A 57,671-nucleotide genomic window follows, 5' to 3' on the forward strand; every position below is an offset into this window, starting at 1 on the left:
TTATCTAAAACGCCTGCTAAATAGGCGGGCTGATTTGCTACAATACCTAAACTTCTGCCTGCTAAGCGAGCAAAACCTACCACCATGTTTTCGGCGTAATCTTTATGTACTTCTAAAAAGCTATCGATATCGGCAACTGCCGAAATGATTTCGCGAACATCATACGGTTGTGAAATATTTTGAGGCAATACTTCATTTAGTGCAGGGCGATTTTCATCAGCAATTTCATAGGGTAAACTTGGTGGAAGTTCTTCGCAATTTTGAGGAACATAACTTAATAGCTTTTTAACATGACTGATGGCATCGAGCTCATTAGCACATGCAAAATGCGTTACTCCAGATTTTGTAGCGTGTGTTGTTGCGCCACCCAATTCTTCAGAACTTACTTCTTCATGCGTAACGGTTTTTACCACGTTTGGCCCAGTTACAAACATATAGGAAGTGTTTTCGACCATTAAAATAAAATCGGTTATAGCGGGTGAATATACTGCACCACCTGCACAAGGCCCCATAATTGCAGATAATTGAGGGATAACACCTGAGGCTTGTACGTTGCGGTAAAAGATATCGGCATAACCACCTAAAGAAACTACACCTTCTTGAATTCGGGCACCACCACTATCGTTTAAACCTATAATTGGAGCGCCGTTTTTCATAGCCATTTCCATTACTTTACAAATTTTCTCTGCGTGAGTTTCTGAGAGTGAACCGCCAAAAACGGTAAAATCTTGAGAGAAAACATAGGTTAGCCGACCGTTGATAGTTCCATAGCCTGTAATTACTCCATCACCAAAATATTTTTCTTGTTCCATTCCAAAATCGGTGCTACGGTGTGTAACTAGCATTCCAATTTCTTCGAATGAACCTTCATCTAGTAAAAAATGAATACGTTCACGTGCAGTTAATTTTCCCTTTTTGTGTTGACTATCTATACGAGTTTGTCCGCCACCTAGGTGTGCAGTTTTTATTTTATCTTGAAGGATTTCAATTTTGTTTTTCATCTCAAAGTATCAATTTTTAAAAATAAACATTACCAACGATATTGCAAACGCGTTGTAAATACATCGTCTTTTAAATCTGTTTGGTATGCTGTTAATGTAGTGCTATTATTAACTACACGCTCATTGTACACTGTAAATTTTAATCTGGCATTTATAGCACAGGTAATTCCGTAACCAAACGTGCTGTATTTAATGTCGCCACCAGTGGTGTTGTTGCCTGCAAAGCCGATGGCGTTTTCTTTAATTTTTGTATTAGGGTCATACACATCATAGGCTAACAAAGCGGTGAATCTGCTTTTCGCGATTTGCTGAGTAAGCCAGAAATAATATCCATTGAAATGACGGAGATATAAATTAGTTAAAGGTTGTGTTGCAAAACTTTGACTTGCATAAGGACCTGCTAGGCTGGTTGAATTAGCAACACCAGGTTGTGTACCTTGTACATATTCTGTTTTGAAAGTTGTGGTGCCAAAAGTGTTATCGTATTGCAGTTGTAAATTAGCGCCGTAATAATCGCGGTTTAAATTTTTATTTATGTTTTCTGTTTTCACATTAGCTACAAAACCATTGCCATTGTTAGTAAAATAGGTATCGGTATTGCTGCGGACTGTTCCTTTGTAAACTGATGCTCCAAAACCTATGTGTAGTTTTCTATTTGCTAAACTATCGAACTTGAAATTTAAACTAGCTACAATATCTTTTCTAGAATCGTAATCTTTAGCCGAAAGTCCGCTACCGTTTACAAGCGCAATATCTGCCGTTAAAAACTTGAGTATTTTTTTAGAATTAAACGTAAGCATTGCACCTAAATCTCTTTCTCTTGGCATTAGCGTTTGAAACACTCTTGCACGTTCTGGAAAATCTCTGTAGCCAGATGAGTACACAATAGAATATCCAAAAGGGCGATTGAATAAGCCGGCAGTTAGGATTAATTCTGGTATTTCTGGAGTGTGCAATTGAATAAAGGCATCCATTAAATTTACACCGTTTTGTGTTGCATCTATTTGAAAAACAATGTTGGAGAATTTATCAACTCTATCGATTTTTAACCTACCTCTACGTATCATAAAACGGCTATCGCTGTTGGCAGAAAAATCTCCACCAGAAAAAGATGTAATTCCGCCAGATTGTGCTTTTTGATACTGTGTTTGTAGATAACCAGTTATTTTTATGTCGTGCAAATCATAAGATGATGGTGCATTATTGCTTTGTGCTAACGTTAAAAACGGACAAAAGAGGAGTAAAGAGAGTAGAGTTTTTCTCATGAAAATCAACGTTGTTTTAAGGCGGTTAAATTACGGTTAATCCACTGTTTTTCTGCACAGATTTAAAACTTTTAAGCATGGTTACTATTTCTTCCAGTATAAAAACCTAGTATTAAATTACATTTTAATTACTATTTTATTTGATGATTTGCATGTTTTGGAGCTATTTTTGGAGAAATCTGGAAAATTAACTGATTTATGTTTTTAAGAAAATACCGTGTACTTATTGTGCTAGCCTTTATGGGCATCTTTACTGCGAAGATGGTAATTTCTGGAGCACCTGTATTTTTCGCTCATTTTGATAAATACTTTATGAATGCTGTGATTATGCAGCTGGAAGCAGAAAATCATGGCGATGATGCTGGTAAAGCAAATGTTAAATTCGCAGATCACAAGTTAATGTTTCAACGTTACGATTTAACTTACGTGCCAGTTTTAATAGACTATGGTGTTAGCAATAGTTTTATTGAACATTCTCGGCGCTACGTAGATCCTTATCACCCTTCGGTTCCAACACCGCCTCCTAACTTTTCATAATTTTTATTTTCATCGGTTTTACATGCAAAATATTTTTTCGCATGGCGATGGTATGTATTAAAATTATTAAAATTTAATAGGTTTTTATGGAAAATAGAAATTCGACCTTCTCTAGGTTCGAAGTAAAAAAATATATCTTAAAAAAGAATTTAAAGAAAGACTTGCCATCGAGTGTGGTTGTCTTTTTAGTAGCACTGCCTCTGTGTTTAGGTATTGCTTTAGCCTCCGGTGCGCCATTATTTGCTGGTTTAATTGCTGGTATTGTAGGTGGTGTAGTTGTTGGTTTGTTAAGTGGATCTCAATTAAGTGTTAGTGGCCCTGCTGCAGGGTTAACTGCTATTGTTTTAGGTGCAATTGCTAGTTTAGGTAACTATCAGACATTTCTGCTTGCGTTGGTTTTGGCAGGAGTTTTTCAATTGGTGCTCGGTCTTATTAAGGCCGGCACCATTGGAAATTATTTTCCTTCAAGTGTTATTACGGGAATGCTAGCCGGAATTGGTTTATTGCTTATTCGTAAGCAGCTTTCTCATGCTGTTGGATATGACAAGGATTATTTTCTAGATGAAAGCATTAGCCAAAAAGGTGCAGAGAATGCAATGTCGGCTATCGGAAACGCCTTAAATGCAATAAGCGTAACTGCAACTGTAATAAGTGTAGTATCAATACTTATACTCGTTTATTGGCCAAAAATCAAAAAGTTAAATGTAGTACCAGCACCCTTCGTTGTGGTTGCCTTGGGAATTACTTTAGCTATTGTATCTAAAAACACTAACTATGCTCTTACTCAAGAACACATGGTAAATATTCCAATGTTTAGTGGTTGGGAAGAATTTAAGGGCTTATTTACTACCCCAGATTTTGCGGCAATTGGCCGATGGGATGTTTGGATTGTTGCTGCCACAATTGCGGTTGTAGCAAGTTTAGAAACCTTACTAGGGATAGAGGCGGTAGATAAAATGGATCCAATTAAACGTGTAACGCCAACTAACCGTGAACTTATAGCTCAAGGTCTTGGTAATATCACGAGTGGTATGCTTGGTGGTTTACCAATGACATCTGTAATTGTAAGGAGTTCTGCAAACGTAAATGCTGGGGCAAGAACAAAAATGTCGGCTGTATTTCATGGATTGTTATTGCTTTTATCACTTATCCTAATTCCTGGCATCATTAACATGATTCCTTTAGCTTGTTTAGCTGCTATTTTATTGTTTACAGGTTACAAGCTAACGAAAATCTCTTTATTTAAGGATATGTATCAAAAAGGTTGGGACCAATTTATTCCGTTTTTAGTTACTGTGCTAGCAGTGGTTTTAACCGATTTATTAAAAGGGGTTGCAATTGGTATGGCATTTTCTATCTTCTATTTATTACGTACGAATATGCGTAATCCTTTCTTTTATAAAGTTCAAGAAGAAGGCAATAAAAAGAACATTAGAATTAAGCTTGCAGAAGAGGTATCATTTTTAAATAAAGCGGCAATTCAGGTATTATTAACAGGAATACCAAAAGAAACAAATGTAATTATAGATGGTTCTAACGCTAGGTATATAGACCCAGATGTATTAGAAACTATTTTTAATTACAAGCATAATGCATATACTAAAGGCATTATTGTAACTTTGGAGCATATTAAAAGCCATTATGTTGTGCCAAAGTTGAATACGAAGATTGTAGAAAAAATTAATTATTAAAATTATGTGCGCAAAAACAATAGAAACAAAAGATATAACATACAATAGCCTTTTGCAAGGCAATTCAGATTGGGTTGAAGATATGATTAAGACAGACCCAACTTATTTCGATAAATTATCTGCTGGACAAAATCCACCAGTTTTATGGATAGGATGTTCTGATAGTAGGGTCCCTGCAAATCAAATTACGAATACTTTGCCTGGTGATATATTTGTACACAGAAACATAGCCAATGTGGTAGTACATACCGACATGAATATGTTAAGTGTACTTGATTATTCGGTTAATGTGTTAAAAGTAAAACATGTAATTGTTTGCGGCCATTATGGTTGCGGTGGTGTAAATGCTGCTCTAGGGAACAAACAAGTTGGTATCATCGATAATTGGTTAAGAAATATTAGAGATGTGTATCGCATGCATGAGAGAGAAATGTCTACCATAAAAGATCCAGAACAAAGATCTAACAGAATGGTAGAATTAAATGCCATTGAAGGTGCAGCTAATGTAATGAATACTTCAATCGTACAAAATGCTTGGGCTAACGGTCAAGAACTTTCCATTCATGCATGGGTTTATAGCTTAAAAACAGGAAAAATTAAAGATTTAAAAGTAAGCAGTCATAGTCTTGATGATGTTTCACCAGCTTTTAAAGTAGGTCTTTAAGTAAATGAGTGAAATGGAAAATCCCAAGCTTAGGTTTGGGATTTTTTGTTTCAAAAATCATAATGCATAAAAAACCCGCAACAGTTAATGTTGCGGGTTTTTCTATTATAAAATTAATTACTCAGCTAAAAAAGGGTAACGATAATCTTTAGGTGGATCAAATGTTTCTTTAATTGTTCTTGGAGAAACCCAACGCAATAAATTAATCATAGAGCCAGCTTTATCATTTGTACCGCTTCCTCTTGCACCACCAAATGGTTGTTGGCCAACTACAGCGCCAGTACACTTATCATTAATGTAAAAATTACCAGCAGCATTACGTAAACGGTGAGTAGCTTTTTCTAATGCATATCTATCTTGACCAATTACTGCGCCAGTTAAGGCATAAATAGAAGTGCTATCGATAATGTCTAATGTTTTATCAAAGTCTTTATCATCATATACAAATACGGTTAAAACTGGACCGAATAACTCTTCGCACATGGTTGTATATTTAGGATCATCAACCACTAAAACAGTTGGTTCAATGAAATAACCTTTGCTGTTATCGTAATTTCCGCCAGCAATAATTTCTACACCTTTATCTTTTTTAGCCGCATCAATATATTTAGCTAAACTGTTAAATGATTTCTCATCGATAACCGCATTAATGAAATTGCTGAAATCTTCTGTTCCGCCCATTTTGAAAGTAGCCAAATCGCGAAGCATAAATTTCTTAACTTCTGGCCAAACACTTTTAGCAATGTAAACTCTACTTGCAGCAGAGCATTTTTGTCCTTGATATTCGAAAGCACCACGAATAATTGCTGTGCTAGAAACTTACGCATCTGCAGAACCGTGAATTAAGATAAAATCTTTACCACCTGTTTCACCAACAATTCTTGGATAGGTTTTAAATTTATGAATGTTGTTTCCAATCGTTTTCCAAATATCTTGAAATACTCCTGTAGAACCTGTAAAGTGAATTCCAGCAAAATCTGGGTGAGAGAAAATTACATCTCCAGCATCAGGACCAGAAACATAGACTAAATTAATAACGCCATCAGGTAATCCCGCTTCGCGGAAAATTTGCATTAACACATTAGCTGCAAAAATTTGTGTATTTGCTGGTTTCCAAACCACAACATTACCCATCATTGCTACCGAAGTAGGTAAATTTCCTGCAATTGCAGTAAAGTTAAATGGAGTTAAAGCAAATACAAATCCTTCTAACGGACGTTGCTCTAATCTATTCCAGCTACCACGAGGAGAAACTGGGGGTTGTTGTTTGTAAATTTCAGACATATAACTCACGTTGAAACGTAAGAAATCAATCAATTCACAAGCTGAATCAATTTCTGCCTGGTATGCATTTTTGCTTTGCCCCAACATCGTTGCAGCATTTAATTTATAACGGTAAGGACCAGCAATTAAATCTGCCGCTTTTAAGAATATGGCAGCTCTATGTTCCCAAGCTAAGTTTTCCCAATCCGCTTTTGCAGCTAAAGCAGCATCAATTGCCATAGTTACATGGTTTTTGTTCCCCTTGCTATAATTAGCTAAAACATGTTGATGATCGTGAGGAGGAGTAATTTTTCCTTTTTCTTCGGTAAAAACTTCTTCTCCGCCAATATACATTGGAATTTCAATCACTTTTGAGCGACTATCAGCCAATGCTTCTTTTAATAATTCGCGTTCTTTGCTTCCTGGTGCATAACCCAAAATGGTCTCGTTAACAGGTGCTGGTACGTTAAAAAATCCTTTAAGCATAAATTAAATTCTTGTTTGCACAAAGATAGGTTTTTTGGCTAAAGCCTATGTGTGTTGCATGTCAAAAATATTAACCGTAAATAGACCGATTTTGCATAAAAATAAAGTGTTGCTGTTGTTTTTTAAATTATCCCTATTTTTGAAATCGAACATGATAAACTACTTACGCCTTTTACTTTTTCCATTTGCTATACTATATGGTTTTGTGATCCTGTTAAGGAATAAACTATACGATTGGGGAATTTTCAAATCTACCAAGTTCGATTTGCCAGTTATTTGTATAGGCAATTTAGTAGTGGGTGGCTCTGGTAAAACTCCTACAACAGAATATATAGTTAGGCTATTGACAGATTATAAAATTGCAATCTTAAGTAGGGGATATGGACGGGAAACAAAAGGGTTTTTTCTGGCGGACAAAAATTCTACAGCAAAAACCATAGGCGATGAACCGATGCAATACTTTCAAAAATTTCCAACTATTACAGTGGCAGTTTGCGAGGATAGAGTGAAGGGAATTAATTTATTGAAAGATACTCACCATGTGATTTTATTGGATGATGCATATCAACATAGAGCGGTAAAAGCTGGGTTTAACATTTTGCTTTTTGAGTTTGATAAATTAATGAAAATGCAATTTCTTCTCCCAATGGGGAATTTAAGAGAGCCTTTACGTAATTACAATAGAGCAAATGCGGTGCTAATTACTAAAAGTCCAAATCCTGTAAATATGGTTGATCAAGTTGAGGTGAGAAGAAAAATTGATACTAACCTAAATCAACGAATTTCATTTTCATCCATTAAGTATGGAGAATTGACACATTTATTTACAAAGGAAATTAAACATGATATTACTTCTTTTGAGATTTTTTTACTGACGGGAATTGCAAATCCAAAACCATTATTAGTGTATTTAAATCAATTTTCGGAGCATATTCATTCATTTGAATACCCAGATCACCATGATTTTAGCCAACAAGATATTAATGATCTCATAAAGGCGTTTAATGAACATCCTGCTAAAGAAAAAATTATAATTACAACAGAAAAGGATAGCCAACGTTTATTAGGTGATAATTTAACAGATTTACTGTTAAATTTGCCAATATACTACCTGCCAATTGAAATAGAATTGGCCCCAAAAGATAAATTTACCTTTGATAAAAATATACTAGATTATGTTGCAAGTACTAAAAGAATCAGTTGAATACCTAAAAAATAAAATAGGGGAATTTGAACCCGAAATAGGAATTGTTTTAGGAACAGGCCTTGGCGGTTTGGTGAAAGATATTGAGGTTGTTCACAGCATAATGTACTCTAGTATTCCTAATTTTCCAATTTCTACGTTAGAATTTCACTCTGGGAAATTAATTTTCGGAACCCTAAAGGGAAAAAAAGTAGTAGCCATGCAAGGCAGATTGCATTATTACGAAGGTTATTCGATGCAACAAATCACTTTTCCAATTCGGGTGTTAAAAGCATTGGGTATTCTGCACTTGTTTGTTTCAAATGCGGCAGGTTCGTTAAACAAAGACTTTAAAAAAGGCGATTTGATGATTATTAATGATCATATTAATTTGCAACCAGAAAGCCCGCTTCGCGGGATTAATGATTCTGATTTAGGTCCACGTTTTCCAGATATGAGCCAGCCATATAATCGTCAATTAATTGCACAAGGACTAAAAATCGCGGAAGCAGAAAAAATTACTTGCCATCAAGGAGTGTACATTGCAGTAACTGGTCCAAATTTAGAAACTAAAGCAGAATACAAGTATTTAAGAATAATTGGAGGCGATGCTGTAGGGATGAGTACAGTGCCCGAAGTAATTGTAGCAAACCACATGGGCCTACCAGTTTTTGCAATTTCTGTTTTAACTGATGAAGGATTTCCAGAAGAGTTGTTGCCTTTTAGTTTGGAGGAGATTTTAGAAACTGCGGCGCAAGCAGAACCAAAAATGACGCGTATTCTTAGTCAGCTTATCTCTAATTTATAATGCGAAAAATTAGCATATCCATTCTTTTTTGTTGCTTCATTTTATGTTGTACAAATGTATTTGCACAGGATTTGAAAACTAGTGTAACCAAAAATAAAGAATTGGATTCTTTACGAAAAAAAGAAGAAGGTGGTACCGATTCGGTAGTGTTTAGTTCTAAATATATTAGGTATACCACCCATAAACTCACTAAAGATAGCATCCAAACTTTGCCAATAGATACTGGTTTAACAGGCATACAAAACTTTAGTGTGTTGGCTCAACCTCGTCACCCAACAGTTGGTACTGGAGTTATGGGTTTGGCTGCAAGATCTTTATTGTTTGAGCCCTTAAAAACAATTGGATTTGATGCAGGTTTTCATGCTTTAGATTTTTATATTTTAAATCACGAAGACGTTAAATTTTACCAAGCTCGCACACCTTTTACCAGTTTATATTATGTAAATGGATCTGATAAAGAGCAAGTTTTAAAGCTTACACACTCACAAAACATCAAAAGAAACTGGAATTTTGGAGCTAATTTTAATAGAATTGGGGCAAACGGTTTTTATACTCATCAGCGTGGTGATGATTTAAATGCAGCAATCTTTACCTGGTATCAATCTCCCAATAAACGTTATAATTTATGGCTAGATGGCGTATTTAATACATTAAAAGCACAAGAAAACGGGTCAATTGTAAAAGAAAACATTTTTACAGAAAATAGTACAACATTGGTTGATAAACAAGCAGAATCAGTTCGCTTAAATTCTGCAAAACAGCTTTGGCGTAAAAATTCTTTTATGTTAAAGCAAAGTTATTTTGTTGGTCGTATAGATAGTACAGGTAAAAGCACTACACAAAATATTTTACCAACAAATAAAATAACTTATACATTAACCTATACCAATAATTCTTATTCTTTTAAAAAGGATGAAATTGATGCTTATAAAGTTTTACCTAAAGGTGTAGATTCTGTTTTCACGAATGATTCCACAAGCGTAAAACATATTCAAAATGAGTTTATTTATAGCTTTTATTTAAGAGCAAAAGGAAGTTCATTTATTAAAAATGAGTTAAAAGTTGACGTAGGTATTCGACATGATTTTTATGATTATAACCAGTACATTATTCTGAGAGATAAAACCAATTCTTTTAAATATCCAAATACATTCCAAAACATCAGTTTATTAGGTAATTTGGGCTATCGCTTTAGCAATAGAGTGGATTTCAACTTAGATGTACAACAAATTTTTCAAGGGGAAAACACAGGCGATTTCTTATACGAAGCTAAAAGTAACTTGCTTTTAAGTAAAACAGCTGGACGCATTGTTTTAGGTGCTTACTTGCAAAATAAATCTCCTGAAGAAATTTATAATAGATATAATAGTAACCATTACAGTTGGGTTAAAAATTTTGATCGGACTAAAACTGCAAACCTATCTTTTAATTATATAAATGAACGGTTTAATATAGATGCTTCCGCTGCTTATTATTTAGTTTCCAATTATCTTTATTTTATTAAAAATGGAACAAATGGTATAGAACCTACTCAAGAAACTGGTGATATTAACATGCTTAAATTGAGTTTAGGTAAGCGTTTTACTTACAAAACATATCATTTAGATGCGTATGTGGTATATCAAAAAACTGATAGCAAAAACACATTAAGAACGCCGGAAGTGTATACGTTTAACAGTATTTATAAAGAGCAAACCTTTTTCAAAAGATTGAAAACACAAATAGGTTTCGATATTAGATACAATACTCCATTTGTAGCTTCCTCATATTCTCCTGCCGCAAGTCAATTTTATAACGGAGATAACATCACTTTCGGGTCTAAACCAGTTGTGGATGTTTGGGTAAAAGCAGGTTTGCGCAGAGCGAATCTATTCCTTAAATACGATTATGTAAATCAGGGATTATTTAGCAATGGTTTTTATACTGTAAATCGTTATCCAATGCCAGATCGATTATTGAAATTTGGTGTAAGCTGGAATTTCTATGATTAACAAAAAGGCTTCAGATTAACTGAAGCCTTTTTCAATTTAAAGTTTTAACTAGAAGGAATAACCAACCGCAAAACCTATAATTCTGTTTGTCGCTTTATTATTATTGTTTTCACGACTATCTTTAGGAACTAAGTTTGATAGACCTAAGCCATAATTTGCACCAACAGAAAACCCATTGTTTAATCGATATGCTAAACCAAAATTAGCGCCAAAATCTGTACTAGTTAAATTATCGCTAGTCTCATTGCCAAATTTCAGATCATTCTTTTGAGTTCCTAGCTCAGAACCAGGGCCATCAGTAACTTTAACTTTACTTTGGCCATCTATATTGAATCCAACATATGGTCCAGCACTAATTTGTAATGCTCCAGCATTCCCAGTAGGGATACGGAATACGGCGTTTACGGGAACTTCAATAGCCATCAAATTTACAGTTGAGGTACCAGTAATGGTCGTCGCTCCCAAAGGAAATGTGCCTTCTAATTTAGTTCCTTTGTTTTGTAAGGAAATTCCTGGTTGAATAAAGAAATTATTTCCAACTCCAAAATCACCAAAAACGGTAAAGTTGTATCCAACATTATTTTTGGAGAAATCATTTAATGAGCTAACATCGTCGCCAGAGTAATGAATTCGTGATAAATTAACACCCGCTTTAATACCAATTCTAGCATCGTTTCCGGCCATTTTGTTCTGTGCAAAAACTCCACTTGAAATTAAAATAATTGCTCCACTTAATACTAATTTTTTCATCTTCTTTCTTTTAGGTAAATAATTCAATTTAAGTATTGGTATCTACCAGATAGTTCCAAAAGACATGCCAAAGAGTTGGATATCAAATCGATTAAATTATAATTGACTGATTTTTAGTTTATAATGCCGTTCTGTAGTTAAGAATTAATTATAGCTATAACTTATGAAAAGTGTATAGAGAATAGTAATTTTTGAACCAAATTATAATTTCTGTTTAAGTCTTCTGGGGTTTTTTCTTTGCCGCTGGAAATAAAACATTATTCAGAATTAATCGATAACCAGGAGAGTTTGGATGTAAACTTAAATCAGTAGGTGGGTCGTTAACTTGGTGTTGGTAATCTTCCGGGTCATGACCTCCGTAAAAAGTAAATTGTCCCTTACCAATTTCGCCATGCAAATAACGTACTTCATTACCACCTTTATTTTCTCCCAAAACAGTAATGCTAGGTTTTACTAAGCTCTTTCTAAAAGCTGTCGTTTGCCCCATAAAACCTTTAATCACTTTATCATGATCTTGTGTAAGCATAGTTGGAACTAAATCCCATTTTGCAGAGAAATCAAATAAAGTGAAGTAGTCGTTACTTTCTATAAAATTACGGGTTTGCGTAACATCAATATCAGAGAATTCATATCGCTCAGGGTTCATATCAATCTTAAAGTCCTTAAACGCTACACTATTATTATAATTAAGTTTTGATTGAGCGTTTGCATCAGTACCATCGCCATCAAACATGCTTTCTGCAATATCAACCCCTTCTGCTGCAAGCGCAATGTCAAAACTGTCGGTGCCTGAACACATAGCAAAAAGAAATCCGCCGCCAGCACAAAACTCCTTAATCCGTTTTGCAACTGCTAATTTCATTTCAGAAACCTTTTTAAAGCCGTTTCTTTTGGCAGTAGCCTCTTGATTTTTTACATCTTCCCGATACCAGGTTGCATTTCTAAATGAAGCCCAAAACCGTCCGTACTGACCAGTGAAATCTTCATGATGTAAATGCAACCAATCGTAACCTGTTAATTTGTCTTTTAAAACCTCATCGTCATAAATAATATCATAGGGAATTTCGGCGTAAGTCAAAACCAATGTTACCGCATCGTCCCAGGGTAATTTGCTTTTTGGCGAGTAAACGGCAATTTTTGGAGTTTTCTCCAATTTTACCATTTCCATATTTACATCAGGATTATTGATTTCATTTAAAATCGCATTCACTTTTCCATCTGCTAAAATTTCATAAGAAACACCTCTTATTTTACATTCGTCCTCCACAGTTTTTACATATTTCACTAAAAAGCTACCTCCTCTATAATTTAACAGCCAATCTACTTCTGCTTGTTGTTTTATGCTCCAATAGGCAATTCCATAAGCTTTTAAATGGTTTTTCTGATTTTCATCCATATAAATCAATATAGAAGATGCTTTTGCAACAACAGAAAATAGAAGGATGATAAATAAGAAAATATATTTTTTCAGAATCATAATAGGACAAGCTATACGAATGTATATTTTTTGAAGACCATTCTGAAATTATTATGCTGATTAAACGTTAAAATGCAGTATTTCATATAGATTTATAATTTCTTGACAGGATTTATACTGTATTAGTTAGGGCTTTCGTTTCATTTTGCTAAATTTGCTTCCCAACGAAAAATTATACAATGAGCAAAGCAATAATAAAAACTGAAAAAGGCGACATGACGGTTGAGTTCTACGAAAAAGATGCTCCTAAAGCAGTTGCAAATTTTAAAAAGTTAGCCAGCGAAGGCTTTTATGATGGAATCGCATTTCACCGTGTAATTCCTAATTTTGTGGTTCAAGGAGGTTGTCCTAACTCAAAAGATGGTGCAACAGGTATGGCTGGTACTGGTGGCCCTGGTTATAAAATTGATTGTGAATTAGATGGCGAAAACCAATTTCACGATCGTGGTGTATTATCTATGGCTCACGCTGGAAGAAACACTGGAGGATCACAATTTTTCATCTGCCATAGTAGAGCAAATACTGCTCATTTAGACCGTGTACATACCGTTTTTGGTAAGGTGGTAGAAAATGTAGATATTGTTGACGATATTAGACAAGGCGATAAAATTTTATCGATAGAAGTTTTAGAAGATTAGAATCTCAAAAGAATATGAATTTAAGAGGAATTGTAGCCGTATCTGGCAGACCAGGTTTATTTAAACTTGTTGGACAAAATAAAGCAGGCTACGTTTTAGAAAGTTTAGATGCACAAAAACTAAAAATTGTGGCTAATATTTCTACAACAAAATTAGCTTCTTTAGAAGATATTACCATTTATGGTGAGGATGAAGAATTGAAATTGACAGATGTTTTAGCCACTATTGCGGCAACGAAAACCTCAGTGCCAGATGCTAAAGCTGATGGACCAACATTAAAAAAATTCTTTTTAGAAGTTGCACCAGGACATGACCAAGAAAAAGTTTATACTTCTGATATGAAGAAAATTTTAACTTGGTATCACTCATTAAAAGATATGCCTTTATTTACTGAGTCAGCGCCAAGCGCAGAAGTAGAAGGAGCAAAAGCGGATGATAAACTTGATGCGAAACCTAAAGTAACGCCAAAAGCAAAACCATCTAATGCAAAAGCACCAACTGCTAAATCATCAGCGCCAGCTAAAAAGGCAAGCATGACTAGCAAGAAAGGCGTTTAATCGCGTAGCTTTTATAAGTTATATTAAAAACCAGTTTGAAAGAACTGGTTTTTTTAGTTTATCAAATACCATAATATAATCACCATAATTAATGAAACGATTATAGCAATGTTCATGTATTTACGCTCTTTAGAAGTATCAGTTCTAAACTTATATTTTCGTTTATAATCACTAGGTAACATAATAATTTCTCCTTTTTTTAATGATGAAAAATGGAATGTTTTTCCATAAAGCAATCTTATTTGCAATACTTAGCAAGCATTTGTTTAGCTTCTTTGTTGCCTAAAATTACAGCTTTCTTAAAATCTGCACAAGCACCTTCTTTTTGATTAATACTTATCCTTGCCAATCCTCTATTCATATAAGAGTTTTGATTGGAGGGTTTAATCTCCAGTGCCTTAGAGAAATCGGCAATAGCTCCAATAAAGTCTTTTTGATAACCACGTAAAACTCCTCTCTGAAAATAAGGTTCTTCAAAAGTCGGATCTAATTTAATAGCTTTATTGTAATCAACAATTGCTTCTTTAAATTTATTCAAATCTTTATTGGCATTGCCCCTTACTAAATAAGCCGAAGGATAACCATCTTTTATATTGATAGATTTATTGATGTCCGTAATAGCTCCTTTAAAATCTTTTAAAACATATTTGCTCATACCTCTAACGAAATAGAGAATTTCATTCGTAGAATCTATTTTTATCGCTGCAGTGAAATCAGCTATTGCTCCTGTATGATTGTTAAGATCTTTTTTTGTTAAACCCCTGTTAAAATAACTACGCCAATTGGTAGAGTCTATTTGAATAGATTTATTGTAGGCATCAATAGCACCCGCATAATCTTTCTGAGAATACTTATCTACTCCCAAGTTAAAATAATCGATGCTATTAACAGGATTTAGGTTTTGAGCCTTACTATTTATGCAAATAAATAAAGCTAAAACGGTTAGTGGTAATTTAAGCATGATGATAAGGTTCGTTCTTTAAAATTGTAAAAGCTCTATACAATTGTTCTACAAAAAATAACCTCACCATTTGGTGAGAAAATGTCATGTCTGAAAGCGAAATGCTAGTATTGGCACGTTTATATATACTGTCATCAAAACCATATGGGCCGCCAATTATAAAAACTAAGTTTTGCACACTGCCAATCATTTGTTTGTTTAAGTAAGCAGAAAAGGAAATCGAACTATGTTTTTTGCCTTTTTCATCTAATAATACAACCACATCTGTGGGATTTAGATATTTATAGATAAATTCTGCTTCCTTATTTTTTTGCTGTGCTTCGGTTAAATTTTTAGTGTTTTTTAAATCAGGAATAATTAAAATACTAAAGTTGATATAATGCTTTAATCTATTCAAATACTTCTCAATCCCTTCAATCAAGTATTTGTCTTCGGTTTTACCAACAGCTATTAATGTAATTTTCAATGGATAATATTTTGTTTAAAGCTACAAAATTTACCTAATTAAGGTTAATGAGCCAGTATATTTTACATCTTGATTGTAAACGTTTTTTCCAAGAATGATGTAATAATATGTCCCAACTGGAACGTCTTGATTTTGACGTGTTCCTTTCCAGTTTTCATAGATATTATAGGTTTGAAAAATACTTTCTCCATTTCTATTGTATATTAAAAGTTGATATTTTTTGAGATTGAGGACTGTTACCACAAATTCGTCATTTATCCCATCGCCATTTGGAGAAAATGTATTGGGTACAAACAAGGCTGCATCTAGAATTATTAAATCTCCAACCTCTGTAGAATTAGAACAACCTTCATCAGCATATGCAGTCAGTTTAACTTTATATTTGCCACTTTTAATATACGTGTGTTTTGGATTTGCTTCATTGGATGAATTTCCATCTCCAAAATTCCAAAAATAAGAATCTGCATCCTTTGAATTGTTTTTGAAAACGATAGGTAACGGCGTAGTAAATTTAGAGTTAAATAAGGGATCTGTACCGAAAGCTGCCACTGGAACCTTAGCAATAGGAGGAATAGTAATGCTTGCAATATCACTTTCACATTCTCCAATTTGAGTATGAATTCGATATATGCCAGCTAAATTGAAATTTGCTACTGGAATTTCTATGGATGATGTGGTTGCAGTGAAATTATTAGGGCCAGTCCAAAAGTAACGTAAACCCTCACTTTCTGGAATGGATAATCGAATTACATCACCTAAACAGAATGCTTTTTGATTACTGGTAATTACTGGTAATGCAGGTTTAAGTTGAACTTCAATTTGTTTTGTCAAGGTCGAAACACAACCGCTCTCGCTATATACGGTTAAGGTAATTTCATGGATACCATAAGTACTAAAAACGACTTCCCTATTTCCGTTAGGTAAGAGTGTACTGCTAGCATTTGCGCCAAAATTCCAATCAACTGAGGTATAGTTTTTAGAATTGTTGATGAAAGTAAAACTTTGATTAATGGTGCATTTAAAATTTGCCAAAATATCAAACAAAGCTTCGGGCTTTAAATCGATAGATGGAATATTTACTGTAGCTACATCACTCACACAATTACCAACTTTAATAAACAAATGGTAATCCCCTGAATTCTCTGGTCCAGTAATTAAAAGTTCAGGGTTTTGTTGGTTAGAGGTAAACCCATTTGGTCCTGTCCAATGATAGGTTGCATCTTTAACATTTGGTGTTTGTAGAGTAACATTATTGCCAGGACAAAGTTTAATGGTTGAGTAAGTAATGCTTGGTAAACTAGGCTTAACTGCTACATAAAATTTTTCGGTACTTACTACTTCACCACCACCAAATGCAAAAGCTTCTAGCACAACAATCTTTTCTCCTTGAGTACTATATGTTACATTAATTGGACCTTCGTCAGTTGATGTTGCAATGCTTGCTCCTTCGCCAAAAGTCCATTTTAGTGATTTATAATTGGTGGATAGACTGGTAAAATTATAACTCTGTTCTGGTTTGCACTCATCAATAACATCCATTTTAATAACCGATTTCGGTCCAGCAAATTCGGCAGTGCCTTCAAAATCAATATGAAATCCATTATTTCCGCCAGAAAAATTATCAATAATAAGTGCATAATTATTTCCGACAACCATATCCACAAATTTTACTAATCCGTTTTGTGTTTTACCAACTGGGCAACCCGAAGTTTCTGACAAATCAGTTTCTTCAAAACTCATTCCCGTAACATGATAAGCTGGATTGCAATTTACCCCACTGCCAGAGGCACACCTAATGGCATTAGCAGCAGTAATGTTTCCGCAATCACCATTTGGCCCTAAATCATATAAAACCCAATCTATATCGTTGGTTATTACCGTTGGCTCAATCAAAAAAGTAAGAGTTCCGCTTTTAGACACAGTCCATTTGTACCATACCGAATTTGATTCAGTACCCAAACAAGTCCCCGCGGTTTCGTGATTGTTTAAACCTGTTCCGCCTACATTTGTCTGTGTAAAGCTCAATTTATCGTATAACACAGAAGCTGTACTACAATCTTGCCCAGGAACAATTGGAGGAAAATAATTATCTACACAAAGCTTAAAACTGCCTTCGTTGTCGTTTGCTGCACTTACCCTGATGTAGTAAATTTGTCCAATAGTTAAAGCTCCTTTATATAGAGAGGTAACATTGTTAGACGATAACATAGTGCCTGGAATCTCTGTAAAAAAATTAGTTGCTTGGTCAAAAATGTATAGCGCAACAAGGGGATTAAGCATTGTATTTAAACTTGCTCCATTAGTACGCCCACCTATGTTAATATTTACATCAAATTTGGTTGCTGTAAATTTAAACCATACATCTTTACCAATGTTACCACCCCACGATGCGGCGCTGCCATTTACAACGGTTGCATTAATGTTGTTGTAGAATGCATCGTCAGTACAGAACGAATTAGGATTGGCAATATTAATGGCATTCGCTATATTGTCATTAACTGGCATTTGCGCACTCGCATTGATCGAAATGATAAAAAATAACAATAATATATACCATCTCATCATCTAGTAAAAATATAAAAAAAATGTAATTGCTACACAGAATAGCAATTGTTAATATTAACTTAACAGGAATGTTAGACCTTAGCGAGGTTTTAAGCAAATAAATATGCTAACAGCTAAAGATTTTGGAAACGATTTTTTATGGGGTATTGCCACTGCTGCTAGTCAAATTGAAGGAGCAGCAAATACTTATGGAAGGGGAGCATCCATTTGGGATACATTTAGCAAACGAAATGGCAAGATTAAAGGTGGCCATAACGCTGAAATAGCCTGCGACTTTTATCATCATTATCAGGCAGATATTGCGCTAGTTAAAACATTAGGATTTAAAATTTTCCGTTTCTCCATTTCATGGTCGCGTATTTTGCCCGAAGGTAAAGGTTTAATTAATCCAGAGGGAATACAATTTTATCACAGGGTGATAGATGAATGTTTACAGCAAGGAATTATTCCTTATGTTACTTTATACCATTGGGATTTACCCGAAGCTTTAGCTAAAAATGGTGGCTGGACAGCTTTTAGCATTAATGCAGATTTTAATGGGTTTGTGACGTTATGTGCCAAAACCTATGGAGATAAAGTTAAAAACTGGATTGTAATTAATGAACCTTTTGGGTTTACATCTTTAGGATACATGTTAGGTGTTCATGCACCAGGTGAAACAGGATTAACTAATTTCTTTGCTGCTGTAAAGCACACTGCTATTGCGCAAGCAGATGGAGGCAAAATTTTAAGAGCTGAAGTGCCAAAAGCGAATATAGGCACTACATTTTCCTGCTCAGAAATTATTCCTTATACACAAAATGCATCAGACTTATTAGCCGCAAAACGCATAGATTGTATAATGAACCGTTTATTTATCGAACCAACATTGGGTATGGGTTTTCCAACAGCAGGGTGGGATGTGTTGGAGAAATTTGCTGTTAGTCACTCTTTATGGCGTTATAAAGAAAGAATGGCTTTTGATTTTGACTACATTGGATTGCAAAATTATTTTCCTTTGGTGATAAAATATAATGCGTTTATACCTGTAATCCAGGCTTGGGAAGTAAAGGCGAAAAATCGGAAAAAGCCTCATACTGCAATGGGGTGGGAAATTAATGCAGATAGTTTTTATCATATTATTAAACAGTTTGCCGCTTATCCGAAGGTTAAAAACATAATGATTACAGAGAATGGGGCTGCTTTTAACGATAAATTAATTGCAGGAAAAGTACATGATGAAGAACGAATTGCCTATTTTAAATTGTACTTAGCTGCTTTGCTTAAGGCTAAAAATGAAGGCATAAATATTACCGGTTATATGGCTTGGACATTGATGGATAATTTTGAATGGGCCGAAGGATATGACGCTCGTTTTGGTTTAGTATACACTGATTTTAAAACACAAGAGCGAACAATTAAAGACTCTGGCTTATGGTGGAAAGATTTTTTTAAGCGAACTAATTAAAAATAATCTAGCTTTGTAGCATGGAAGATAAAATTGTAGTATATAAAACTTTTGAAAACCCGATGGAAGCAAATATTGTATTAACTCGATTAAAAGACGCAGGGTTTAATTGTTTCTTAACAGGAGAAAATACAGCATTAGTTTATCCAATTTTTGATATTTCTGTAAGCGGTGTTCAACTACACGTTTTTGAAAATGAAGTAGAAGCCATTGATAAGTTACTAGCCGAGGATGAGGCTTTGGATGGATTATAAAACAATAAAATGGAAGACAAAATAATTGTTTATCGCACTTATTATAATCCAATTGAGGCAAGTATTGTAAAAGGTAGACTAGAAGATAGTGATATACCATGTTTTTTAACGGACGAAAATGTTGCGACTATTCAACCTTTATACAATCAGGCAATTGGTGGCGTGAAACTAAATGTTTTTGAAAAGGATGTAAATCGTATTAATGAATTGTTGGCTGAAGAACAAAACAACATTGAAGTTGAAAACGAAGTGCCAACAACAGATAAAATTAGTTGCGATAATTGCGGCTCAGATAATGTAAGCTTTGGTCAAGCCACTAAAAATAGATTTAGTTGGTGGGTTACTATATTGTCTTTTATATTATTTGTGTACCCTTTTAAAGCAAATAACTGTTACCACTGTTATAATTGTGGTCAAGAGTTTAAATAAAAAATCCCGTTTAGATTTTACTAAACGGGATTTTCATTTATGATTAGTTGTTAGATTTTACAATCTAGCTGCAGCTTCTCTTCTAATAATATTTAATGCGCCACCAGCTTTAAACCATTCAATTTGTTGCGCATTGTAACTATGATTAACGATAATAGTTTCATTAGTTCCATCTGCATGGTGTAAAACTAGTTGTAAAGGCACATTAGGTGCAAACGTGGTTAAACCAATAATATCTAATGTGTCATCTTCACGAATTTTATCATAATCGTTTTTATCAGCGAAAGTTAAACCTAACATACCTTGTTTCTTCAAGTTTGTTTCGTGAATACGAGCAAATGATTTTACCAATACAGCACGAACGCCTAAGTGACGAGGTTCCATAGCAGCATGTTCACGAGATGAACCTTCACCATAATTCTCATCACCTACAACTACAGAACCTAAGCCTGCAGCTTTATAAGCACGTTGAGTTGCTGGAACTGGACCATATTCGCCAGTTAATTCATTTTTAACATTGTCAGTTTTATCATTAAAGAAGTTAACTGCGCCAATTAACATGTTGTTAGAAATATTATCTAAGTGGCCACGGAATTTTAACCAAGGTCCTGCCATAGAGATATGATCGGTAGTACATTTTCCTTTGGCTTTAATTAATAATTTTAAGCCCTTTAAATCTGTTCCTTCCCAAGGTGTAAATGGATCTAATAATTGTAAACGATGTGAGGTTGGAGATACTAGAACTTGTACACTAGAGCCATCAGCAGCTGGAGCTTGGAAACCTGCATCTTCAACAGCGTAACCATTTACAGGTAATTCATCACCTTTTGGTGGATCTAGCTTTACTTGTTCGCCTTTATCGTTAGTTAATGTATCTGTTAATGGATTGAAACCTAAATTGCCAGCTATCGCAATAGCTGCAACAATTTCTGGAGAAGTTACAAACGCATAAGTATTCGGATTACCATCTGCACGTTTAGCGAAGTTTCTGTTAAATGAGTGAACGATTGTATTTTTCTCTGCTTTTTCTGCGCCAACTCTATCCCACATTCCAATACATGGACCGCAAGCATTAGTGAAAATGGTAGCATTTAAATCTTCAAAAGTTCCTAATAAACCATCACGGTTTGCAGTATAACGGACTTGCTCAGAACCCGGATTAATACCAAATTCGGCTTTAATGCCTAAACCTTTGTCAATAGCCTGTTTTGCAATAGAAGCTGCACGAGATAAATCTTCGTAAGATGAGTTGGTACAAGAACCAATTAAGCCCCATTCTACTTTTAATGGCCATCCATTAGCAGCTGCAACTTCTTTCATTTGAGAAATAGGAGTAGCCAAATCTGGTGTAAAAGGACCGTTCAAATAAGGCTCTAATTCATCCAAATTAATTTCTATTAATTGATCGAAATATTTTTCTGGTTCTGCATACACTTCAGCATCGCCAGTTAAATGTTCTTTTATTTTATTCGCTTCATCAGCAACTTCAGCACGGTTAGTTGCACGTAAATAACGTTCCATGCTTTTATCGTAACCAAAAGTAGATGTAGTGGCGCCAATTTCTGCACCCATGTTGCAGATAGTTCCTTTACCAGTACAGCTTAAGTTTTCTGCACCATCGCCAAAATATTCTACAATAGCTCCGGTACCACCTTTTACAGTTAAAATACCAGCAACTTTTAAAATCACATCCTTAGCAGAAGTCCAACCGTTTAATTTACCTGTTAACTTAATGCCAATTAACTTAGGGAATTTAAGCTCCCAAGGTAAGCCAGCCATTACATCACAAGCATCAGCACCACCAACACCAATAGCAACCATTCCTAAACCACCTGCATTTACAGTATGGCTATCGGTTCCAATCATCATTCCCCCTGGGAAAGCATAATTTTCTAGTACAACTTGGTGAATAATACCAGCACCTGGTTTCCAAAAACCAATACCATATTTATTAGAAACAGAAGCTAAGAAATCAAAAACTTCTTTACTTTCAGTATTGGCATGAGGTAAATCTATAGCAGCACCATCTTTAGCAGTAATCAAATGATCGCAATGTACAGTAGAAGGAACAGCAACTTGTGGCCTGCCTGCTTGCATAAATTGTAACAACGCCATTTGCGCCGTCGCATCTTGCATAGCAACTCTATCTGGTGCGAAATCTACATAATCGGTACCGCGGATAAATGCAGTATTTGCATTTCCGTCCCAAAGGTGTGTGTATAATATTTTTTCTGAAAGTGTTAAAGGTCTACCAACAACTTTACGAGCCGCATCTACACGACTGCTAAAATTTGCATACACCTTTTTGATCATTTCTATATCAAAAGCCATTGATAACTTGGTTTAAAGGTAATCTATTCGTCTAATTGAGAGCGAATTTACAAAAAAAATAGGCTTAATGGTATCATATCTATCTCCTAATTTTATTTAGCATTATTCTAAATAATTTGATTGATGCATGAGAAATATAAAATCTATGTTCGCTATTGAACAGTTTTGTGCATTTACGAACAGTAGTTTGATTTATTGAAAAGATAAAGCGCTGAAATTGAATATAATATAAATAATTTATGGTTTTGGCATTAACTTAGCTTTTAGGGTCGATGTTAAAGTGTACCAAATTGGTATCCTTTTTCACTTAAATATTTTAATACTTTTGGAAGGGCATAGTGTAAACGATCAAAGGCTTTTAAACTATCGTGAAAAACGATAATAGAGCCGTTTTGAGTGTTTTTGATAACGTTTTGATAACATTTTTCTGGAGAGAGTTTGAGATCGAAATCGCCGCTAAGTACATCCCACATTACAATTTGTAGTTGACGGTTTGCAGTTTGCGCTTTGAGAGCTGAGAACTGAGAATTGAAAACTGGTTTAAGCTTCGTAATTTGGCTTTTCTTAATTCTTCCATAAGGTGGACGAAATAAGTTAGTTTGTGTAAGTTGTTGGCATTTTAGTATGTTTTGAATGTAGGTTTCATCATCTGTTTTCCATCCTTTTAGGTGATTAAAAGTGTGGTTACCAATAGCATGACCATCATTTTTTACTCGCTCAAATACCACCGGATGTTTATTAATATTATCTCCAATACAAAAGAATGTAGCTTTTACACCAAAGCTTTTTAAAGTATTTAATACAAAGTCTGTAACATTGGGTATAGGTCCATCGTCAAAGGTTAAATAAACAATTTTTTCCGAGCGGGATTTGTTCCATGTTAAAGATGGATAGAACCATTTGAGTAAAAGTGGAGATTTAACTAGGTACATACCCAAAAGTAATATTTAGGTTGCACTTAAGAAATTTAAAAAATCAATTAATTGTTTATTTATTATTGTGAAACTAATTTTTATGAAACAAGTTGCCAATTTTAGCTTTTTAACCAAGCTTACATTTATTTTATCTTTTGTTATAACGGGGTTTAGCCAAAAAAGCTTTGCGCAAGAAGTAATTACTATACAACAAGCAGTAGATAAAACGCTAACTAATAATTTACAAGTTAAACAGGCTAATTTTAGTGAAAGCCTATCTGATATTAATCTAAAGCAATCTAAATACGCTTTGCTTCCAACCTTAGGTGCAAATTTATCGCAAGATATGCGTTCGGGACGTAACAATCAGGGCGCATCTGGTGTTTATGAAAATACCCAGAATTATAGTTTAAATGGCGGGGCAAGTTCTAACGTTGATTTATTTAGCGGTTTAACAAAAATGAACCAGATTAAACAAAACAAGGTGTTACTTGAAGCCAGTAAAACAAATACTAGTAAGATCAAAAATGATTTAATTCTATCTGTAATTACTTCATATCTCCAAATACTTTATAATAAAGATTTTTTAAAAGCTGCAAACGATCAATTAATAGTAGCCAAACAACAATTAAATCAGCAGCAACAATTATTGGATGTGGGTAACAAAACCTTAGCAGATCTTTCACAAGCTAAATCTCAGGTTGCAACAGCTGAATTAAATGCCACAAATGCAGAAAATGCGTTATCGATTTCTTATTTAACATTAGCGCAATTGATGGATATTCCTTCTTCAACAGTATATGAGGTGCAAGCGCCTGTTATCGATAACATAAACACTCCAAACGGAAAATACAATGCCGAAGAAATTTATGCAAATGCAAGTGCTATGTTCCCAGATATCAAATTGGCAAGTTTGAATACAGAAGCCGCAAAAATTGCTGTTAAAATTGCTAAAGGAAGTTTGTTGCCAACACTTTCATTTAATGCGAGCTATGGAACGGGTTATTTTTACAATTATAATTTTAATCCACAATATCCAAATGCATCGTTTTCAAATCAATTGAATAATAACATCTCAAAAGGTGTTGGTATGAGTTTATCTATTCCTATATTTAATGGACTTCAGATAAAATCTAATTACAGAAGGGCTAAAATCAATTTGATGCAAACTGAAACTGACGAACAGTTGGCAAAAAATAACCTGAATAAAGTTATTTATCAGGCAGTTGCAGATTTAAAAGCTGCAGAAGGTCGTTATGCATCTACAACCAATGCATTTACGGCTCAAAAAGATGCTTATTATGTAATTGAACAACGCTATAACGTAGGTTTGGTAAATTCATTGGATTATAGCACTGCTTTAACAAACAAAAACAAAGCAGAAATAGATATGATACAAGCTAAATATGATTTAATATTTAGAGCAAAAGTAATTGATTATTACTTAGGCAAACAGATTACATTTTAATAAACAAAACAATACTTATACATAATTATGAAACTTAAACACATTTTAATTGGCGTTGGTGTACTGCTTGTACTGTTAGTAGTTGCAAAACTTACAGGTCTTATTGGCGGCGAACAAATTGAAAAAGTAACTGTAGAAAAAGCAGGCAGTAAAAAAGTAGTAGAAACGGTAACCGCTAGTGGAAAAATACAACCAGAAACAGAAGTTAAATTAAGTTCGGAAGTTTCTGGAGAGGTTACTCAGCTTTTGGTTAAAGAAGGTGATGTAGTTAAGAAAGGTCAATTGCTTTGTAAAGTTAGACCAGATGTTTTGCAATCTGGTTATGAAAGAGCAGTTGCTTCATATAACTCTCAAAAAGCAAGTGTTGCCGCCTCTCAACAACAGTTAATACAAACACAAGCTAATTTTGTAAATGCAGAAGCTACTTACAAACGTAATGTAGAGTTGTATAATAGAAAAGTTATTTCTGCTTCAGAATTTGATGCAGCAAAAGCAGCTTATTTAACTGCAAAAGCAAATTTAGCGAGTGCAAAAGAAAACGTTACAGGTGCAAAATTTGGGTTAGAGCAAAATGGAGCAAATGTAAAAGAAGCAGGTGCAAACTTAGCTAAGACAACTATTTATTCTCCAGTTGATGGTGTAGTTTCTAAATTATCAATTGAATTGGGAGACCGTATTTTAGGAACTTCCCAAATGGCAGGTACAGAGATTATGCGTATTTCTAACTTAACAACCATGGAAGTAAATGTGGATGTGAACGAGAATGATATTAATCGTGTAAATGTAGGCGATAGTGCTTCAGTTGAAGTTGATGCCTTTGCAGATAAGAAATTTAAAGGCATAGTTACTGAAATTGCAAGTTCATCAACTAGTGTGGGTACAGCAAATACTTCGGTAGATCAAGTAACTAACTTTTCTGTTAAAGTTCGTTTAATTGCAGATTCATATAGTACAGTTAAAGGTGGCGCAAAAGATTTACCATCGCCATTTAGACCAGGTCTTTCTGCAACGGTGGATATTGAAAGCGAATCTGTAACAGGATTAGCAGTTCCTATTCAATCTGTATTTACTAGCGATAAAGATAAGTCAACTGATCCAATGGCAAATGCAGGAAATGATCAGAATCAAGATAAACAAAAAACTAAATTGACTGATAAAAAAGTAAAACAGTTTGTATACTTATTTGACAGCAAATCTTCGACAGTGAAACAAGCGGAAGTAACAACTGGTATTCAGAATGATCAATTCATAATTGTTAAAACAGGACTAAAAGATGGTCAAGAAATTGTTTCTGGTCCATACTCTGCTATTCAAAACAAGTTAAAAGATGGTATGAAAGTAGAGAAAACCACTAAGGATAAGCTATTTACTACTGAGAAGAAAAAGTAATATCCAAAATCATATTAATTAAGTATTTTTGACGCTTAGGTAAGGTTTAAAATAAATGCGCATATGAGCATTTATTTTAAACCTTTTGCCTTTAGAATAGTTTTGAGCTTAAGTATTTGCTCTTATTCTTAACCTTAATAAATTATGATACCTAAAATTGCAATGATTGGTGGCGGAAGTTGGGCCACTGCGATTATCAAAATGTTGTCGGATAATTTTTCTGAGAAAGAAATTTTTTGGTGGATGCGCAATGAAGAAGCGATAACGCATATCAAAGCATTTAAACACAATCCTAATTATCTAAGTTCTGTAGAAATTAAAGTCCCTCAAGAAAATATCTCATCAGATATTCGTTCCATTATTGCAGCTGCAGATTACTTAATTTTAAATGTTCCAGCAGCTTTTTTAAAAGAAAGTTTAAAGAATGTAAGTCCAGCAGATCTAAAAGGTAAGAAAATTGTTTCTGCTATTAAAGGTATCGTCCCAGATGAAAATCAAATCATTGGCGAATTTATTAATCAAAAATACAATGTTCCGCTAACGGATATTCTGGTAATTAGCGGACCTTGTCATGCTGAAGAAGTTGCACTAGAGAAACTATCTTATTTAACCATTGCAAGTGTAGATGTAGACTTGGCAGATCGTTTTGCAAAGTTCTTAAATACTAGATATATCAAAACTAATGTATCTGATGATATTTTTGGAACAGAGTATGCTGCGGTATTGAAGAATATTTATGCAGTAGCAAGTGGTATTTGCCATGGATTAGGATATGGAGATAACTTTCAAGCAGTATTAATTTCTAACGCGATAAAAGAAATAAAGGATTTTGTTGATGCAGTACATCCAATAGATAGAGATATTAAAGAGTCTGCTTATTTAGGAGATTTATTGGTAACTGCTTATTCACAATTTAGTCGCAACCGTACCTTTGGAAACATGATAGGGAAGGGTTATACCGTTAAGTCTGCCCAATTAGAAATGAATATGATTGCCGAAGGTTATTATGCAGCAAGTTGTATGCATTTTATCAATAAAAAATATAAAGTTGAAATGCCTATTAGCCGGGCTGTATACGCAATTTTATATGAAAAACATTCTCCACATATAGAGATGGCATTATTGACAGAGAAATTGAAGTAAGGTTAGGAATTACTTTGGTAATATATTGCTCGTTTTATGCTGTTGTTGATATGAAATAGAAATCAGAATAGCCATAAAACTAACAGATACTATAGAAGTAGCTAAGGTTCCGAGTTCTAATCCTCCTTTTGATAATGGCTTTGTTAAAAAATCGCCAAAAGTTGCACCAAATGGTCGCGTAAAAATAAAGGCAACCCAGAATAAAAACACATGATTTATTTTTGAATAATAATGGAGGATTACTACAACTAAAATAATTGCACCAGTTATTAAAGCGCCAGTTAAATAGCCTAAACCCATATTGTCGCTTAAAAAATCACCAAATGCTGTACCTAAACTATTCGAGAAAAGAATAGCTATCCAATAATAAATTTCTTTTGGTCGTTCTGTAATGGGGCATACTTCTAGGTTCTTGTATCGTTTATGCCATAAAAATAGCGTTAAGAGCAAACCGCTAATTAAAAGTAAACTGCCCAAAGCATAGCCTAAATGTAATGTTCTATCAATATAATCAGAAATTTCAGTGCCTAATGTAGTTGTGCCAACTATAACCAGCAAATAAATTGCAGGAATATATTTCTTTACAGACAGTTGTGTAAATAAAATCACTAAAAAGAATACCAACGTAATTGCAATGCCAACTGTATAACCTAAATTAAGTGTTATAGAAATAAAATCGCCTAGTGTTTCTCCCAGTGTTGTCGCTACTATCTTTAGTAACCAAAATAACAAAGTGAGTTTGGCAACTTTATTTAGGCTTTTCATTTTTATGGGGTAGTTTAAGTTTCTTTGTTTTCTATTATTCTTAGCTTTCAACATTGTTTGAGTTTATTTCTAATATCATATCCGCAGCTTTTTCGGCAATCATATATACAGGTGCATTCGTATTGCCCGACACAATTGTGGGCATAATCGAGGCATCAACTACACGTAAATTTGAAATACCTTTAACGCGTAATTGTTCATCTACAACTGCCATTTCATCATTTCCCATTTTGCAGGTACCCACAGGGTGATAAACGGTTTCCATAATTTTTTGTATATGCAGTAAAATAGCTTCATCACTACTATAATCTGGTGGACAAATGATCTTCTTTCTATAAGGAGAAAACGCTTGGGCTTGTAAAACTTCTATCGCTTTTTTAGTAGCTTCTATCATTACCCTTTTGTCATCTTCATCACTTAAAAAATTAGGCTGTATAACTGGAAAATCAAGTGGATTATTACTTCGTAAAGTTAAATAACCTCTACTTTTTGGTCGAAGTAAAGTAGGCAAAATGGTAAAACCATCCTCACTTACCGGAAATGATTTTAAATTATACACATCGGTTAAATATTCATTGCCAACATGGACCGCAGTAAATTGAAATTGATAATCTACGCGATCTGGATTTACCGAAGTGCTGCCAAAAGCCACAGCTTCTAAAGGGCCAATAGTTAATGCGCCTTTTTTAAAAAGAAGATAGTTTGCAATATCTAGTACTTGGTTTAAAGGTTTGATGTGATGATTTTGCCCTTCTTTTACAGTTGCTAAAGCACTTACTGCGAAAAACAAATGATCTTGTAAATTTTTGCCCACACCTGGTAAATGCTGAATGCATCCTATTCCGAAACGACTTAATTCTTCTTTATCACCAATGCCCGAAAGCATTAATAATTGTGGAGATGCAAATGCACCGGCCGAAAGAATAACCTCTTTATTGACAAAGATCTCTTGCGTTGTATTTTTGTCAGTTAGTATTTCAACGCCGATTGCTTTGCCATTTTTTACAATTACTTTTTTAGTATGTGTATGGGTAAGCAGTGTTAAGTTACTTCGGCTAAGGGCAGGCTTTAAAAAAGCTACAGCTGCACTATTTCTCTTTCCATCTTTTATATTAAATTGAAAAAAGCCAGCACCTTCTATTTTTTCGCCATTGTAATCATCATTTTTAGTAAAACCAACTTGCTCGCAAGCATTTACAAAAGCAGTAGCAAATGGTGTTTTAAATTGCTTTGCAAAACTAACATTTAACTCGCCGTTTTGTCCGTGGTAAGGGTTATGAATATCTTCGTTATGTTCTGATTTTTTGAAATAAGGCAAAACCTCATCATAACTCCAACCTTTATTTCCTAGTGCCGCCCAATCATTATAATCACTTTTATCGCCACGTACATAAGCCATTGCATTGGTAGAGCTACAACCGCCTACTACTTTCCCTCTGGGTAAATAAATTTTTCTGCCTAAAGCGTGTTCCTGTGGTTCGGTCCAATAACCTCTCCAATCTACATTGCTTTTATGTAGTTTCGAATAACCTCCAGGGATATGAATTTCTAGTTTTTTATCCTTTCCACCCGCTTCAATTAACAATACTTTATTTGATGAATTGGCAGAAAGGCGATTGGCTAACACGCAGCCAGCACTTCCCGCACCAATAATAATGTAATCGTAAGTCATAACATATGATAATCCAAATTAAATATACAATGAAATGCCGATTTATAGATGTTGTATTCGTTTTTCAAATAGATTTTGAAACAATATAATTTCCTCTATGTTATATATAAAAATCAAAGATCATGAAAACGAAAAAATATTTAATAGGTAGTTTAGCTGCTATGGCTATGATAGCCTCTGTGAGCTTTAGTACAAGTGCGCAAGAGAAAAAAACTGAAGCAGGGAAAGTAATACAAAAGACTGGTAAAGTTGCTAAAAGTGTAGGAAATAAAACTGCTGAAGTTGCAGTAAAAGGAACAGCAAAAGTTGTTGATGCAAAGTTTAAAGGTAAAATGGCGCCAGATGGTTCCGATGTTTATATTGATGGTAAAAACAATAAATATTACATCAATAGTAAAGGAGCAAAGATTTATTTAAAAGCTAGCCAAATTAGAAATAGACCAGCGGGGAAGTGATTTTGATAAGTTGTGTAGTGTAAACAAAGAAAGCCTCGACAATTTGTCGAGGCTTTCTTTGTTTTATAAGGTTCGTGCGTATTAAGATCTACGTCTTCTTTCGCCACCACCGCCTTCGCGTCTTCCGCTACCGCCAGTGTTTCCACCTTTATCATCACGGCTACGACCAGAGAAATCTCTGAAACCGCCACCAGTGTTTCCACCTTCACGTCTTCCGCTTCCGCCACCGCTGCTTCTTCTATCTCCGCCACCACTTCTTCTCTCACCACCACCAAAACCGCCGCCTCCGCTTCTTCTTTCGCCACCACCGTAGCCACCTCTTCTTTCGCCGCCACCACTTCTTCTTTCACCACCTTCGCTTCTGCCGCCAACTGGTGCATCGCCGCTTTTTTCAATCCTTACTTCACGGTTGTTAAATTTAACATCCTTAAAGTTGGTGAATAAAGCATCAACAGTATCGTTTTCTACTTCAATGAAAGAATAAACACCTTTCAAATCTATTTTACCAACTGCTTTACCAGAAATTTTTCCGTTATTACAAACAAAACCTAATAAGTCGCCTCTTGTAAATTCATCTACAGAACCAACATTGATAAACAAACGAGTATAGTTGCTGTTGTCGAAGTTTCTTGAACCGCGTTCACCACGCTCTCCTCTTTCGCCACGCTCACCTCTATCACCACGATCATCTGCAGAAGAGTTTAAATCTGGTGCGTTAGCGTAGTAATCTAAGAAACGATTAAATTCTAATGAAGCAAATTTCTTAATTATATCTTCTTTGCTTAATTCAGCAAATTCATCCATAATTCTTGGAATATACTGATCAATTTGCTCAGAATTTACTTCCACATTGTGAACCTTGTGAATTAATGAGAACAATTGTTTTTCGCAAACATCAAAGCCTGTAGGTAATTCTGCTTTTGTAAATTGTTTGCCAATAATTCTTTCAATCTGACGAATTTTACCAATTTCTTTTGAATTAACGATACAGATAGAGATACCAGTTTTACCAGCACGACCTGTACGGCCAGAACGGTGAGTATAACTTTCTATTTCATCAGGTAAAGAATAGTTAACTACGTGAGTTACATTATTTACATCGATACCCCGAGCAGCAACATCTGTAGCAATTAATAATTGCATATTACGATCGCGGAAACGTTGCATTACTTTATCACGTTGTTGTTGCGATAAATCGCCGTGTAAAGCATCAGCATTGTAACCATCTTTAATTAAGTGCTCAGCAACATCCTGTGTATCCAATTTGGTTTTACAGAATACTACGGCAAAAATTTCAGGGTTAAAATCTACAATCCGTTTTAAAGCAGCGTATTTATCACGAGCACGAACAATATAATATTCGTGTTCAATGTTTACGTTACCTGCATTTTTTGTACCCATGGTTAATTCTACAGGGTTTTCCATGTAGTTTTTAGCAATACGACGTACCTCAGGAGGCATAGTTGCAGAGAATAACCATGTTTTTTTATCGTCTGGTGTAGTTGATAAAATGTCGTTAATGTCTTCTTGGAAGCCCATATTTAACATTTCATCTGCCTCATCCAATACTACATATTTAACGTTAGTAAAATCAATGGCTTTACGGCCAATAATATCTAACATACGGCCGGGCGTGGCCACTACTATTTGTACGCCATTGCGTATTTCACGTAGTTGTTGCATAATGTTAGCGCCACCGTAAACGGCAACCACATGTGCATTAGGCGTGTTTTTTGAGAAATTCTTGATGTCGTTTGTAATCTGTAGACAAAGTTCACGCGTAGGGCACAAAATTAGTGCTTGCGGTTTATTTACTTTAAAGTCTATTAATTCTAACAGCGGCAAACCAAATGCGGCTGTTTTTCCTGTTCCTGTTTGGGCCAAACCAACAAAATCGTTATTGCCTTCTAACAGTACAGGAATAGATTGCTCCTGAATAGGCGTAGGGTTTTCAAAACCTAGCTCTTTTACGGCATTAACAACGTCATCACTTATCCCCAATTTACTAAATGGGTTTATCATTATAACATTTTTTAATTAAGCCGCAAAGGTACGGTTAATAATCCGTATTTTACAGAGTGTCAAGCAAATAGTTTTAGGAAGGAAATTTATTGATAAAGAGAGAGTTGACATTTTCAAATTTATTTAGCCGACCATATTTCACCTTGCCAGCTCGTTGTAATTGATTTCGCTGCAGTAAAAAAAGATTTTTTACATTTTTCGCTTGAAATAAATTGGTTTACCTGTTCGGTTAAATTTTTAAAAACCTGTTCACGAACTATTCCCTAATGCTCACTTTTGAGTAAATTAAAATATGTCTCAATAGAATAGTATTCTATTTTAATTTGCTGATAAGAATTCGACATATCATATGTGTTTGTACCGATCAAGCAAAGTGTATAATCATCCTCTCCTTTAAATACATCAATATTATAGGTAGAAATTGATTTTTTTGGGTTGTCATTATCAATGATAAAAGTTAGCCACTCATTTAGCGTTTTAAAGCGAGAAATAAATCCTAATTTTTAGGGTTCTAAATCATCCTCTTCTACGATAAAGTTACCATGTATTATTTTGACAGATTCTTGATCATTAATATCCATATTATTTAATATTACAATCTGTAAATATTTGAAATTTAAGTTACTATAAATATTTGTTACTAGTTTATAGGCCTAGGTAAATGAATAACTTGTTTTATCGTTGATAAAAAGGATTCGTCTCATTAACAAAATAGTCGCTAATTCCACTTTTGTTGTCAATTTGAATGAAATCTATAATATCTTCAGTGTTTAAAAATTGTTTTGCTGTAAAACCAGCCTCATTTGTAATGCTTTGAGTTTCTCCTTCTATATCAAGTGCAAAAATATAATGTGGCGGCTCTCCAGAAGAAGGATTAAAAATCCATCCTAAATATGCTTTCTTAACAGTTGGTTTATTTGAGAATAATATTTTAAGGGAGCTTACAATATCCTTCGGATAATTTGCGGGCTGTCCAAGTTGAACTTTTGTTTCTTTCTCAACTACAATTTTTTTATGATTGTCAGTTAATATAGTTCCACTAAGCATACTTTCAATTTCATTTGGAAGTAATTCTTTTCCATAGTCGGAATATGGATTTATTATAAAAGTAGCACCTTTAGCAAGATTAAATAGATCCTCACCTTTCATTTCTAAAAATGAAACTTCTTCTTTTATAACTCCTTTATCAAATATTTTTTCTGTTGATGTAAAAACTGGAATTATTCCATCATGAAATGAGTAAATATTTACGTTAGTATCTTTCTCTAAGGTCTGGGGCCCATTATTAAGCATTGCTTTAGTAGTTAAAACCACTAATTTTTCAGAAAGCAGTTTTTTATAAAATTCTGGTCGATAAGCGGCTTCTGTTGCAGCTTTTCTTAAGGTAGTTTCAAGTTGATTTTCATTATTAACATGTGGCGTTGTTTTCTTTTTAAATATGTCAAATAATCCCATACTGTAATTTTTAAATAATTATAAGATTTTTCAAGTTAGTAATATGGAAGTATTTACAATAGCGTTTCATTTTCCATATTACCAAACTGATATCTTATTTTTTATTTTTTATTTATTTCTGGATTTGGTAACGCAATAAAATCCGCAACATATTTCGCCCTGTTTGATTTTAAGTCAGTTAGAAATGCTGTAATATCTTGTCCATACCCACGTTTACTCAAAGCAAAAAGCAGCACACCTTTGCTTCCAGCTTTGTCAGTGTAATTACTATAACGATAAGTATTCCATTCTGCAATTGCATTTGGATCTCCATTTCCTGTACTTAATATAAAGTCTAATAAAATTTCGTTTGTGTTTTTGTTTTCTGAAACTTGATAGTTGACCATTTTATCTGTGGCTTTCCTTGCATTCAATTCTTGAATTTTTTGAGTAACTGCGTCTTTTGGAGTAATATTTCCAGTCGCCAACTCTATCATGATCATTTGCTTATATTTGTCGGCAATATTGTCTTTAGGTATAAACTCCTGTTTATAGTAGTTATTAGATGGATGAGAACTCCACGACAAATTGAAATCAGTTTCATTAAAGTTTATTTGTTCAGGCGTATTTAAAAAATTCTCAACCTTTACTAGTTCATTTGGTGTACTTTTCATTTCTTCTGTAATGTTCTGTTTAACATTCTTATCCGAATTATTGCAAGATGTTAATGCCAATAAAACTGAAATTCCTAAAATTAATTTTTTCATGTTTTGTTTTTATAAATGTTTGTTCTTAAATAGTAAGCTTATTCTTTTGCCTAAACTTTATTTTATGCAATTTCTGCATGCTGCTAGATGAAGTAAATTAAAGTAATTAGCGTATTTGCCAAGCGGCTGGCAAGGAAACGAAGCATCTCCACAAAAAGTATAGTAGTGTGCTTAATAGTGCCAAAGAAATTTTATATACCTCATTTAAGATAGTATGAATGAGATATAATAGTGGAAAGAATCTTCACCAACAATGGAAATGAATAACTTGTTGTATTTGCTGCAGTTTTGATTAGATATGTATGTCCCTTAGCATATGCGCCAATATAGGCTCACATTTTTCTTTACAACATGGATAAAACTCTTTGTGTTTCCATGTGGCTGATTTAGGCGACAAACCCCACCAAAATTCTGTTAATGCTAAAGGTTTCAATTGATATTGAAAGGCATATTGTAATAATTTTGGACCAGCACATTCACCAGCACCTGCTGGAGGATTTTTATAACCTGCGCTTTTAAAAATAGCTAGTAAGCTCTTTTCTTCGCCAGCCTGATTTAAAAAATAATACTGATTAAATATTTCCTTTTGCAAAGCAATAGAATGTTCTTTGCGTTTGGTTTTTAACTTTTTGATTTCTTCCTTATCATCATCAACGTTTAATGCTTTTATTTCTAAATTGATAGCATTCAGTTCCTCCATTCCTCTGTTCAAGAAACTGTTCTCAGTAAGTAAATCAAATATGGGTGGTACAAATTTTGAATGGCTATTTGAACCTGCTAGTTTACCGGAAAACGCTGCTAGATAGCCAATTTTTCCTATTGAATTTTGAACTACTAAAATGCCAAACATTTTACCGATTATAGCTCCATCCACTTTATTTAGACCAAAGTTATGTTGCCATTCGTTTTGGGTTTGTAAATAATTTTGCAATTCTTCAGCAGCAATTAAACAAAGTGGATGAGGTTCATCGCCTTGCATTAACATGAATTTTGCGGGCAAAGTATACTTATCTATTGCTTGTGTAAAATTGATGAAGAGGTCTGTCATTTACCTCAACCTATCTGCAGATCTTAATAATTTTTCATCATTATTAATTCCTCTTATAGCTAAAATGATAAAAAAGATGGCTATAACTGGCAAAAACATACCAACGCTATAGTTTGCTGTATCTAATCCTCCTGGAATTTTTTTAGCATATTGACTGCACCAGAAAGATAATCCAATAATTAAAACAGCCGATGCCATACAAATTCTCTTTTGGATAGTTCTTTTTTTGAAGTTAAAAATATTTACAAAACACATAATGACTACTGCAATAGTGCTAATAAACAAAGGCAAAAAAGATTCAACTTGCTTAGTCAGACTGCCAGTTTTTTGATATAAACCACTAGCAATAATGTGGTATTCTATGCCGCCGATATTTGCAGTAACCATAGGTATAAAAAGTAGGCAGCAAATAGTTAAGCCTGCCAATAAAAGCCATATCGATTGTATTCTTTGTATCATAAGTCTGAAATATTTTAACAAACTTAGCAAAAACTTGCTGCTAAAAGCAAGTGTTGAGGTCTCTCTTCAGCAATAAAAAATAATTAACTGAAGAAATATAGATTAAAAGGTAAATACTAGCATGCGCAAATAGGTAGAAAAAAGTATTTTTGTGCATTGAGATATTTTATAGAATTAAGTTATGATGGTACAGATTTCCACGGTTGGCAAACACAACCTAACGGGATAACTGTGCAGGAGTGTTTAGACAAAGCATTAACAACGTGTTTTCGGCAAAGTATTATTTCATTGGGCTGCGGTAGGACCGATGCAGGTGTACACGCAACCCAGTTTTATGCGCATTTTGACGTAGCGGATTTGCCAGAAACAACTGTTATTAGTTCGATAACAAATCTTAATTCATTATTACCTTATACCATTGCAGTAAAACGAATTTTTGCCGTAAGCGATGAAGCACATGCCCGATTTGATGCTACTGCTCGGGCGTATCAATATCATTTACACTTTGAAAAGGATCCTTTTAAAATCAATCGGTCTTGGTTGTTTAAAGGGAAGTTGGATTTTGATAAAATGAATGAAGCAGCTCAATTGTTATTGAATTTTACAGATTTCTCTTGCTTTAGCAAATCGAAAACTCAAACGTTTACCAACAACTGTAAAATAACCAAAGCCAGTTTTGAGAAAATAGAAGGAGGACTAATTTTTACCATTAAAGCTGATCGCTTTTTAAGAAATATGGTAAGAGCAATTGTTGGGACCTTAATTTTAGTGGGTAAAGGAGATATTGAAATAGCAGAAGTTGCACAAATTATAGAAAGTAAAAACAGAAGCAATGCCGGGCAATCTGTACCAGCTTGTGGATTGTATTTAGTTGCCATTGAATATCCATTTATTCCATCATCAAAAAACTAAAAGAATGTCTAAAATAACTGGAGATGCGTTTAATGTTAGCCTACTTAAAAGAGTTTTTGAGTATGTAAAACCGTATCGAAAAACATTTGTATGGTCGGTGGTTTTAACACTTTCATTAGCTATCATTACTCCTGTTAGACCATTTTTAATTGGTTATGCTCTAGATAAATTCATTCTTTTAGGGAATTACAAAGGCTTGGTGCAAATGACCATTTTGATGATTGTTTTATTGCTTTTGCAAACAGGAATTCAATACAGCCAAACGTTGCTAACCAATACTTTAGGGCAATCTGCAATTAAAGATTTAAGAATAAATGTATTTAATCACATTAGTCGTTTACGGCTTAAATATTTTGACCAAACACCAATTGGACAATTAATTACTAGGACTGTTTCCGATTTAGAAACTATAGCAGATATTTTCTCAGAAGGATTAATTGCCATGGTAGGCGATTTATTACAAGTAGTTGTAATTATAGCTTGTATGTTGTGGATAGATTGGGAATTGACGCTAATCGTTTTATTGCCAATTCCGTTTTTAATTGTGGCTACTCGTATTTTTCAAAAATCGATAAAGGTTGCTTTTCAAGAGATTAGAACAGAAGTTTCTAACCTGAATACCTATTTACAAGAACATATCAGTGGTATTTCTATCATCCAATATTTTGCTAGGGAAGAACAAGAATACAATAAGTTTAAAAAAATTAATTCTCGTTACCGCGATGCCAACATCCGCTCCAATTGGTATTATTCTATTTTCTTTCCAGTAGTTGAGCTTATTTCTGCCCTATCTTTAGGTTTATTGATTTGGTATGGATCTAAAATGATTTTAGAAAAACCACTAGATGTAGAGCCTGGAACAATTACCACGTTTATTATGTTCATCAACATGCTTTTTAGACCAATTAGAGAGTTTGCCGACAAATTTAACACCTTGCAAATGGGTATGGTTGGAGCAGAACGTGTTTTTAAAGTTTTAGATACCAAAGAAACCACAGAGAATAAAGGAACATACGCTCCAGAGAAAATGCAAGGAGCAATTAGCTTCAATAAAGTTTGGTTTAGTTATAATCAAGATGAAGAGGTTGAACAGGAAAATTATGTCCTAAAAGATATTTCTTTCGAAGTTAAGGCTGGTCAAACTGTTGCTTTGGTGGGTGCGACTGGAGCAGGAAAATCATCAACTATTAATATTTTAAATCGTTTCTACGAAATACAAAAAGGCGAAATTAAAGTAGACGGTGTACCCATTAAGGAGTATGAATTAGGCTATTTGCGTAGTCACATTGCTACTGTATTGCAAGATGTTTTTCTGTTCTCTGATACAATTTTTAATAATATAACGCTTAACAATCCGTCAATTACGTTTGATGAAGTTGTTGATGCCGCTAAAAAAGTGGGCGCTCATGAATTTATTGAACGTTTACCTGGAGGCTATCATTACAATGTGATGGAACGTGGTGCGACACTTTCTGCTGGGCAGGCACAACTCATTTCATTTATTAGAGCATTAGTTTATCAGCCTTCAATTTTAGTGTTAGATGAAGCTACCTCATCGGTTGATACCGAAACAGAAATGTTGATACAAAGCGCCATAGAAAAACTAATGCAAGGCAGAACTTCCATTGTGATTGCACATCGTTTATCAACCATTCAAAAAGCCAATTTAATTATCGTATTAGATAAAGGAGAAATCAAGGAGAAAGGTACACACCAACAATTGTTGAAGCTTGATGGCTATTATAAACGTTTGTACGATTTACAATTTTCATCTGTTGGTATAGCTAAGACTTAGAAATTGTTTAAATTTCATTCCAATAAATCATATTCGATTGTCATCCTTAGCTTGTTGAAGGATTTGCATAAGGGTCTTCGATATGCTCAGACTAACAGAATATAAAATAACTACCGTCTTTCCATGAAAGTGGGGATCTTAAGACTTCTGCATTACGATTGCCAGTCAAGCTGGCAATGACGCCAATAAAGAGGCTTCGCAAAGATGTGTTTACATGGTAAGATAAATCGACAAGTTCAGGATGATATCAATTATTTAATCAACTGATCTTCAATAACAGTTTTCGTTACCGTTGTACCCACAGTTACTGTAGTCTCTGTAGCCAAACCAATACTCGTGTTTCTTACAAAACTCAATTTTTGTGTATATGCGGGCGTTCCAGAAAAAGTAATGTTATCACCTGTGGCATCAATACTGTACGTTCGAGTAGAAATTGCAGTTTTGTTCTGTTTAACAACTTTTCCGTCAGCACTAAAAACTAAAGTGTCAATTGGATTATACTTAACCGTATCAGGATTTCCAGCAACGTTATTCGTATAAATAGTTTTAATGGTGTATTTAAGTGGCCACTTACCAATAAGTTGTTGTTGTACCAATTCTTTCGCATCAACATCTTCTTTTTTACAGGCATAAATAGTAAATGTTAAGCCAGCTAAAAGTATAAGTATGATTTTTATTTTTTTCATGGTATAACAAAGATAGTTCATTTGTTTAAAAATTCGTGGTCTTGATTCCCTTACAATAACAATAAAACAATACTATCTTATCCAATGCAAATGCAATTTCTAAAAAAATAGGATGTCAATAAAAAATGTTCCTATCTTCAATTCTTATTCAAACTAAAATGAAGTCAATTTTATCTAATTTAACCTTTCAAGTTTTAGTAGCCATCACTTTAGGCGTTTTGGTGGGTGTTTTTTATCCAGGATTTGCCCCTCATGCCGAATTAATTAGCAAGAGTTTTATTAACATGATTAGCATGTTAATTGCTCCAATTATATTCTTTACCATTGTTTTAGGTATTGCCCACATGGGCGATATGAAGAAAGTTGGACGCGTAGGTGGTAAAGCATTATTGTATTTCGAAATCGTAACCACCATTGCCATCATCATCGGTTTGGTAGTAGCAAATGTGTTAAAGCCAGGTATAAATGTGCAAGTGCCACCAGGCGATGTAGCTAAAATTGCTACCTACACCGCACAAGCGGGAGAAATTAACTGGTTAGAATTTATTGCTCATATTATCCCTAAAAATATATTCGAAGCATTTACCAAAGGTGAAATTTTACAGATCTTATTCTTTGCAATTTTGTTTGGTTATGGTCTAAGTAAGATGGGCGAAAAAGGTCATTCCTTAATTAGCAGCTTCGATAAAATTTCAAAAGTATTATTCAACATTATGAAAGTAGTAATGCGGTTTGCGCCAATCGGTGCTTTCGGTGGAATGGCTTTTAGTGTTGGTAAATATGGTTTAGGTACTTTATTGCCAATGGCGAAACTAATGGGCTCTGTTTACCTAACCTGTTTCCTGTTTATTTTTGTAGTGTTAAATGGCATCTGCAGATATTATAAATTCAGCTTGTGGCAATATTTAAAATACATTCGTCAAGAAATATTAATTGTTTTAGGAACATCTTCATCCGAATCGGTACTACCAAGTATGATGAAAAAGATGGAAGATATTGGTTGCGATAAATCTGTTGTAGGTTTAGTAATCCCTACTGGATATTCTTTTAACCTTGATGGTACAGCAATTTATTTGGCAATGGCCGTTATCTTTTTAACCCAAGTTTTTAATGTCGATTTATCCATTGGTGAACAAATTTCTATCATGGCTGTATTAATGGTCACCTCTAAAGGAGCAGCTGGTGTTACCGGAAGTGGGTTTATTGTATTGGCAAGTACGCTTACTGCTTTAAAAATTATGCCAGTAGAACATATTGCAATTTTATTAGGGGTTGATCGCTTTATGAGCGAAGCAAGAGCAATTACCAACATGATTGGAAATGGAATTGCAACCATTGTTATCGCTAAAAGTGAAAATGAATTTGATCAACAAAAATATTTAAAAGCAATTAGTCCAGCAGCGATAGAAAAAGCAGAGGAAGATCATTTCTAGACCTATTTCTTCCCATAAACAATTAATATCGTCAAATCAGTATTTGGGTTTGGCTCTATGCTATGAGAACTTCCTGGTCTCGTCAGAATAGCGTCTCCAGGTTTTACCGAGAAAGTTTCGCCATTCATTTTCATTTTACCATTTCCACTCAACACATAATAAATTTCATCTTCCTTTTGCAAATGATACCCAATAGAAGAACCCGCTTTTAGCGTTCTTTTTCTGAAAACCGTTTTTAAGTTTTTAGCATCACCAAAAAAATTATAACCAATCGTTTTTCCTCCACCGTTGTGTGTGCCTGGCTCTTCTTTAGCAACATTCACATCATTTTGAAGAATGAATTTACTGGTGTCTGTACTTTGTGCAGATGCAAGATTTTGTATCCCGATAAAAAAAAGGGAGAAAATAAAACTGATGTAAAAAGAGGAAATCTTTTTCATGTTGAGATTAGAGTTTAAGTAAATTTAAATCTTTTTTGCAAGAACACGGATGAAAATGTTTCGGTGGTGAATAAACAAACATGAAAAAGGAAGAAGTCCTCCTTTGTATTAATAAAAAAGACCTCTTTTGATCTGCTTCGTGTTAACATAATACTATCACCATAATTAATCCGCATCTAGTCCGCATTATTGATTAAAAACGCGGACTAGATGCGGACTAGATGCGGACTAGCTCTTAAGATGACCTAAGCAAACCCCTGTTTGTTCTAGACTAGATTTTTGGTTATGCTTGGTTTCTCCCGCCAACGGTTATATTGTAATACCAGTCTTCGCCTCACCATCTCACGCAAATCATGGCTCACTTCCATGAGCCATAGCGGTGGCGAGCTAAAAAAATGATATTTACTCGTACTTCTGCCATGATTGGTGCCCATAATAATCCTATAAGCATCAGCATAAAATGTAATAAATACCGATATGATAAATTATCTGCCAATTGCATTTGACAATCCATTTCAATTACCTTAGATTTGCACAAAAAAATAGATATAATGAGTGTTTTAGTAAATAAAGATTCAAAAGTAATTGTTCAAGGATTTACCGGTAATGAAGGTACGTACCATGCAGAGCAAATGATAGCTTACGGTACAAACGTTGTTGGCGGGGTAACACCTGGTAAAGGTGGTCAAACGCACTTAGACAGACCAGTATTTAACACTGTAAAAGACGCGGTTGATAAGGCTAGTGCTAATGTATCTATTATATTTGTACCACCAGCATTTGCTGCAGATGCAATTATGGAAGCTGCAGAAGCTGGTATTAAAGTTATTGTTTGTATTACAGAAGGTATTCCTACTAAGGATATGATTGCTGTAAAATCTTATATAAACGGAAGAGATTGCCGTTTAATTGGTCCTAACTGTCCAGGTGTAATTACTGCTGATGAAGCTAAAATTGGTATCATGCCTGGCTTTATTTTCAAAAAAGGTACAGTTGGTGTGGTTTCTAAATCAGGTACCTTAACTTACGAAGCAGTAGACCAAGTAGTAAAAGCTGGTTTAGGTATTACAACTGCAATTGGTATTGGTGGCGATCCGATTATCGGAACAACGACTAAAGAAGCTGTAGAATTGTTAATGAATGATCCAGAAACTGAAGGTATCATCATGATTGGTGAAATTGGTGGTGGTATGGAAGCTGAAGCAGCATTATGGATTAAAGCAAATGGTACTAAACCAGTTGTTGGTTTCATCGCTGGCCAAACTGCGCCTCCAGGACGTAGAATGGGTCATGCTGGTGCAATTGTTGGCGGTGCCGATGATACAGCTGCTGCTAAAATGAAAATTATGGCTGAGTGCGGAATTATCGTAGTAGAAAGCCCAGCAGAAATTGGTGAGGCAATGGCTAAAGCGTTAAAAAAATAAAATTGATTTAAAATCAATCGTAAAAGCGTTTCATAGTATGGAACGTTTTTTTTGTGCCCAAAAAGTTATTAAAACCTTACGTTGGCGTGAAAAACAAAGCCCGGCGATTATTTATATTTGTATAAGCGGCATTAAAATCCAAACCTTAACGCAAAACGTATATGTTTAAAAACATAACACACATGAAAGGAATAATCAATAAAACAGTATTAGCATTAAGTCTGTTATTTTTAACAAGCTTAGTTGCTTGCGCACAGAAACAAGAAAAAATACCTCCATCTAAAACTACTAAGAAAATGGAATACAATAAATTAACCAAAGAAGAAGAAGACGTTATTGTTCGTAAAGGAACAGAATATCCAGGTACGGGTAAATATGATAAATTTAACGAAAAGGGCACTTATACCTGCAAACGTTGCAACGCTGCTTTGTATAGATCAGATTCTAAATTTGATGCACATTGCGGATGGCCATCTTTTGATGATGAAATTAAAGGTGCGGTAAAACGTGTGCCAGATGCTGATGGACAACGCACAGAAATTGTTTGTTCAAATTGTGGTGCTCATTTAGGTCACGTATTTGTAGGCGAAGGTTTAACCTCAAAAAACACACGTCATTGTGTAAATTCAATTTCAATGAATTTTGTGCCAGATAAAAAGTAATACAATTAATTGATTTTAAAAATGCTCAGATTTATCTGGGCATTTTTTTTGCTTTGCCAGGGCGATGAATAGATGAGTTTCATGTAAAGAAACTCGCAACTTCCTAAATGGAACTCATTTTGTATATTTGATTTGCCTATGAAAAATAAATTGAAACTTTTGCTACTCTTTTGCATTGCCTCTTTGTCAGTAAAAGCACAAAATTTACCTGCAAAACAACCCGATACCGTTGTAAAAACTATTTACACATCTTATTATGCCAAAAAGTTTGAAGGCAGGAGAACAACTAGCGGTGAAAGATACAGAGCGGCGAAATTAACAGCTGCGCATTTAACACTTCCCTTTGGTACATTAATTAAAGTGAGGAACCTAGTGAATGGTAAAACGGTTACAGTTAGAGTAAACGATCGAGGTCCACATAGCAAGAAATTTTCCTTAGACTTATCACAGTCAGCGGCCAAAGCCATAGGCATTTACAGACTAGGTTATGCCAAAGTAGAGATCACCTATGTGCTCTCTAAATAATTTTAATAATTCTTGTGTTATAACACATTTTTTAAAATTATTAACACTCATTTCGATTCCCTAAGTGCTTAAAAAGAAATAATTAGCTTTTTTCCATGTTGTTTATGGCCGAATTTTGATGAGAATTACGATCCAAATCAACAACATGTTAACAACTTTACAGCTCAAAAAATCGCACAACTTCTATCTTTGTAATAAGAAAGTCAGCTAGTTATGACCAAAAAGGTGAGCTTTTTCTCGCAAAAAAAGCAAACCAAAGAGAGAAGGCGTAATTCTTAAAGATTTTATCTTCCAAAAGTAAAATCAAATTATCTTATTTTTTCTTTTGCCCGGGTCCATACCGGGCTTTTTATTTTTTACGATAATCTCCATCTTTAAGACATAGCAAAAGTAAATAGTTTTATTCTTGTTTTATTAAAAAGTAGTTACTTTTTATAAACATTTGATGATATCAATAAATATGTATTTAAATTGTACATAACGATAATTTTCTAGAAAAATATAAAAACTGTGGAGAACTTATTTGCATATAAGGTTACTTCAATTTGTTAAATGTGCACTTTTATTACTGACTTAATAAATATTTTATATTATTAAATGTCTTTGCAAAATTGATTTTGTCTTTCTTCACAGGTGATATTTTTTTACGAGCTAATGATATCCTGTTATAACACATTTTTTAAAATTATTAACACTCATTTCGATTCCCTAAGTGCTTAAAAAGAAATAATTAGCTTTTTTCCATGTTGTTTATGACCGAATTTTGATGAGAATTACGATCCAAATCAACAACATGTTAACAACTTTACAGCTCAAAAAATCGACCAACTTCTATATTTGTTAAAGAAAGTTCTTTAAAGGAATCCACTCACAATATTATTTAAATACTTAATATTTAGTTGTTTAAAAAGCGTTAAAAATTCAATGTTTTTTAAAAGTTTAAACTAAGTACTCCAGATGTTGGCGGCGTGATTTTGATAAAGCTTTTAGGTTAAGGGGTTTAACATAGTTTTAAAGAATAAGGCAAATTTTTACTTGCACTACAAAACTAATTAACCTGTAAATGCAATTTCTGAACGTTAAAAAACTAAAACTTATGCAGCAAGAACAAGAATTACTATTAAAAGAAAACAAAGATCGTTTTGTTCTACTCCCAATTAAATATCCCGCCATTTGGGAGATGTATAAAAAAAGTGAAGCGAGTTTTTGGACAGCAGAAGAAATTGATTTATCCGATGATCAAAAACATTGGGATAATTTAAATGATGGCGAAAGACATTTCATTTCTCACATTTTAGCTTTTTTCTCTGCTAGTGATGGTATTGTAAACGAAAACTTAGCTGTAAACTTTATGAGCGAAGTTCAGTTACCAGAAGCACGTTGTTTTTATGGTTTCCAAATTATGATGGAAAATATCCATGCTGAAACCTATGCGTTGTTAATTGACACATACATTAAAGATCCAGATGAAAAAGATCATCTATTCCATGCAATTGATACTGTTCCGGCAGTAAAAAGAAAAGCAGAATGGGCTTTACGTTGGATTGAAAATGGAACTTTTGCAGAGCGTTTAGTAGCGTTTGCTGCGGTAGAAGGGATTTTCTTTAGCGGTAGTTTCTGTTCTATTTTTTGGTTGAAAAAACGTGGTCTAATGCCAGGTTTAACCTTTAGCAACGAATTAATTTCTAGAGATGAAGGTATGCACTGCGAATTTGCTTGCTTGCTGTATAGTATGCTAGAAAATAGATTAAGCGAAAAACAAGTGCATGATATCATCCGTGATGCGGTAGAAATTGAAAAAGAATTTATTACCGATGCTTTGCCAGTAGCCTTAATTGGAATGAATGCCAAATTAATGAGCCAATATATTGAGTTTGTAGCGGATAGATGGGTAGGTGAGTTAGGCTATAAAAAAATATATAATGCGTCAAATCCATTCGATTTTATGGAGATGATTTCACTACAAGGAAAAACAAATTTCTTTGAGAAAAGAGTAGGTGATTATCAAAAAAGTGGAGTATTAACCTCTACAGAAGATAAAGCAGCTGCATTTTCACTAGATGACGATTTTTAATTAGAGTTAAAGACAAAAGGTTAGGGCTTTGTCTGGTACTTGAAACTATATAATAGAAATAATTTAAAACCTGGTGCCGCTATTGTCCAAATACGCACCATTAATACTTGATTAGGATGTTTGTAATAAAAAGAGATGGCCGCCAAGAAGCGGTAAAGTTTGATAAGATAACCGCTCGTATTGAGAAGTTGTGTTATGGTTTTAACGCGGAATTAGTAGATCCAATAGATGTTGCCAAAAAGGTAATTGAGGGGTTATACGATGGTGTTACGACTTCAGAACTTGATAATCTTGCAGCAGAAACGGCTGCGTCCCTAACTACAAAACACCCAGATTATGCTTTGCTAGCATCGCGTATCGCGGTTTCTAACTTGCACAAAAACACAGTAAAATCGTTCTCTAAAACGATGGAAATGCTGTACACTTATGTAGATCCTAAAACAGATAAACCTTCATCGCTTATTGCAGAAGATGTTTGGGAAGTAATTAAAAACAATGCGGATATTTTAGATAGCACTATTATTTACGATAGAGACTTTGGTTTTGATTATTTCGGTTTCAAAACCTTAGAAAAATCGTATTTATTAAAAGTGAATGGTGTAATTGTAGAACGCCCACAGCATTTATTTATGCGTGTGTCGGTTGGTATTCACAAAGAAGACATCGAAAGTGCTATCAAAACTTACAACTTGATGAGTGAGCGTTGGTTTACACATGCTACGCCAACTTTATTTAACGCAGCAACTCCTAAACCTCAAATGTCATCGTGTTTCTTGTTAACTATGCAAGATGATAGTATTGAAGGTATTTATGATACCTTAAAACAAACTGCTAAAATTTCTCAAAGTGCTGGCGGTATTGGGTTAAGCATTCACAACATCCGTGCTACAGGAGCTTATATAGGCGGAACAAATGGTACAAGTAATGGTATCGTACCAATGTTAAAAGTGTTTAACGATACGGCTCGTTACGTAGATCAAGGTGGAGGTAAACGTAAAGGTGCTTTTGCTATTTATTTAGAGCCTTGGCATGCTGATATTTTTGCTTTCTTAGACTTACGTAAAAATCATGGTAAGGAGGAAATGAGAGCTCGTGATTTATTCTATGCACTTTGGATTTGCGATTTATTTATGCAACGTGTAGAAGACAACGGCGATTGGAGTTTATTCTCGCCAGATGAAGCACCAGGTTTAGCAGATTGCCATGGCGAGGAGTTTAATAAATTATATACTAAATACGAACAAGAAGGTAGAGCTCGTAAAACGATAAAAGCACAAGAGCTTTGGTTCGCTATTTTAGATGCTCAAATTGAAACTGGTACACCATATTTGTTGTACAAAGACGCTGCAAATGGTAAATCAAATCAACAAAATTTAGGTACAATTAAGTCATCTAACTTATGTACTGAAATTATTGAGTACACGTCTAAAGATGAAGTTGCGGTTTGTAATTTAGCTTCATTAGCGTTGCCACGATTTGTAATTAATGGCGAATTTGATCACCAAAAATTATATGATGTAACCTATCAGGCTACATTAAACTTGAATAAAATTATTGATCATAACTATTACCCAGTTATAGAAGCGCAAAACTCTAACTTCCGTCACCGTCCAGTTGGATTAGGTGTACAAGGTTTAGCAGATGCATTTATTTTAATGCGTTTACCTTTCGAAAGTGATGCAGCTAAAGAATTAAATACTGATATTTTTGAAACTATTTATTTTGCTGCAATGACAGCATCAGCTGATTTGGCTGTGAAAAATGGTCATTACGAAAGCTTTAAAGGTTCACCATTATCTAAAGGGAAATTCCAATTTGATCTTTGGAATGTAACTCCAAAAAGTAAACGTTGGGATTGGGAAAGTTTACGCAAACGTGTAGTTAAAACAGGTGTGTACAACTCATTATTAGTAGCACCAATGCCAACTGCGTCTACTTCACAAATTTTAGGAAACAACGAATGTTTCGAACCATACACTTCAAATATCTATACCCGTCGTGTATTAAGTGGAGAGTTTGTGGTAGTAAACAAACACTTATTAAAAGACTTGGTTTCTTTAGGCTTGTGGACGCCAGCAATGAAAGATAGAATTATTTTAGCAAATGGTTCAATTCAAGATATTGCAGAAATTCCTGATTATATTAAAGAATTGTACAAAACAGTTTGGGAAATCAAAATGCGTAACATTATCGATATGGCTGCTGATAGAGGTGCTTATATCTGCCAATCGCAGTCCCTAAACTTGTTTATCAATGCACCAAATACATCGAAATTAACTTCAATGCATTTCTACGCTTGGAAAAAAGGATTGAAAACAGGTATGTACTATTTACGTACACAAGCTGCTTCTCAAGCTGTTAAATTCACGGTAGAAAACCAAGGGGGTAAAGCAATTGAAGCTGTAATCCCAGATACAATTCCTCAAGATCAAGTAGCTGAAGAAATTGTTGATGGGCCAGTTTGTTCGATGGAAGAAGGCTGTATCAGCTGTTCAGGCTAGTTTTTTAGTTTGCCAAATAAATATGAAGGAGTACAGATGGCAACATCTTGCTCCTTTTTTGTTTTACTTTACGGCTAGATTAGTCCCTTTATCCTTAGATTAAAAGGTTATATCTTTGTATCAGTACATGACAAAACACGAAATTATTCCATGCGAGCGTTGTGGGACTGGGATAGAATGTATGGCAAATTCATATACCAAATGTCAATGCAGCGCAGTACAACTTACCATTAATGAAGTACAATACATTAGTGAGTTGTACGATGGTTGTTTATGCGCCAAATGTTTATCTGAATTGCAAGAGGAATATAAAGCAGGATTAATAATTTAAACTATTTTAAACGATCTAATTCTTGATGTAATTCTTTAATCAATCGGTTATACTTTTCTGAGTTATCATCTTGATAGACTTCTGTATACGCTTTTAAGGCAGCAATATATCCTTCAATAAACTCTTTATTTGTTTTATCAGCTTCATATTTCATACGAGCAGAGATAATTGGAGCCTGTTTTTCGTAACGTCGCAATTTTTGACCTTCTTCGTATTCATTGTAAAGAATCACCATATTTTTTTCGTATCCAACAATATATTTAACCGGAAATGTTTTGCCCATTCGTGGAATGTGGATCGCGTTTTCGATAGGGTAAACTGTTGCAAAAGTTGAAGAAAAATATGTACTTACATATTTGCCATCTTGTTTTCGCACTATAGCTTCATAATTATGTATGTATTGATCATTTAAAGTAGAAGTGGTTTCTATGTCTGAAGTAATAATTGCAGTACTTTTTACACCATGTTTATTAAGGAACCAAGCATTTAAGTACTGACTGCCAATACCATTTGCAACTGAGATTGGGATAATTAGAATAAGCACCCAAAATTTTTTGGTTAAATTGGAAACTATTAAAAAAAATAAAGCAACTATAAGAGTGGTATAAAAACCATGATGGCTAATAAAGTATAATAATTTAGAAAGAAATACCATTTGTTTTGATAGATAAATGAAACTTAATGTATTAACCAAGGTATTAAAATTCTCATAACAAACTTGTAAACCTGTTTATCTATTTAATCATATGTAAACGCTATAGCGGCGAAAATTCTCTATTTAGCTTTATAACAGATTCAAAGAATTCTGGTAAAGCGTGAAATAAGATTGAAACAAATAGCTAGACTAACTTTAATTACTACAACAATCGCTTTTAAATCATTTTACAAACCTTAAACCTTCGTGCTTTTACCCTTCCGCCTTTTTTAGTAACTTTGCAGCTCAAATTTTATACCTATGAGTAAAGTAAAAGTTGGCTTAGTGCAGATGAGCTGTACAAAGGATAAGCAAGAAAACTTAGATAAAGCGATAGTTAAAATTAGAGATGCAGCAGCAAAAGGTGCTCAAATTGTGTGTTTGCAAGAGCTGTTTACCTCTTTATACTTTTGTGATGTAGAGGATTATGACAACTTTGATTTAGCAGAGAAAATTCCTGGACCATCTACTGATGCTTTACAGGTAGTTGCTAAAGAACTAAGTGTTGTAATTGTTGCTTCATTATTCGAAAAACGAGCTGAGGGCCTATATCATAATACAACTGCGGTTTTAGATGCTGATGGAAGTTACTTAGGCAAATATCGCAAAATGCATATTCCTGATGATCCAGCTTTTTATGAGAAATTTTATTTTACGCCAGGCGATTTAGGTTACAAGGTTTTTGAAACAAAATTTGCTAAAATCGGTATTTTAATTTGTTGGGATCAATGGTACCCAGAAGCTTCTCGTATTACGGCTTTAATGGGCGCAGATATCATGTTTTATCCAACAGCCATTGGTTGGGCAACCGATCAAGATGAAGAAACTAATGAAGACCAATACAATGCTTGGCAAACCATACAACGTTCTCATGCGGTAGCAAATGGAGTTCCAGTAGTAAGTGTTAATCGTGTAGGTTTTGAGCAAGATGGCGCTATGAAGTTTTGGGGCGGAAGTTTTGCAACTAATGCACAAGGTAAATTACTTTATCTAGCATCACACGACAAGGAAGAAACAGAAGTGGTTGAGTTAGATTTAAGTCAAAGTGATTATATGCGCAAACATTGGCCATTTTTAAGAGATAGACGAATAGATTCTTATCAGCCAATTACAAAAAGATATATTGATGGGGATTAGTGTGATAGATACTTCCGAACAACCGGAGTTTGCAAACTCGCCGAAGAAGCAAGGATACAAATTCCCTGCAGAGTGGGCTAAACATGAAGCTACTTGGTTAAGCTGGCCTCATAAAGAGGAAAGTTGGCCTGGTAAAATCGAAACCATTTACGAACCCTATTGTCAATTCATCAAAATTGTTGCCACAGGCGAAAAAGTGCGCATTAATGTAAAGGATGAAGAGATGAAAGCTTTTGCTATCTCAGAATTGCAGAAAGTTGATGCAGATTTATCACAAATAGAGTTTTACTTCAACGAAAGTAACGATGCTTGGTGCCGCGATCATGGGCCTGCTTTTGTCGTTAAAGGAAACGAAAAAGCAGTTGTCGATTGGGGTTATAATGCTTGGGGAGGAAAATATCCGCCATTTGATTTAGATGATGTGATACCAACTAAAATTGCTAAACATTTTAATCTACCGTTGTTTACTCCGAATATAGTAATGGAAGGTGGTTCAGTAGAGTTTAATGGAGCTGGAACAATTCTAACTAGTACAGCTTGCTTGCTGAACGAAAACAGAAACCCATACTTAAATAAAGAACAAATCGAAACCTATTTAAAAGAGTTCTATGGTGCAGAACAGGTTTTATGGGTAGGAGATGGCATTATTGGGGATGATACCGATGGACATATAGATGATATTACCCGTTTTGTAAATGAGGATACAGTTTTAACGGTTTTGGAAAGTAATCCGTTGGATGAAAATCATATATTATTGCAAGAAAACTACGAAGCATTGAAAGAAATGAGATTGCTTGATGGGCGACCGTTGAATATTATCAAATTGCCAATGCCATCGCCAGTTATACATGAAGATACACGCTTACCAGCTTCTTATGCTAACTTTTATATTGCCAATGCTGCGGTTATCGTACCCACATTTAGAGATGTAAATGATAAAATTGCGCTAGAAATTATTCAAAAGGCTTTCCCCGATAGATCAGTTGTAGGCATTGATTCTATAGATATTATTTGGGGATTAGGAAGCTTTCATTGTTTGAGTCAGCAAGAACCTGCAGTGTAGTTCACAATCTAGGGCATAGATAGAAAACATAACAATTAAGCATTCAACAATATTATTAACTTTACAGCATTAAATAGTTCAACTTACAATATTTCATAATGAAATTACTAGAAGGAAAAACCGCACTTATCACAGGTGCTTCAAAAGGAATAGGTCGCAAAATAGCCGAAAAATTTGCAGAACAAGGTGCTAATGTTGCATTCACTTATTTATCATCAGTTGAAAAAGGGCACACATTAGAACAAGAATTACAAAATTTTGGTACTAAAGTTAAAGGTTATCGCTCTGATGCTTCTAAATTTAACGAAGCGGAGCAATTGATAAATGACATTGTAGCTGATTTCGGCACTATTGATATCGTGGTTAACAACGCAGGGATTACAAAAGATGGTTTGTTAATGCGTATGACGGAAGAAAATTGGGATGACGTAATGAATGTTAACTTGAAATCTGTTTTTAACGTAACTAAAGCAGTTTCTAAAATAATGATGAAAGCACGTAAAGGTGTATTCATTAATATGAGTTCTGTAGTTGGCGTAACAGGTAATGCTGGTCAGGCAAATTATGCAGCTTCAAAAGCAGGAATTATAGGGTTCACTAAATCAGTAGCTAAAGAATTAGGTTCTCGTAATATTCGTGCAAATGTGGTTGCACCGGGCTTTATCCGTACCGAAATGACAGAGGTTTTAGATCCAGCAGTAGTTGCAGGTTGGGAAAAAGATATTCCATTAAAACGTGCTGGTGAAACTGAAGATATTGCAAATGTTTGCGTTTTCTTAGCCTCAGATATGAGTGCTTACGTAACTGGGCAAACATTATCTGTTTGCGGCGGCATGCTATAAAAAATTGAAGAATTAAGAGTTGAAAGGTTGAAATGTTCTGAATCCAAAACATTTCAACCTTCAACTTTATAACTATTTCACTACATAATTTCCATTTAACTGATCAACTTTTGCTAAGTTTTTATCCTTATTAAATACGGTATAGCCTTTTTGTAAGGTTTGCCAAAAATTAGCTTTTTCAGGAAACTGAACACTATATTTTTTCAAATTGGCATTGGTCATTTTAAACGGAAAAATATTTACAGGAATTTCTTCTTGTCCGTCATTGCGAGCCTCAACGGCTAAAACGTACACTTCTTTTATTTTTTCATCGGTTAAAGGAATACAACCAACGGTTACGCAATTGCCATGAATGTAAATATCTCCACCAGTTTTATTGCCTTTACCAGTACGTATTGCATCCACTTTGTTAGGGTAATCAATTCCTAAAGACAAATGGAAACTGCTTTCTGGATTAAATACATTGATTTTATAAAATCCCTCTGGCGTTTGCCCATCGCCTTCGATTACTTTTGGACCTAAAGTCCCAGAATGTGCGCAGAAATCATAGGTTTTAAATAATTTATAGTGCTTTTTGTTAGGCGTTTTTAGCCATAATTCTAATTTTCCCTCACTTTTATAAGCTGCGATATAAAGATTAAAATTGCCAGTCAGTCCTGCGCTTTGTAATTCATTTTGTAGTGACGCCCATTTTTCTTCATATGCATTCTTAACACGTTCAAATTTTAATTGATTTTGCTTAAAAGTGTTTTGAGCACATGCAGTTGTGGTCATCATAAGAACGAGCATTAACTTTATAAATATTTTCATTAGAATGTCTATTTCGGTAACAAATTACGTTGATTTTTTTAGAAAATTAGCATCTTTACGTTTAAGCTTATGGGCAATTTTTTTTCAGCATCTTCTATAGTAACTTTTGTTGCCTGCCTCTTACTAGGTTGTTTGTATGCTTGGCTTTTATATCGCAAAAATAAAAACCTTCCCAATAATTTAAAATATGCACTTACAACTTTAAGAATATTAGTAATTGCTGCTATTACTTGGTTGTTTTTTGCTCCTTTAGTAAAACGGATTTCTTATACACCAGAAAAACCAATTATTGTTTTAGCTCATGATAATTCTATTTCTGTTGATCAAATTGAACCTAGAGGATTTAATAAACGCAAATATCAACAAGATTTAAAACAGCTAGCAGACCAACTTTCTGCTAAGTATGAGGTAAAGACGTATAGCTTCAGTGATAGTGTTAAAAGTGGCCTTAATTTCTCTGGGCAAGGGAAATTGAGCAACGCCTCGTTATTATTTAATCAATTAAATGACGAGCTGTTAAATAGAAATGTAGGCGCCGTAATTTTAGCAAGCGATGGTATTTTTAATCGTGGTGGAAATCCATTATATGAATTAAATAAAATAAAAACACCTGTTTATACTATTGCCATGGGCGATACCATCCCAAAAAGAGATGTTTTAATTGCTAATGTAAACTACAACAATCTAGTTTATTTAGATAATGAATTTACGTTGGATGTTCAAGTGCAAGCCTTTGAAAGTAAAGGAGAAACCGCACAACTTTCAGTTTTGGAAAATGGAGCCAAAGTTAAAGAACAAAATTTATCGATTAACTCAAATAGCTTTGTTAAAGATGTACAGATAAAATTGAAAGCAAATAAAATTGGGATACAGAAATACACCATCAATTTATCATCCTTAAAAAACGAAATTACGACCAAAAACAATAGTCAAACTATTTTTATAGAAGTGATTGATGCTCGCCAAAAGATATTATTAGCTGCAGCGGCTCCGCATCCTGATATTACAGCTATAAAACAAGCCATCGAATTAAATAAGCATTACGAAGTTACAGTTGCTTTAGCAGAGGAATTGAACACAGTTGACCCAACTAAATACAGTTTAGCTATTTTATATCAATTACCGAGTAATGGAAATGTAGCTACAGCTTTAATCTCTAAACTACAAGGAGCAAAATTATCCCTTTGGTATATTTTGGGCGCACAAAGCAATATCGGTGTCTTTAATCAGATACAAAAAACACTAAATTTTGGCAGAGCTAATGGTTCTTTACAAGAAGTTTTCCCCTATCCTGATGCTAATTTTACAGCTTTTAATTTAGATGCAAATTCTTTGAACCAATTGAATGACTATGATCCATTGCTAATGCCGTTTGCTAATATGAGTATCAATAAAGATTATACAGCAGTACTAAGTCAAAGGATAGGGAAGGTTAATACACAAAACCCTCTTTTGTTTTATGTGGAAGATAATGGCAAGAAACTGGGTTTTTTACTCGGCGAGGGGATTTGGAAATGGAAGTTAGAAGAAGCGAAAAATGATAATAGTTACCCGTTATTTAATGAGTTGATTTCTAAAACTGTACAATATCTTTCTGTTAAGGATGATAAAAGGAAGTTTAAAGTATATAGCACAAAAAGCACCTTTGATGAAAATGAAAATATAGTGCTAAATGGAACTTTATATAATGATGCTTATGAACCTGTAAACACACCCGATGTAAATGTCCAAGTTAAAAATACGGATGGTAAGACATTCAACTACACATTTTCTAAATTTGGAAATTCTTATCATTTAGACGCAGGTACTATGCCGCAAGGGAATTATACCTATTTAGCCAGCACTGTTTTAGGCGATAAGAAATACACTGCTTCAGGAGCATTTTATGTTAATGCGCTAATCGCAGAATACCAACAGACTACCGCTAACCATCAATTATTGTATACGATGGCACAACAAAGTGGCGGTAAAATGGTTATGCCAGGTAATTTGTTAAGTTTGATTAATGAACTAGAAAAAAGTGGGCAATTGAAAACGATAAGTTATGAAGATCGTAAATACGAAGAACTCATTAATTTAAAATGGCTATTTGGATTAATTGTACTTTTACTAAGCACAGAATGGTTTTTAAGAAAACGTAATGGAGAAGTATGATAGATGTTAGCACTACATATGTAATTGAAATCTTAGGAACTATCTCCTTTGCCATTTCGGGCTCTTTTGCAGCCATGCAAAGACGATTAGATCCGTTTGGTGTGTTAATTATTGCATTTGTTACCTCAATTGGCGGTGGAACGGTTCGTGATTTATTGCTTGGAGATACACCGGTTGCTTGGATGAGGGATGTAAATTATTGTCTGCTTATTTTGGTAACTTCTTTACTCACGGTGTTTTTTAAAACACAAATTAAAAAATTTAAGGTAACGCTTTTCTTATTCGATTCATTGGGATTAGGATTATTTACCTTAGTTGGAGTACAAAAAGGAATTGTTTTTGGATTAAGTCCAGGTATTTGTGTAGCACTTGGAACAATTACTGGATGTTTTGGAGGTGTAATTCGTGATACCTTATTAAATACAATCCCCTTAATTTTTAGAAAGGAAATTTATGCCACAGCTTGTATTTTAGGCGGCATTCTTTACTTCGCTTTACTCTATTTTAATCTCAAAGCAGATGTAGCCAAAATTATTGTAATTGCGTTTATTTTTACCTTAAGGATAATTGTGGTGCGCTATAAATTAGCCTTGCCAAAATTTGGCTACTAGTTATATAAAAATTCTTCCAACTTACCTTTTTGGTTGGCGTCGTTTAATTGCCAAAGCTCCTTAGACCAACTCTTCTTGTCTTCTTGTTTATCCAAATAGGGAAGGACTAAGCGCATAGCTCCTAAAACTAACTCCTTTTGATCTTTAATGGTCCTATTTTCTAATGTGAATTTAGTTAAGCCTGCCATGTACATTAACATCAAATCGGAATCAGTATTAAAATAATTTGTTTCTTTTTCACCAAGGAAGAAAGTATAGTCAAGTGTGCCATTCATCCACTTAATTAAAAACTGACCAGCTTCTGTTCTTGAACTATTTTTTTTATTAATTGGAGTGTAGAATAAATAATCGGTAACTTTTAATGCTGTTGGCTCAGCATCCTTAAAGTGAGCGTTTTTATTTAACTTAATATGCTTTAAGTTGGGTAATTCTTGAGAATAAGAATAATAAATGCTTGTAAAAGACAATAAGAAAAATAGGATTATTTTTTTCATAACACCCTTGCAGAGTTAATTTACATTCTTTTCAATGCGAATATAAAGTATTACAATGAAAATAGTTACGAAAATATTTTATTACCCTAGTGGCTATTATTTGGTGTCGTCTTTAACAATTACAAAGACATCTTCATTGTCTTTTTTCATGAAATATTTTTCACGAGCGAACTTTTCTGCTGTAACTAAGTTACTGTCTAGTTCTTTAAGATCTTTTTTAACGGATGCAGTCTCCTTTGTATAGAAATCTTTCTCTTCCTGTAATTTGTGTACTTCTGAACGATATTCATATTGCGAAAGCATATCATTTTTATCAAAAAACAACATCCATACGGCAAAAGCCACAATAGCTAAAAAGTATTTGTTTCGCAAAAGTTCTAATAACCGTTTCATCAGGGCAAATATATAATTAAATAAAAACATCCGAAGGTTTTAAATCTTCGGATGTTTTGCAAATGTGTTTATCAACTTGTTAACAATCATAGCCGTCGAATAAGTCAACGGATATGGAATTATTTTTTAGCGTACTTGAAGTTCTTGCCTATAAAACGTGCCGCAGCACCTAACTCTTCTTCGATACGTAATAATTGATTGTATTTTGCAATCCTATCAGAACGTGAAGCAGAACCGGTTTTAATTTGACCACAGTTTAAAGCAACTGCTAAATCTGCAATAGTTGTATCTTCAGTTTCACCACTTCTATGGCTCATTACTGAAGTATATCCATTGTTTTGAGCCAAACTCACTGCATTAATAGTTTCAGTTAAAGACCCAATTTGGTTC

At 34.2% G+C, this 57,671-nt stretch carries 51 protein-coding genes and 2 pseudogenes (1 of these 53 running past the window's edge); 29 read left to right on the top strand and 24 right to left on the bottom strand.

Going from position 1 to position 57,671, the window contains the following annotated elements:
• Both WC622_RS06505 and WC622_RS06510 read right to left on the bottom strand, forming a co-directional pair.
• The coding region (locus WC622_RS06505) for an acyl-CoA carboxylase subunit beta (RefSeq protein ID WP_372818419.1) at positions 1-1,001 on the bottom strand (1,001 nt) is incomplete at its 3' end.
• Between the two features lie 29 nt (positions 1,002-1,030).
• On the bottom strand, positions 1,031-2,266 hold the full coding sequence (locus tag WC622_RS06510; protein WP_372818421.1) for a porin: 1,236 nt from the start codon (positions 2,264-2,266) through the stop codon (positions 1,031-1,033).
• A gap of 198 nt (positions 2,267-2,464) precedes the next feature.
• On the opposite strand from WC622_RS06510, the gene WC622_RS06515 reads away from it, so the two are divergent.
• From WC622_RS06515 to WC622_RS06525, 3 genes are all read left to right on the top strand, one after another.
• On the top strand, positions 2,465-2,803 hold the full coding sequence (locus WC622_RS06515; RefSeq protein WP_372818423.1) for a hypothetical protein: 339 nt from the start codon (positions 2,465-2,467) through the stop codon (positions 2,801-2,803).
• A gap of 86 nt (positions 2,804-2,889) precedes the next feature.
• The gene (locus WC622_RS06520) at positions 2,890-4,494 is read left to right on the top strand and encodes a SulP family inorganic anion transporter (protein WP_372818425.1); all 1,605 of its coding nucleotides are present in this window, start codon (positions 2,890-2,892) and stop codon (positions 4,492-4,494) included.
• Positions 4,495-4,498: 4 nt separating this feature from the next.
• The gene (locus WC622_RS06525; RefSeq protein WP_372818427.1) at positions 4,499-5,158 is read left to right on the top strand and encodes a carbonic anhydrase; all 660 of its coding nucleotides are present in this window, start codon (positions 4,499-4,501) and stop codon (positions 5,156-5,158) included.
• A 117-nt stretch (positions 5,159-5,275) separates the two neighbouring features.
• Here the strand turns inward: WC622_RS06525 and pruA are convergent.
• A pseudogene (pruA, locus tag WC622_RS06530) lies at positions 5,276-6,907 on the bottom strand (L-glutamate gamma-semialdehyde dehydrogenase).
• A 151-nt stretch (positions 6,908-7,058) separates the two neighbouring features.
• Here pruA and lpxK point away from each other — a divergent pair.
• The 3 genes from lpxK to WC622_RS06545 all read left to right on the top strand — a co-directional run bounded on the left by lpxK (position 7,059) and on the right by WC622_RS06545 (position 10,889).
• Complete coding sequence (gene lpxK, locus WC622_RS06535; RefSeq protein ID WP_372818429.1) at positions 7,059-8,111, top strand: tetraacyldisaccharide 4'-kinase; 1,053 nt, start codon at positions 7,059-7,061, stop codon at positions 8,109-8,111.
• Complete coding sequence (locus WC622_RS06540) at positions 8,083-8,898, top strand: purine-nucleoside phosphorylase (protein WP_372818431.1); 816 nt, start codon at positions 8,083-8,085, stop codon at positions 8,896-8,898. Before lpxK ends, WC622_RS06540 begins: the two co-directional genes overlap by 29 nt.
• A 71-nt stretch (positions 8,899-8,969) precedes the next feature.
• Positions 8,970-10,889, top strand: a complete 1,920-nt coding sequence (locus WC622_RS06545) for a putative porin (protein WP_372818433.1) — start codon at positions 8,970-8,972, stop codon at positions 10,887-10,889.
• Positions 10,890-10,937: 48 nt separating this feature from the next.
• Here WC622_RS06545 and WC622_RS06550 read toward each other — a convergent pair whose 3' ends face one another.
• Together WC622_RS06550 and WC622_RS06555 are read right to left on the bottom strand one after the other, a co-directional pair.
• The gene (locus WC622_RS06550) at positions 10,938-11,639 is read right to left on the bottom strand and encodes a porin family protein (RefSeq protein WP_372818434.1); all 702 of its coding nucleotides are present in this window, start codon (positions 11,637-11,639) and stop codon (positions 10,938-10,940) included.
• A gap of 214 nt (positions 11,640-11,853) precedes the next feature.
• Positions 11,854-13,116: an asparagine synthetase B gene (locus tag WC622_RS06555; RefSeq protein ID WP_372818436.1), complete on the bottom strand. Its 1,263-nt coding sequence runs from the start codon at positions 13,114-13,116 to the stop codon at positions 11,854-11,856.
• A 179-nt stretch (positions 13,117-13,295) separates the two neighbouring features.
• Here WC622_RS06555 and WC622_RS06560 point away from each other — a divergent pair, with 179 nt between their 5' ends.
• Together WC622_RS06560 and WC622_RS06565 are read left to right on the top strand one after the other, a co-directional pair.
• Positions 13,296-13,754 carry a peptidylprolyl isomerase gene (locus WC622_RS06560; protein ID WP_372818438.1) on the top strand — a complete coding sequence of 153 codons (459 nt, stop codon included), beginning with the start codon at positions 13,296-13,298 and terminating at the stop codon, positions 13,752-13,754.
• A 14-nt stretch (positions 13,755-13,768) separates the two neighbouring features.
• Positions 13,769-14,311 (top strand): DUF5606 domain-containing protein, encoded by a 543-nt coding sequence (locus WC622_RS06565; protein ID WP_372818440.1) that lies wholly within the window; start codon positions 13,769-13,771, stop codon positions 14,309-14,311.
• A gap of 238 nt (positions 14,312-14,549) precedes the next feature.
• On the opposite strand, the gene WC622_RS06570 is transcribed toward WC622_RS06565, so the two are convergent.
• The 3 genes from WC622_RS06570 to WC622_RS06580 are packed head-to-tail and all read right to left on the bottom strand — an operon-like array spanning position 14,550 to position 18,303.
• On the bottom strand, positions 14,550-15,272 hold the full coding sequence (locus WC622_RS06570) for a tetratricopeptide repeat protein (protein ID WP_372818442.1): 723 nt from the start codon (positions 15,270-15,272) through the stop codon (positions 14,550-14,552).
• Entirely contained in the window at positions 15,265-15,738 is a 474-nt protein-coding gene (gene rlmH / locus WC622_RS06575; protein ID WP_372818443.1) for a 23S rRNA (pseudouridine(1915)-N(3))-methyltransferase RlmH, read from the bottom strand. The genes WC622_RS06570 and rlmH overlap by 8 nt, the downstream gene beginning before the upstream one ends.
• Positions 15,739-15,768: 30 nt before the next feature.
• Positions 15,769-18,303, bottom strand: coding sequence for a PKD domain-containing protein (locus WC622_RS06580; RefSeq protein WP_372818444.1), 2,535 nt, complete (start codon positions 18,301-18,303; stop codon positions 15,769-15,771).
• A 103-nt stretch (positions 18,304-18,406) separates the two neighbouring features.
• Between WC622_RS06580 and WC622_RS06585 the strand changes: the two genes are divergently transcribed.
• The 3 genes from WC622_RS06585 to WC622_RS06595 are packed head-to-tail and all read left to right on the top strand — an operon-like array spanning position 18,407 to position 20,433.
• On the top strand, positions 18,407-19,750 hold the full coding sequence (locus WC622_RS06585; protein ID WP_372818446.1) for a GH1 family beta-glucosidase: 1,344 nt from the start codon (positions 18,407-18,409) through the stop codon (positions 19,748-19,750).
• Between the two features lie 20 nt (positions 19,751-19,770).
• On the top strand, positions 19,771-20,004 hold the full coding sequence (locus tag WC622_RS06590) for a hypothetical protein (RefSeq protein WP_372818447.1): 234 nt from the start codon (positions 19,771-19,773) through the stop codon (positions 20,002-20,004).
• 9 nt (positions 20,005-20,013) lie between these two features.
• Positions 20,014-20,433, top strand: coding sequence for a DUF2007 domain-containing protein (locus tag WC622_RS06595; protein ID WP_372818448.1), 420 nt, complete (start codon positions 20,014-20,016; stop codon positions 20,431-20,433).
• 57 nt (positions 20,434-20,490) lie between these two features.
• On the opposite strand, the gene WC622_RS06600 is transcribed toward WC622_RS06595, so the two are convergent.
• The gene (locus tag WC622_RS06600) at positions 20,491-22,764 is read right to left on the bottom strand and encodes an aconitate hydratase (RefSeq protein WP_372818450.1); all 2,274 of its coding nucleotides are present in this window, start codon (positions 22,762-22,764) and stop codon (positions 20,491-20,493) included.
• A 275-nt stretch (positions 22,765-23,039) separates the two neighbouring features.
• The gene (locus tag WC622_RS06605) at positions 23,040-23,696 is read right to left on the bottom strand and encodes a polysaccharide deacetylase family protein (RefSeq protein WP_372818452.1); all 657 of its coding nucleotides are present in this window, start codon (positions 23,694-23,696) and stop codon (positions 23,040-23,042) included.
• Positions 23,697-23,778: 82 nt separating this feature from the next.
• On the opposite strand from WC622_RS06605, the gene WC622_RS06610 reads away from it, so the two are divergent.
• From WC622_RS06610 to WC622_RS06620, 3 genes are all read left to right on the top strand, one after another.
• Complete coding sequence (locus WC622_RS06610) at positions 23,779-25,146, top strand: TolC family protein (RefSeq protein WP_372818454.1); 1,368 nt, start codon at positions 23,779-23,781, stop codon at positions 25,144-25,146.
• Between the two features lie 27 nt (positions 25,147-25,173).
• The gene (locus WC622_RS06615) at positions 25,174-26,535 is read left to right on the top strand and encodes an efflux RND transporter periplasmic adaptor subunit (RefSeq protein ID WP_372818456.1); all 1,362 of its coding nucleotides are present in this window, start codon (positions 25,174-25,176) and stop codon (positions 26,533-26,535) included.
• Positions 26,536-26,679: 144 nt separating this feature from the next.
• Complete coding sequence (locus tag WC622_RS06620) at positions 26,680-27,678, top strand: NAD(P)H-dependent glycerol-3-phosphate dehydrogenase (RefSeq protein ID WP_372818458.1); 999 nt, start codon at positions 26,680-26,682, stop codon at positions 27,676-27,678.
• Positions 27,679-27,687: 9 nt separating this feature from the next.
• On the opposite strand, the gene WC622_RS06625 is transcribed toward WC622_RS06620, so the two are convergent.
• Together WC622_RS06625 and WC622_RS06630 are read right to left on the bottom strand one after the other, a co-directional pair.
• Entirely contained in the window at positions 27,688-28,443 is a 756-nt protein-coding gene (locus WC622_RS06625; protein WP_372818459.1) for a hypothetical protein, read from the bottom strand.
• 40 nt (positions 28,444-28,483) lie between these two features.
• Positions 28,484-30,115, bottom strand: a complete 1,632-nt coding sequence (locus tag WC622_RS06630; RefSeq protein WP_372818461.1) for a GMC family oxidoreductase — start codon at positions 30,113-30,115, stop codon at positions 28,484-28,486.
• 122 nt (positions 30,116-30,237) lie between these two features.
• Here WC622_RS06630 and WC622_RS06635 point away from each other — a divergent pair, with 122 nt between their 5' ends.
• Entirely contained in the window at positions 30,238-30,570 is a 333-nt protein-coding gene (locus tag WC622_RS06635; protein ID WP_372818463.1) for a hypothetical protein, read from the top strand.
• 81 nt (positions 30,571-30,651) lie between these two features.
• On the opposite strand, the gene WC622_RS06640 is transcribed toward WC622_RS06635, so the two are convergent.
• The 5 genes from WC622_RS06640 to WC622_RS06660 form a co-directional block, all read right to left on the bottom strand.
• Positions 30,652-32,592, bottom strand: coding sequence for a DEAD/DEAH box helicase (locus tag WC622_RS06640; protein WP_372818465.1), 1,941 nt, complete (start codon positions 32,590-32,592; stop codon positions 30,652-30,654).
• Positions 32,593-33,267: 675 nt separating this feature from the next.
• Positions 33,268-34,047, bottom strand: coding sequence for an enhanced serine sensitivity protein SseB C-terminal domain-containing protein (locus WC622_RS06645; RefSeq protein ID WP_372818467.1), 780 nt, complete (start codon positions 34,045-34,047; stop codon positions 33,268-33,270).
• Positions 34,048-34,148: 101 nt separating this feature from the next.
• A complete protein-coding gene (locus WC622_RS06650; protein ID WP_372818469.1) occupies positions 34,149-34,793 on the bottom strand; it encodes a hypothetical protein in 645 nt (214 codons plus the stop codon).
• Between the two features lie 292 nt (positions 34,794-35,085).
• Positions 35,086-35,841: a hypothetical protein gene (locus WC622_RS06655; protein ID WP_372818470.1), complete on the bottom strand. Its 756-nt coding sequence runs from the start codon at positions 35,839-35,841 to the stop codon at positions 35,086-35,088.
• On the bottom strand, positions 35,842-36,300 hold the full coding sequence (locus tag WC622_RS06660; RefSeq protein ID WP_372818472.1) for a DUF4293 domain-containing protein: 459 nt from the start codon (positions 36,298-36,300) through the stop codon (positions 35,842-35,844).
• Positions 36,301-36,456: 156 nt separating this feature from the next.
• Here WC622_RS06660 and truA point away from each other — a divergent pair, with 156 nt between their 5' ends.
• Both truA and WC622_RS06670 read left to right on the top strand, forming a co-directional pair.
• Entirely contained in the window at positions 36,457-37,212 is a 756-nt protein-coding gene (gene truA / locus WC622_RS06665; RefSeq protein ID WP_372818474.1) for a tRNA pseudouridine(38-40) synthase TruA, read from the top strand.
• 4 nt (positions 37,213-37,216) lie between these two features.
• A complete protein-coding gene (locus WC622_RS06670; RefSeq protein WP_372818476.1) occupies positions 37,217-39,007 on the top strand; it encodes an ABC transporter ATP-binding protein in 1,791 nt (596 codons plus the stop codon).
• A 251-nt stretch (positions 39,008-39,258) separates the two neighbouring features.
• Here the strand turns inward: WC622_RS06670 and WC622_RS06675 are convergent, their stop codons facing one another.
• Positions 39,259-39,693 (bottom strand): hypothetical protein, encoded by a 435-nt coding sequence (locus WC622_RS06675; RefSeq protein ID WP_372818477.1) that lies wholly within the window; start codon positions 39,691-39,693, stop codon positions 39,259-39,261.
• Between the two features lie 158 nt (positions 39,694-39,851).
• Here WC622_RS06675 and WC622_RS06680 point away from each other — a divergent pair, with 158 nt between their 5' ends.
• On the top strand, positions 39,852-41,126 hold the full coding sequence (locus WC622_RS06680) for a dicarboxylate/amino acid:cation symporter (RefSeq protein ID WP_372818479.1): 1,275 nt from the start codon (positions 39,852-39,854) through the stop codon (positions 41,124-41,126).
• Between the two features lie 2 nt (positions 41,127-41,128).
• On the opposite strand, the gene WC622_RS06685 is transcribed toward WC622_RS06680, so the two are convergent.
• A complete protein-coding gene (locus WC622_RS06685) occupies positions 41,129-41,566 on the bottom strand; it encodes a cupin domain-containing protein (protein ID WP_372818481.1) in 438 nt (145 codons plus the stop codon).
• Positions 41,567-42,117: 551 nt separating this feature from the next.
• On the opposite strand from WC622_RS06685, the gene sucD reads away from it, so the two are divergent.
• From sucD to WC622_RS06715, 6 genes are all read left to right on the top strand, one after another.
• The gene (sucD, locus tag WC622_RS06690; RefSeq protein WP_372818482.1) at positions 42,118-42,990 is read left to right on the top strand and encodes a succinate--CoA ligase subunit alpha; all 873 of its coding nucleotides are present in this window, start codon (positions 42,118-42,120) and stop codon (positions 42,988-42,990) included.
• Positions 42,991-43,172: 182 nt separating this feature from the next.
• A complete protein-coding gene (locus WC622_RS06695) occupies positions 43,173-43,652 on the top strand; it encodes a methionine-R-sulfoxide reductase (protein WP_372818483.1) in 480 nt (159 codons plus the stop codon).
• Between the two features lie 138 nt (positions 43,653-43,790).
• Positions 43,791-44,177: a septal ring lytic transglycosylase RlpA family protein gene (locus WC622_RS06700; protein ID WP_372818485.1), complete on the top strand. Its 387-nt coding sequence runs from the start codon at positions 43,791-43,793 to the stop codon at positions 44,175-44,177.
• Positions 44,178-45,273: 1,096 nt separating this feature from the next.
• A complete protein-coding gene (locus tag WC622_RS06705) occupies positions 45,274-46,251 on the top strand; it encodes a ribonucleoside-diphosphate reductase small subunit (protein ID WP_372818487.1) in 978 nt (325 codons plus the stop codon).
• 116 nt (positions 46,252-46,367) lie between these two features.
• Positions 46,368-48,752: a ribonucleoside-diphosphate reductase subunit alpha gene (locus WC622_RS06710; RefSeq protein WP_372818488.1), complete on the top strand. Its 2,385-nt coding sequence runs from the start codon at positions 46,368-46,370 to the stop codon at positions 48,750-48,752.
• 127 nt (positions 48,753-48,879) lie between these two features.
• The gene (locus WC622_RS06715; RefSeq protein ID WP_372818490.1) at positions 48,880-49,083 is read left to right on the top strand and encodes a cysteine-rich CWC family protein; all 204 of its coding nucleotides are present in this window, start codon (positions 48,880-48,882) and stop codon (positions 49,081-49,083) included.
• A 1-nt stretch (position 49,084) separates the two neighbouring features.
• Here the strand turns inward: WC622_RS06715 and WC622_RS06720 are convergent, their stop codons facing one another.
• The gene (locus tag WC622_RS06720) at positions 49,085-49,627 is read right to left on the bottom strand and encodes a hypothetical protein (RefSeq protein ID WP_372818492.1); all 543 of its coding nucleotides are present in this window, start codon (positions 49,625-49,627) and stop codon (positions 49,085-49,087) included.
• A 411-nt stretch (positions 49,628-50,038) separates the two neighbouring features.
• On the opposite strand from WC622_RS06720, the gene WC622_RS06725 reads away from it, so the two are divergent.
• The 3 genes from WC622_RS06725 (at position 50,039) to fabG (ending at position 52,819) form a co-directional block, all read left to right on the top strand.
• Positions 50,039-50,914, top strand: a complete 876-nt coding sequence (locus tag WC622_RS06725) for a carbon-nitrogen hydrolase (RefSeq protein WP_372818494.1) — start codon at positions 50,039-50,041, stop codon at positions 50,912-50,914.
• The gene (locus WC622_RS06730; RefSeq protein WP_372818495.1) at positions 50,904-51,977 is read left to right on the top strand and encodes an agmatine/peptidylarginine deiminase; all 1,074 of its coding nucleotides are present in this window, start codon (positions 50,904-50,906) and stop codon (positions 51,975-51,977) included. Before WC622_RS06725 ends, WC622_RS06730 begins: the two co-directional genes overlap by 11 nt.
• A gap of 98 nt (positions 51,978-52,075) precedes the next feature.
• Positions 52,076-52,819: a 3-oxoacyl-[acyl-carrier-protein] reductase gene (gene fabG / locus WC622_RS06735; protein ID WP_372818497.1), complete on the top strand. Its 744-nt coding sequence runs from the start codon at positions 52,076-52,078 to the stop codon at positions 52,817-52,819.
• A gap of 72 nt (positions 52,820-52,891) precedes the next feature.
• Here fabG and WC622_RS06740 read toward each other — a convergent pair whose 3' ends face one another.
• Positions 52,892-53,629, bottom strand: coding sequence for a murein L,D-transpeptidase family protein (locus WC622_RS06740; RefSeq protein ID WP_372818499.1), 738 nt, complete (start codon positions 53,627-53,629; stop codon positions 52,892-52,894).
• Positions 53,630-53,698: 69 nt separating this feature from the next.
• Here WC622_RS06740 and WC622_RS06745 point away from each other — a divergent pair, with 69 nt between their 5' ends.
• Positions 53,699-55,783 (top strand): hypothetical protein, encoded by a 2,085-nt coding sequence (locus WC622_RS06745; RefSeq protein WP_372818501.1) that lies wholly within the window; start codon positions 53,699-53,701, stop codon positions 55,781-55,783.
• Positions 55,780-56,394, top strand: a complete 615-nt coding sequence (locus tag WC622_RS06750; protein ID WP_372818503.1) for a trimeric intracellular cation channel family protein — start codon at positions 55,780-55,782, stop codon at positions 56,392-56,394. The genes WC622_RS06745 and WC622_RS06750 overlap by 4 nt, the downstream gene beginning before the upstream one ends.
• Here the strand turns inward: WC622_RS06750 and WC622_RS06755 are convergent.
• The 3 genes and pseudogenes from WC622_RS06755 to eno form a co-directional block, all read right to left on the bottom strand.
• Positions 56,391-56,888, bottom strand: coding sequence for a hypothetical protein (locus tag WC622_RS06755; protein ID WP_372818505.1), 498 nt, complete (start codon positions 56,886-56,888; stop codon positions 56,391-56,393). The genes WC622_RS06750 and WC622_RS06755 overlap by 4 nt on opposite strands.
• 96 nt (positions 56,889-56,984) lie before the next feature.
• Positions 56,985-57,281, bottom strand: a complete 297-nt coding sequence (locus WC622_RS06760) for a septum formation initiator family protein (protein WP_372818507.1) — start codon at positions 57,279-57,281, stop codon at positions 56,985-56,987.
• A 119-nt stretch (positions 57,282-57,400) separates the two neighbouring features.
• A pseudogene (gene eno / locus WC622_RS06765) lies at positions 57,401-57,671 on the bottom strand (phosphopyruvate hydratase); it runs 1,024 nt beyond the window's last position.

Source organism: Pedobacter sp. (assembly GCF_041662865.1).
In the GTDB taxonomy this organism is placed as follows: Bacteria; Bacteroidota; Bacteroidia; order Sphingobacteriales; family Sphingobacteriaceae; genus Pedobacter.

Excerpts from the sequence above, each read along its gene's own strand:
- WC622_RS06510 (WP_372818421.1), bottom strand. The coding sequence starts at position 2,266 with ATGAGAAAAACTCTACTCTCTTTACTCCTCTTTTGTCCGTTTTTAACG.
- WC622_RS06515 (WP_372818423.1), top strand. The coding sequence starts at position 2,465 with ATGTTTTTAAGAAAATACCGTGTACTTATTGTGCTAGCCTTTATGGGC.
- WC622_RS06520 (WP_372818425.1), top strand. The coding sequence starts at position 2,890 with ATGGAAAATAGAAATTCGACCTTCTCTAGGTTCGAAGTAAAAAAATAT.
- WC622_RS06525 (WP_372818427.1), top strand. The coding sequence starts at position 4,499 with ATGTGCGCAAAAACAATAGAAACAAAAGATATAACATACAATAGCCTT.
- lpxK (WP_372818429.1), top strand. The coding sequence starts at position 7,059 with ATGATAAACTACTTACGCCTTTTACTTTTTCCATTTGCTATACTATAT.
- WC622_RS06540 (WP_372818431.1), top strand. The coding sequence starts at position 8,083 with ATGTTGCAAGTACTAAAAGAATCAGTTGAATACCTAAAAAATAAAATA.
- WC622_RS06550 (WP_372818434.1), bottom strand. The coding sequence starts at position 11,639 with ATGAAAAAATTAGTATTAAGTGGAGCAATTATTTTAATTTCAAGTGGA.
- WC622_RS06555 (WP_372818436.1), bottom strand. The coding sequence starts at position 13,116 with ATGATTCTGAAAAAATATATTTTCTTATTTATCATCCTTCTATTTTCT.
- WC622_RS06560 (WP_372818438.1), top strand. The coding sequence starts at position 13,296 with ATGAGCAAAGCAATAATAAAAACTGAAAAAGGCGACATGACGGTTGAG.
- WC622_RS06565 (WP_372818440.1), top strand. The coding sequence starts at position 13,769 with ATGAATTTAAGAGGAATTGTAGCCGTATCTGGCAGACCAGGTTTATTT.
- WC622_RS06570 (WP_372818442.1), bottom strand. The coding sequence starts at position 15,272 with ATGCTTAAATTACCACTAACCGTTTTAGCTTTATTTATTTGCATAAAT.
- WC622_RS06580 (WP_372818444.1), bottom strand. The coding sequence starts at position 18,303 with ATGATGAGATGGTATATATTATTGTTATTTTTTATCATTTCGATCAAT.
- WC622_RS06585 (WP_372818446.1), top strand. The coding sequence starts at position 18,407 with ATGCTAACAGCTAAAGATTTTGGAAACGATTTTTTATGGGGTATTGCC.
- WC622_RS06590 (WP_372818447.1), top strand. The coding sequence starts at position 19,771 with ATGGAAGATAAAATTGTAGTATATAAAACTTTTGAAAACCCGATGGAA.
- WC622_RS06595 (WP_372818448.1), top strand. The coding sequence starts at position 20,014 with ATGGAAGACAAAATAATTGTTTATCGCACTTATTATAATCCAATTGAG.
- WC622_RS06600 (WP_372818450.1), bottom strand. The coding sequence starts at position 22,764 with ATGGCTTTTGATATAGAAATGATCAAAAAGGTGTATGCAAATTTTAGC.
- WC622_RS06605 (WP_372818452.1), bottom strand. The coding sequence starts at position 23,696 with ATGTACCTAGTTAAATCTCCACTTTTACTCAAATGGTTCTATCCATCT.
- WC622_RS06610 (WP_372818454.1), top strand. The coding sequence starts at position 23,779 with ATGAAACAAGTTGCCAATTTTAGCTTTTTAACCAAGCTTACATTTATT.
- WC622_RS06615 (WP_372818456.1), top strand. The coding sequence starts at position 25,174 with ATGAAACTTAAACACATTTTAATTGGCGTTGGTGTACTGCTTGTACTG.
- WC622_RS06620 (WP_372818458.1), top strand. The coding sequence starts at position 26,680 with ATGATACCTAAAATTGCAATGATTGGTGGCGGAAGTTGGGCCACTGCG.
- WC622_RS06625 (WP_372818459.1), bottom strand. The coding sequence starts at position 28,443 with ATGAAAAGCCTAAATAAAGTTGCCAAACTCACTTTGTTATTTTGGTTA.
- WC622_RS06630 (WP_372818461.1), bottom strand. The coding sequence starts at position 30,115 with ATGACTTACGATTACATTATTATTGGTGCGGGAAGTGCTGGCTGCGTG.
- WC622_RS06635 (WP_372818463.1), top strand. The coding sequence starts at position 30,238 with ATGAAAACGAAAAAATATTTAATAGGTAGTTTAGCTGCTATGGCTATG.
- WC622_RS06640 (WP_372818465.1), bottom strand. The coding sequence starts at position 32,592 with ATGATAAACCCATTTAGTAAATTGGGGATAAGTGATGACGTTGTTAAT.
- WC622_RS06645 (WP_372818467.1), bottom strand. The coding sequence starts at position 34,047 with ATGGGATTATTTGACATATTTAAAAAGAAAACAACGCCACATGTTAAT.
- WC622_RS06650 (WP_372818469.1), bottom strand. The coding sequence starts at position 34,793 with ATGAAAAAATTAATTTTAGGAATTTCAGTTTTATTGGCATTAACATCT.
- WC622_RS06655 (WP_372818470.1), bottom strand. The coding sequence starts at position 35,841 with ATGACAGACCTCTTCATCAATTTTACACAAGCAATAGATAAGTATACT.
- WC622_RS06660 (WP_372818472.1), bottom strand. The coding sequence starts at position 36,300 with ATGATACAAAGAATACAATCGATATGGCTTTTATTGGCAGGCTTAACT.
- WC622_RS06670 (WP_372818476.1), top strand. The coding sequence starts at position 37,217 with ATGTCTAAAATAACTGGAGATGCGTTTAATGTTAGCCTACTTAAAAGA.
- WC622_RS06675 (WP_372818477.1), bottom strand. The coding sequence starts at position 39,693 with ATGAAAAAAATAAAAATCATACTTATACTTTTAGCTGGCTTAACATTT.
- WC622_RS06680 (WP_372818479.1), top strand. The coding sequence starts at position 39,852 with ATGAAGTCAATTTTATCTAATTTAACCTTTCAAGTTTTAGTAGCCATC.
- WC622_RS06685 (WP_372818481.1), bottom strand. The coding sequence starts at position 41,566 with ATGAAAAAGATTTCCTCTTTTTACATCAGTTTTATTTTCTCCCTTTTT.
- sucD (WP_372818482.1), top strand. The coding sequence starts at position 42,118 with ATGAGTGTTTTAGTAAATAAAGATTCAAAAGTAATTGTTCAAGGATTT.
- WC622_RS06695 (WP_372818483.1), top strand. The coding sequence starts at position 43,173 with ATGAAAGGAATAATCAATAAAACAGTATTAGCATTAAGTCTGTTATTT.
- WC622_RS06700 (WP_372818485.1), top strand. The coding sequence starts at position 43,791 with ATGAAAAATAAATTGAAACTTTTGCTACTCTTTTGCATTGCCTCTTTG.
- WC622_RS06705 (WP_372818487.1), top strand. The coding sequence starts at position 45,274 with ATGCAGCAAGAACAAGAATTACTATTAAAAGAAAACAAAGATCGTTTT.
- WC622_RS06710 (WP_372818488.1), top strand. The coding sequence starts at position 46,368 with ATGTTTGTAATAAAAAGAGATGGCCGCCAAGAAGCGGTAAAGTTTGAT.
- WC622_RS06715 (WP_372818490.1), top strand. The coding sequence starts at position 48,880 with ATGACAAAACACGAAATTATTCCATGCGAGCGTTGTGGGACTGGGATA.
- WC622_RS06725 (WP_372818494.1), top strand. The coding sequence starts at position 50,039 with ATGAGTAAAGTAAAAGTTGGCTTAGTGCAGATGAGCTGTACAAAGGAT.
- WC622_RS06730 (WP_372818495.1), top strand. The coding sequence starts at position 50,904 with ATGGGGATTAGTGTGATAGATACTTCCGAACAACCGGAGTTTGCAAAC.
- fabG (WP_372818497.1), top strand. The coding sequence starts at position 52,076 with ATGAAATTACTAGAAGGAAAAACCGCACTTATCACAGGTGCTTCAAAA.
- WC622_RS06740 (WP_372818499.1), bottom strand. The coding sequence starts at position 53,629 with ATGAAAATATTTATAAAGTTAATGCTCGTTCTTATGATGACCACAACT.
- WC622_RS06745 (WP_372818501.1), top strand. The coding sequence starts at position 53,699 with ATGGGCAATTTTTTTTCAGCATCTTCTATAGTAACTTTTGTTGCCTGC.
- WC622_RS06750 (WP_372818503.1), top strand. The coding sequence starts at position 55,780 with ATGATAGATGTTAGCACTACATATGTAATTGAAATCTTAGGAACTATC.
- WC622_RS06755 (WP_372818505.1), bottom strand. The coding sequence starts at position 56,888 with ATGAAAAAAATAATCCTATTTTTCTTATTGTCTTTTACAAGCATTTAT.
- WC622_RS06760 (WP_372818507.1), bottom strand. The coding sequence starts at position 57,281 with ATGAAACGGTTATTAGAACTTTTGCGAAACAAATACTTTTTAGCTATT.